55 protein-coding genes and 1 riboswitch (2 of these 56 cut by a window edge) are annotated in these 57,671 nt (G+C 34.1%); of the genes, 20 read left to right on the top strand and 35 right to left on the bottom strand.

The features are described 5' to 3' along the window. Positions 1 to 80, bottom strand: partial view of a hypothetical protein gene (locus NSQ92_RS06160; protein ID WP_047943020.1) — the start only. The gene continues 115 nt to the left of window position 1, outside the view; 80 of the gene's 195 nt are visible here — the first part of the coding sequence; it begins with the start codon at positions 78 to 80; the stop codon falls past the left edge of the window. 260 nt (positions 81 to 340) lie between these two features. On the opposite strand from NSQ92_RS06160, the gene NSQ92_RS06155 reads away from it, so the two are divergent. Further along, positions 341 to 961: a YktB family protein gene (locus NSQ92_RS06155; RefSeq protein ID WP_047943002.1), complete on the top strand. Its 621-nt coding sequence runs from the start codon at positions 341 to 343 to the stop codon at positions 959 to 961. A gap of 140 nt (positions 962 to 1,101) precedes the next feature. On the opposite strand, the gene NSQ92_RS06150 is transcribed toward NSQ92_RS06155, so the two are convergent. Then, positions 1,102 to 1,374 carry a UPF0223 family protein gene (locus tag NSQ92_RS06150; protein WP_047943001.1) on the bottom strand — a complete coding sequence of 91 codons (273 nt, stop codon included), beginning with the start codon at positions 1,372 to 1,374 and terminating at the stop codon, positions 1,102 to 1,104. Between the two features lie 379 nt (positions 1,375 to 1,753). Here NSQ92_RS06150 and NSQ92_RS06145 point away from each other — a divergent pair, with 379 nt between their 5' ends. Continuing rightward, positions 1,754 to 3,223 (top strand): aminotransferase class I/II-fold pyridoxal phosphate-dependent enzyme, encoded by a 1,470-nt coding sequence (locus NSQ92_RS06145; RefSeq protein ID WP_341152480.1) that lies wholly within the window; start codon positions 1,754 to 1,756, stop codon positions 3,221 to 3,223. 114 nt (positions 3,224 to 3,337) lie between these two features. Further along, positions 3,338 to 3,676, top strand: coding sequence for a hypothetical protein (locus tag NSQ92_RS06140; RefSeq protein ID WP_047942999.1), 339 nt, complete (start codon positions 3,338 to 3,340; stop codon positions 3,674 to 3,676). 209 nt (positions 3,677 to 3,885) lie between these two features. On the opposite strand, the gene NSQ92_RS06135 is transcribed toward NSQ92_RS06140, so the two are convergent. The 6 genes from NSQ92_RS06135 to NSQ92_RS06110 all read right to left on the bottom strand — a co-directional run bounded on the left by NSQ92_RS06135 (position 3,886) and on the right by NSQ92_RS06110 (position 10,550). Then, the gene (locus NSQ92_RS06135; protein ID WP_369988435.1) at positions 3,886 to 4,140 is read right to left on the bottom strand and encodes a hypothetical protein; all 255 of its coding nucleotides are present in this window, start codon (positions 4,138 to 4,140) and stop codon (positions 3,886 to 3,888) included. A gap of 208 nt (positions 4,141 to 4,348) precedes the next feature. Next, positions 4,349 to 5,758 (bottom strand): dihydrolipoyl dehydrogenase, encoded by a 1,410-nt coding sequence (gene lpdA / locus NSQ92_RS06130; RefSeq protein WP_047942998.1) that lies wholly within the window; start codon positions 5,756 to 5,758, stop codon positions 4,349 to 4,351. Positions 5,759 to 5,762: 4 nt separating this feature from the next. After that, positions 5,763 to 7,043, bottom strand: a complete 1,281-nt coding sequence (locus tag NSQ92_RS06125) for a dihydrolipoamide acetyltransferase family protein (protein ID WP_047942996.1) — start codon at positions 7,041 to 7,043, stop codon at positions 5,763 to 5,765. An 89-nt stretch (positions 7,044 to 7,132) separates the two neighbouring features. Then, positions 7,133 to 8,110 (bottom strand): alpha-ketoacid dehydrogenase subunit beta, encoded by a 978-nt coding sequence (locus tag NSQ92_RS06120; protein ID WP_341152479.1) that lies wholly within the window; start codon positions 8,108 to 8,110, stop codon positions 7,133 to 7,135. Positions 8,111 to 8,113: 3 nt separating this feature from the next. Next, positions 8,114 to 9,229 (bottom strand): pyruvate dehydrogenase (acetyl-transferring) E1 component subunit alpha, encoded by a 1,116-nt coding sequence (gene pdhA, locus NSQ92_RS06115; RefSeq protein ID WP_047942994.1) that lies wholly within the window; start codon positions 9,227 to 9,229, stop codon positions 8,114 to 8,116. Between the two features lie 637 nt (positions 9,230 to 9,866). After that, the gene (locus NSQ92_RS06110; RefSeq protein ID WP_172867274.1) at positions 9,867 to 10,550 is read right to left on the bottom strand and encodes a YkyA family protein; all 684 of its coding nucleotides are present in this window, start codon (positions 10,548 to 10,550) and stop codon (positions 9,867 to 9,869) included. Between the two features lie 330 nt (positions 10,551 to 10,880). Between NSQ92_RS06110 and def the strand changes: the two genes are divergently transcribed. The 3 genes from def to rnjA all read left to right on the top strand — a co-directional run bounded on the left by def (position 10,881) and on the right by rnjA (position 14,230). After that, positions 10,881 to 11,435: a peptide deformylase gene (gene def / locus NSQ92_RS06105; RefSeq protein ID WP_095319911.1), complete on the top strand. Its 555-nt coding sequence runs from the start codon at positions 10,881 to 10,883 to the stop codon at positions 11,433 to 11,435. A 915-nt stretch (positions 11,436 to 12,350) separates the two neighbouring features. Further along, positions 12,351 to 12,563, top strand: coding sequence for a DNA-dependent RNA polymerase subunit epsilon (locus NSQ92_RS06100; protein ID WP_047942992.1), 213 nt, complete (start codon positions 12,351 to 12,353; stop codon positions 12,561 to 12,563). Beyond that, positions 12,563 to 14,230, top strand: coding sequence for a ribonuclease J1 (gene rnjA, locus NSQ92_RS06095; protein ID WP_047942991.1), 1,668 nt, complete (start codon positions 12,563 to 12,565; stop codon positions 14,228 to 14,230). Before NSQ92_RS06100 ends, rnjA begins: the two co-directional genes overlap by 1 nt. A gap of 54 nt (positions 14,231 to 14,284) precedes the next feature. Here rnjA and NSQ92_RS06090 read toward each other — a convergent pair whose 3' ends face one another. Next, on the bottom strand, positions 14,285 to 14,944 hold the full coding sequence (locus NSQ92_RS06090) for a potassium channel family protein (protein WP_095257616.1): 660 nt from the start codon (positions 14,942 to 14,944) through the stop codon (positions 14,285 to 14,287). Between the two features lie 107 nt (positions 14,945 to 15,051). Beyond that, positions 15,052 to 15,498 carry a TlpA family protein disulfide reductase gene (locus NSQ92_RS06085; RefSeq protein ID WP_341152478.1) on the bottom strand — a complete coding sequence of 149 codons (447 nt, stop codon included), beginning with the start codon at positions 15,496 to 15,498 and terminating at the stop codon, positions 15,052 to 15,054. Positions 15,499 to 15,725: 227 nt separating this feature from the next. Here NSQ92_RS06085 and NSQ92_RS06080 point away from each other — a divergent pair, with 227 nt between their 5' ends. Continuing rightward, positions 15,726 to 16,577: a mechanosensitive ion channel family protein gene (locus NSQ92_RS06080; protein ID WP_095321861.1), complete on the top strand. Its 852-nt coding sequence runs from the start codon at positions 15,726 to 15,728 to the stop codon at positions 16,575 to 16,577. 69 nt (positions 16,578 to 16,646) lie between these two features. Here the strand turns inward: NSQ92_RS06080 and NSQ92_RS06075 are convergent, their stop codons facing one another. The 6 genes from NSQ92_RS06075 to NSQ92_RS06050 form a co-directional block, all read right to left on the bottom strand. Next, positions 16,647 to 17,774: an N-acetyldiaminopimelate deacetylase gene (locus NSQ92_RS06075; RefSeq protein ID WP_341152477.1), complete on the bottom strand. Its 1,128-nt coding sequence runs from the start codon at positions 17,772 to 17,774 to the stop codon at positions 16,647 to 16,649. A 102-nt stretch (positions 17,775 to 17,876) separates the two neighbouring features. Next, positions 17,877 to 18,587 carry a 2,3,4,5-tetrahydropyridine-2,6-dicarboxylate N-acetyltransferase gene (gene dapD / locus NSQ92_RS06070; protein ID WP_047942985.1) on the bottom strand — a complete coding sequence of 237 codons (711 nt, stop codon included), beginning with the start codon at positions 18,585 to 18,587 and terminating at the stop codon, positions 17,877 to 17,879. A gap of 88 nt (positions 18,588 to 18,675) precedes the next feature. Further along, on the bottom strand, positions 18,676 to 19,575 hold the full coding sequence (locus tag NSQ92_RS06065; RefSeq protein ID WP_095321860.1) for a LysR family transcriptional regulator: 900 nt from the start codon (positions 19,573 to 19,575) through the stop codon (positions 18,676 to 18,678). Between the two features lie 100 nt (positions 19,576 to 19,675). Continuing rightward, the gene (gene cbpB / locus NSQ92_RS06060) at positions 19,676 to 20,128 is read right to left on the bottom strand and encodes a cyclic-di-AMP-binding protein CbpB (protein ID WP_341152476.1); all 453 of its coding nucleotides are present in this window, start codon (positions 20,126 to 20,128) and stop codon (positions 19,676 to 19,678) included. Positions 20,129 to 20,194: 66 nt separating this feature from the next. Then, positions 20,195 to 20,383, bottom strand: coding sequence for a hypothetical protein (locus tag NSQ92_RS06055; protein ID WP_251687474.1), 189 nt, complete (start codon positions 20,381 to 20,383; stop codon positions 20,195 to 20,197). 152 nt (positions 20,384 to 20,535) lie between these two features. Next, positions 20,536 to 20,772: a YkuJ family protein gene (locus NSQ92_RS06050; protein ID WP_016200943.1), complete on the bottom strand. Its 237-nt coding sequence runs from the start codon at positions 20,770 to 20,772 to the stop codon at positions 20,536 to 20,538. 354 nt (positions 20,773 to 21,126) lie between these two features. Between NSQ92_RS06050 and NSQ92_RS06045 the strand changes: the two genes are divergently transcribed. Then, complete coding sequence (locus tag NSQ92_RS06045) at positions 21,127 to 21,363, top strand: glutaredoxin family protein (protein WP_047942982.1); 237 nt, start codon at positions 21,127 to 21,129, stop codon at positions 21,361 to 21,363. 55 nt (positions 21,364 to 21,418) lie between these two features. Here NSQ92_RS06045 and NSQ92_RS06040 read toward each other — a convergent pair whose 3' ends face one another. After that, positions 21,419 to 22,024 carry a DUF3993 domain-containing protein gene (locus NSQ92_RS06040; RefSeq protein ID WP_047942981.1) on the bottom strand — a complete coding sequence of 202 codons (606 nt, stop codon included), beginning with the start codon at positions 22,022 to 22,024 and terminating at the stop codon, positions 21,419 to 21,421. A gap of 105 nt (positions 22,025 to 22,129) precedes the next feature. Next, positions 22,130 to 23,347 carry an EAL domain-containing protein gene (locus tag NSQ92_RS06035; RefSeq protein ID WP_047942979.1) on the bottom strand — a complete coding sequence of 406 codons (1,218 nt, stop codon included), beginning with the start codon at positions 23,345 to 23,347 and terminating at the stop codon, positions 22,130 to 22,132. A gap of 341 nt (positions 23,348 to 23,688) precedes the next feature. On the opposite strand from NSQ92_RS06035, the gene NSQ92_RS06030 reads away from it, so the two are divergent. Continuing rightward, positions 23,689 to 24,411 (top strand): C39 family peptidase, encoded by a 723-nt coding sequence (locus NSQ92_RS06030; RefSeq protein ID WP_095321856.1) that lies wholly within the window; start codon positions 23,689 to 23,691, stop codon positions 24,409 to 24,411. 315 nt (positions 24,412 to 24,726) lie between these two features. Here the strand turns inward: NSQ92_RS06030 and NSQ92_RS06025 are convergent, their stop codons facing one another. Next, positions 24,727 to 26,826, bottom strand: coding sequence for a sensor domain-containing protein (locus tag NSQ92_RS06025; RefSeq protein ID WP_341152475.1), 2,100 nt, complete (start codon positions 26,824 to 26,826; stop codon positions 24,727 to 24,729). A 270-nt stretch (positions 26,827 to 27,096) separates the two neighbouring features. Between NSQ92_RS06025 and NSQ92_RS06020 the strand changes: the two genes are divergently transcribed. Continuing rightward, entirely contained in the window at positions 27,097 to 27,564 is a 468-nt protein-coding gene (locus NSQ92_RS06020) for a YkyB family protein (RefSeq protein WP_047942975.1), read from the top strand. A gap of 588 nt (positions 27,565 to 28,152) precedes the next feature. Here the strand turns inward: NSQ92_RS06020 and NSQ92_RS06015 are convergent. The 3 genes from NSQ92_RS06015 to NSQ92_RS06005 all read right to left on the bottom strand — a co-directional run bounded on the left by NSQ92_RS06015 (position 28,153) and on the right by NSQ92_RS06005 (position 31,354). Continuing rightward, positions 28,153 to 29,058, bottom strand: a complete 906-nt coding sequence (locus NSQ92_RS06015) for a chemotaxis protein (RefSeq protein ID WP_061796799.1) — start codon at positions 29,056 to 29,058, stop codon at positions 28,153 to 28,155. A gap of 328 nt (positions 29,059 to 29,386) precedes the next feature. Continuing rightward, positions 29,387 to 30,688 carry an MFS transporter gene (locus tag NSQ92_RS06010; protein WP_047942972.1) on the bottom strand — a complete coding sequence of 434 codons (1,302 nt, stop codon included), beginning with the start codon at positions 30,686 to 30,688 and terminating at the stop codon, positions 29,387 to 29,389. Positions 30,689 to 30,826: 138 nt separating this feature from the next. Beyond that, complete coding sequence (locus NSQ92_RS06005) at positions 30,827 to 31,354, bottom strand: RDD family protein (RefSeq protein WP_047942971.1); 528 nt, start codon at positions 31,352 to 31,354, stop codon at positions 30,827 to 30,829. A 278-nt stretch (positions 31,355 to 31,632) separates the two neighbouring features. On the opposite strand from NSQ92_RS06005, the gene NSQ92_RS06000 reads away from it, so the two are divergent. Both NSQ92_RS06000 and NSQ92_RS05995 read left to right on the top strand, forming a co-directional pair. Next, positions 31,633 to 31,824 carry a hypothetical protein gene (locus NSQ92_RS06000; RefSeq protein WP_047942970.1) on the top strand — a complete coding sequence of 64 codons (192 nt, stop codon included), beginning with the start codon at positions 31,633 to 31,635 and terminating at the stop codon, positions 31,822 to 31,824. A 135-nt stretch (positions 31,825 to 31,959) separates the two neighbouring features. Then, positions 31,960 to 33,117 carry an aminotransferase A gene (locus NSQ92_RS05995; protein WP_047942968.1) on the top strand — a complete coding sequence of 386 codons (1,158 nt, stop codon included), beginning with the start codon at positions 31,960 to 31,962 and terminating at the stop codon, positions 33,115 to 33,117. Positions 33,118 to 33,163: 46 nt separating this feature from the next. On the opposite strand, the gene NSQ92_RS05990 is transcribed toward NSQ92_RS05995, so the two are convergent. From NSQ92_RS05990 to NSQ92_RS05975, 4 genes are all read right to left on the bottom strand, one after another. Next, positions 33,164 to 34,039, bottom strand: coding sequence for an NAD(P)-dependent oxidoreductase (locus NSQ92_RS05990; protein ID WP_047943014.1), 876 nt, complete (start codon positions 34,037 to 34,039; stop codon positions 33,164 to 33,166). Between the two features lie 161 nt (positions 34,040 to 34,200). Beyond that, entirely contained in the window at positions 34,201 to 36,849 is a 2,649-nt protein-coding gene (locus NSQ92_RS05985; protein ID WP_061796803.1) for a cation-translocating P-type ATPase, read from the bottom strand. A 346-nt stretch (positions 36,850 to 37,195) separates the two neighbouring features. After that, positions 37,196 to 38,914 carry a phosphoenolpyruvate--protein phosphotransferase gene (gene ptsP, locus NSQ92_RS05980; RefSeq protein ID WP_047942965.1) on the bottom strand — a complete coding sequence of 573 codons (1,719 nt, stop codon included), beginning with the start codon at positions 38,912 to 38,914 and terminating at the stop codon, positions 37,196 to 37,198. Continuing rightward, a complete protein-coding gene (locus tag NSQ92_RS05975) occupies positions 38,914 to 39,180 on the bottom strand; it encodes a phosphocarrier protein HPr (RefSeq protein ID WP_016200927.1) in 267 nt (88 codons plus the stop codon). The genes ptsP and NSQ92_RS05975 overlap by 1 nt, the downstream gene beginning before the upstream one ends. A gap of 710 nt (positions 39,181 to 39,890) precedes the next feature. Here NSQ92_RS05975 and NSQ92_RS05970 point away from each other — a divergent pair. Continuing rightward, positions 39,891 to 40,259, top strand: coding sequence for a PilZ domain-containing protein (locus NSQ92_RS05970; protein ID WP_341152474.1), 369 nt, complete (start codon positions 39,891 to 39,893; stop codon positions 40,257 to 40,259). A 98-nt stretch (positions 40,260 to 40,357) separates the two neighbouring features. Here NSQ92_RS05970 and NSQ92_RS05965 read toward each other — a convergent pair whose 3' ends face one another. Beyond that, positions 40,358 to 40,552 carry a hypothetical protein gene (locus NSQ92_RS05965; RefSeq protein WP_047942963.1) on the bottom strand — a complete coding sequence of 65 codons (195 nt, stop codon included), beginning with the start codon at positions 40,550 to 40,552 and terminating at the stop codon, positions 40,358 to 40,360. A gap of 475 nt (positions 40,553 to 41,027) precedes the next feature. Between NSQ92_RS05965 and NSQ92_RS05960 the strand changes: the two genes are divergently transcribed. Beyond that, positions 41,028 to 41,201, top strand: coding sequence for a YkvS family protein (locus NSQ92_RS05960; protein ID WP_082138361.1), 174 nt, complete (start codon positions 41,028 to 41,030; stop codon positions 41,199 to 41,201). A gap of 97 nt (positions 41,202 to 41,298) precedes the next feature. On the opposite strand, the gene NSQ92_RS05955 is transcribed toward NSQ92_RS05960, so the two are convergent. Further along, entirely contained in the window at positions 41,299 to 41,403 is a 105-nt protein-coding gene (locus tag NSQ92_RS05955; RefSeq protein WP_220040981.1) for a DUF6254 family protein, read from the bottom strand. A 208-nt stretch (positions 41,404 to 41,611) separates the two neighbouring features. Beyond that, positions 41,612 to 41,693: riboswitch (glycine riboswitch) on the top strand. Between the two features lie 139 nt (positions 41,694 to 41,832). On the opposite strand from NSQ92_RS05955, the gene NSQ92_RS05950 reads away from it, so the two are divergent. Both NSQ92_RS05950 and NSQ92_RS05945 read left to right on the top strand, forming a co-directional pair. Beyond that, positions 41,833 to 42,111 carry an ACT domain-containing protein gene (locus NSQ92_RS05950; protein ID WP_047942962.1) on the top strand — a complete coding sequence of 93 codons (279 nt, stop codon included), beginning with the start codon at positions 41,833 to 41,835 and terminating at the stop codon, positions 42,109 to 42,111. Positions 42,112 to 42,128: 17 nt separating this feature from the next. Continuing rightward, a complete protein-coding gene (locus NSQ92_RS05945) occupies positions 42,129 to 43,490 on the top strand; it encodes a PFL family protein (RefSeq protein ID WP_047942961.1) in 1,362 nt (453 codons plus the stop codon). A gap of 70 nt (positions 43,491 to 43,560) precedes the next feature. On the opposite strand, the gene NSQ92_RS05940 is transcribed toward NSQ92_RS05945, so the two are convergent. Next, positions 43,561 to 44,592: a YkvI family membrane protein gene (locus NSQ92_RS05940; protein WP_047942960.1), complete on the bottom strand. Its 1,032-nt coding sequence runs from the start codon at positions 44,590 to 44,592 to the stop codon at positions 43,561 to 43,563. A 260-nt stretch (positions 44,593 to 44,852) separates the two neighbouring features. Here NSQ92_RS05940 and NSQ92_RS05935 point away from each other — a divergent pair, with 260 nt between their 5' ends. Further along, on the top strand, positions 44,853 to 47,009 hold the full coding sequence (locus tag NSQ92_RS05935) for an ATP-dependent Clp protease ATP-binding subunit (protein ID WP_047942959.1): 2,157 nt from the start codon (positions 44,853 to 44,855) through the stop codon (positions 47,007 to 47,009). 48 nt (positions 47,010 to 47,057) lie between these two features. Here the strand turns inward: NSQ92_RS05935 and NSQ92_RS05930 are convergent, their stop codons facing one another. Continuing rightward, positions 47,058 to 48,752, bottom strand: coding sequence for a M3 family oligoendopeptidase (locus tag NSQ92_RS05930; RefSeq protein WP_061796808.1), 1,695 nt, complete (start codon positions 48,750 to 48,752; stop codon positions 47,058 to 47,060). Positions 48,753 to 48,907: 155 nt separating this feature from the next. Beyond that, positions 48,908 to 49,348 (bottom strand): MarR family winged helix-turn-helix transcriptional regulator, encoded by a 441-nt coding sequence (locus NSQ92_RS05925; protein ID WP_047942957.1) that lies wholly within the window; start codon positions 49,346 to 49,348, stop codon positions 48,908 to 48,910. A gap of 173 nt (positions 49,349 to 49,521) precedes the next feature. Between NSQ92_RS05925 and NSQ92_RS05920 the strand changes: the two genes are divergently transcribed. Continuing rightward, on the top strand, positions 49,522 to 51,012 hold the full coding sequence (locus tag NSQ92_RS05920; RefSeq protein WP_341152473.1) for an ATP-binding protein: 1,491 nt from the start codon (positions 49,522 to 49,524) through the stop codon (positions 51,010 to 51,012). 228 nt (positions 51,013 to 51,240) lie between these two features. On the opposite strand, the gene NSQ92_RS05915 is transcribed toward NSQ92_RS05920, so the two are convergent. Together NSQ92_RS05915 and NSQ92_RS05910 are read right to left on the bottom strand one after the other, a co-directional pair. Further along, a complete protein-coding gene (locus NSQ92_RS05915) occupies positions 51,241 to 51,510 on the bottom strand; it encodes an aspartyl-phosphate phosphatase Spo0E family protein (RefSeq protein WP_053215712.1) in 270 nt (89 codons plus the stop codon). A gap of 390 nt (positions 51,511 to 51,900) precedes the next feature. Next, positions 51,901 to 53,076, bottom strand: a complete 1,176-nt coding sequence (locus NSQ92_RS05910; protein ID WP_061796811.1) for a pyridoxal phosphate-dependent aminotransferase — start codon at positions 53,074 to 53,076, stop codon at positions 51,901 to 51,903. A 218-nt stretch (positions 53,077 to 53,294) separates the two neighbouring features. On the opposite strand from NSQ92_RS05910, the gene NSQ92_RS05905 reads away from it, so the two are divergent. Continuing rightward, positions 53,295 to 54,077, top strand: a complete 783-nt coding sequence (locus NSQ92_RS05905) for a carbon-nitrogen family hydrolase (protein ID WP_061796813.1) — start codon at positions 53,295 to 53,297, stop codon at positions 54,075 to 54,077. Between the two features lie 60 nt (positions 54,078 to 54,137). On the opposite strand, the gene NSQ92_RS05900 is transcribed toward NSQ92_RS05905, so the two are convergent. Beyond that, positions 54,138 to 54,710, bottom strand: coding sequence for a DUF2087 domain-containing protein (locus tag NSQ92_RS05900; RefSeq protein ID WP_095257634.1), 573 nt, complete (start codon positions 54,708 to 54,710; stop codon positions 54,138 to 54,140). Between the two features lie 226 nt (positions 54,711 to 54,936). Then, positions 54,937 to 56,814: an ATP-binding protein gene (locus NSQ92_RS05895; protein ID WP_341152472.1), complete on the bottom strand. Its 1,878-nt coding sequence runs from the start codon at positions 56,812 to 56,814 to the stop codon at positions 54,937 to 54,939. Positions 56,815 to 57,188: 374 nt separating this feature from the next. Between NSQ92_RS05895 and NSQ92_RS05890 the strand changes: the two genes are divergently transcribed. Continuing rightward, on the top strand, positions 57,189 to 57,671 hold the start of the coding sequence (locus NSQ92_RS05890; RefSeq protein ID WP_095257638.1) for an acyltransferase family protein. 543 nt of this gene lie beyond the right edge of the window; only the first 483 of its 1,026 coding nucleotides appear in the window; its start codon is at positions 57,189 to 57,191; its stop codon lies beyond the right edge, outside the window.

Here is a 57,671-nt window from a genome sequence, read left to right as displayed (position 1 = left end):
TAATCCATTTCTAGACGAAGAACAGCCTTTTTTTCCTTTTCCACTTCCATTTTCTTCGCTAAATTCATCAATTGTTTCACTGACAGAACACCCCTTTCATCGACTTGCATTTCTGTTGATTTCATATATATTATGTGGAAACTAATTAGCTTGCTCCTTTTTTGTGCTATAACCCAGCGCAATCCAAATTCCTTCATAATATTATTTATGTATGCTACAATATTTGCGAAAAGGCTAGCTAAGATGAAGCTACATTTAAGTGACTAAATAGCTTACTTGATTTTATATACAGTATTTACCCGTAAACAGTAGAGATAAACTAAAAAGGAGATAAGAAATAATGTCATTCACTGGTTTTACACAAAAAGATTTTGATACCTTTACAATTGATGGACTAGATGCTCGAATGGAAGCGATCCAGGAAAGAATTCAGCCAAAGTTTCGTGAAATTGGCACACAGCTTACTGAACAGCTTTCTGGAAAGCTTGGCATGGAAATGTTCCTACATATCGCAAAGCATGCAAGACGAACAGTTAACCCGCCAAAGGATACTTGGCTTGCCATCGCAAATAATAAACGAGGCTACAAACAGCATCCACATTTCCAAGTCGGCTTATTTGATGACCATCTTTTTATATGGTTAGCATATATATATGAACTTCCAAAAAAGAAAGAAATCGCTGAAGGTTTTTTGGCAAATTATAAGCTTTTGCAGTCCACTTTACCACAAGATTATGTTCTTTCCATGGACCATATGCAAAAGGATGCAGTTAAAATTGGAGAAACAAATTTAGAGGCAGCTTTAACAAGATTCCGTGATGTGAAAAAAGCCGAATTTTTAGTTGGTCAGAGAATTGCTGCTGGAGATTCTATTCTATCAAATGGAGAGGAGCTGCTTGCATTAATCGAAAAAACTTATGATACATTGCTTCCCCTTTATAAATTATCATTGGAGTATTAGATTGGGACTAGCTAAAAAAAGAGGCCGATATCTACAGCCTCTTAGACTGTAAGCAAACTAAAATCTGTGGTTTGTTTACAGTTTTTTTATTATTATCTTATGGCAGAAAGTTATAAGCAATAAAATTCACTATTCCTTGCCTATGCCATCTTTATTCGAATATCATCTGCAGATTCTTTCGCCTTTTTGATTGTTCGATAAGTTGAATAGCCACTTACTTCTTCAAATTCATCACAAACTTTCTTTTCTTGCGCTTTTCCCGGGACAATTTTTTTAAAGGCGCGGTATTGCTCCATTAATTCTGCCTTCTCTACCCCTTTTTCATATGCTTTCTCAATGCATTCAAAAAATTTAATGACTGTAATAATTTCATCCGTTGACCAATCAATATCGATTGGGTATTGATAATCCATATTTCCACATCCTATTATATTGAAGTTTTTCAGATAAAAACTATTGTAATTTAAGTAGCTAAGAAAGTAAAATATGGATCCTTATTCCTGTGCTTTTCCTTTGTTAGATAAACTGTAAAAAGAAAAAATAGGAATAAAAAATAATTCTTTTTCCTATAGTGAAAACTAATTGTATGCAAAGAAAATAAAAAATGCTATAATTCTTTTGTTTTCTGATTTTTATATTTAGAGATTAGGGTAAAACTTGTTAAGAGTAATGAAATTAAAGACAAAACAGCGGCAGCGATGTACAATAAAATTTTTAAATGTACATAAGAAATTTAAATAAAGTTCGCTTAAAATTGCATAAAAATACTAAATAAAGAGGTGTGGTAATAAATTGTCACAACACGAAACACCGTTATACCACGGATTATTGGAACATGCTAAAAAGGATCCTATTCAATTTCATATACCCGGCCATAAAAAAGGGAATGGAATGGATCCAGAATTTAGAAACTTTATCGGAGAAAACGCTCTTTCGATAGACCTTATTAATATTGGTCCTCTTGATGATCTTCATTATCCAAAAGGGATGATTAAACATGCACAGCAGCTTGCTGCTGAAGCATTTGGAGCAGATCATACTTTCTTTTCCGTTCAAGGCACAAGTGGTGCTATCATGACGATGATCATGAGTGTTTGTGGCCCAGGAGATAAAATTATTGTTCCTAGAAATGTCCATAAATCTGTTATGTCTGCCATTATATTTGCAGGTGCAATCCCAATTTTTATCCACCCTGAAGTAGATAAAAATCTAGGTATTTCTCATGGAATCACCATCGAGTCTGTTCAACATGCTTTAGATCTTCATCCAGATGCTAAAGGGCTTTTAGTGATTAATCCTACTTATTTTGGCATCTCTGCTGATTTAAAAACGATTGTAGATTTGGCGCATTCCTATGATATCCCTGTTCTTGTAGATGAAGCACATGGAGTTCACATTCATTTCCACGAGGATTTGCCAATGTCGGCTATGCAAGCCGGAGCAGATATCGCCGCAACAAGTGTACACAAACTCGGTGGGTCGATGACACAAAGCTCCATTTTAAATATGAGAGGCGACCTGATTAGCTATAAACGTGTACAATCTATTTTAAGTATGCTGACAACGACTAGTACTTCCTATTTGCTTCTAGCATCTTTAGACGTTGCCAGAAAGCGTCTTGCAACAGAAGGAAAAGAACTGATTGATAAAACGATTAATCTTGCACAATACATTCGAAGACAGATTAATGACATAGAACATCTATATTGTGTGGGTGAAGAAATTCTGGAATCTGATTCTGCTTTTGATTATGACCCAACAAAACTGATTGTATCTGTTAAAGACCTTGGTTTAACTGGCCATGATGCGGAAGAATGGCTTCGGAAAAATTATCGCATTGAAGTAGAAATGTCCGATTTGTATAATATTTTGTGCATTATTACACCAGGAGATTCTGAAAAAGAGGCCAACATTTTAATTGATGCCTTAAAAGCTCTTGCAGTAGAACGAAAAGATAAGGCTTCAAAAGTAGAAGCACGAGTGATGCTGCCAAACATCCCTTTACTCGCACTAACGCCGAGAGATGCTTTCTATTCAGAGACAGAATTAATCGATTTTGATGATTCAGTTGGAAGAGTAATTGCAGAATTTATTATGGTATACCCTCCAGGTATCCCAATTTTCATTCCTGGCGAAATTATTACAGAAGATAACCTTGCCTATATAAAAAGAAATATGGAAGCAGGATTGCCTGTTCAGGGGCCTGAGGATTACGATTTCAAAAAGCTTCGTGTTATTAAAGAGCATCGTGCAATAAGATAAATAAATTTTGGAGAGCAGGGATGCCATATTTAGGGTATTCCTGTCTTTAATTTTGGAGATAAATGAAAAGACAGCATTTGTTTCTTGTATATAAAAAGATTGGAGTTTTCCTTTTTGAAAAAATATATTGTTATAATGATTATCAGTTTACTAATTAGCCTAGTTTCTCCATTTATTTTTAAAAATTATGTGGCACAAAAACCTGAACAATTAGAACAGTCATTCCGTTTCGGTGGTCCTATTCCATTTGCTGAACAAAAAAGGCTGCTGCCAACTTCCGTTGAGGCATACCCTTTAGAAATTACATTCGAATCACCTGTGCAATCGAAAACTATTTTCCATCCAATTCCATTTATTTTTAGTTTTCTTGTATTTTTCTTATTAATTCTATCGATTTTCACCGCTTTTAGTAGCTTTTTTGGAAAAAAATCAACAAAACAGCGGAGATTATAGCTACATAAGAATTTATTGTATTAAAAAATGCCTATATTTTTAGATTAAGGCATTTTTGGTGCTGAATTTATATATGTATAGGAGGATTTTTCATAATAAATAGAAAGTCTTTCCTTTTCGTAAGAGCAGGAAAGAAAGAGCTGTTTTTCTTCTTCTCTTCTCAAGAAAGAATATATTTAAAATAAATCATCATGTTATGTTTATATGATTTAGACAACGGAGATAATGGTCATAATTAAATGAAAAGAACCGTAAATGGATAAACTAATCATCGTGGCCAGCATTGTTTTTCTTGTTGATTTTATGATTGTATTTCCTATGATAATCGCTAAATAAAAGAACACTCCAAACATAAACACCTTATATAAAATTAAATCATATCTTGATAACCATTCAATAATGGAAAATCCACTCCAAATCATTAGCTGAAATAAAATTGCTGTATAAATCTTCAAGAAAAACACCACCCTTCCTCCATTAACAATTAATACTAGTATATGTACCAATCTTTTGTTTTATTTTATATTTATTTCATTTCAAAAAACAGTAATAGGACTAAATTCTACTAGCTAATTTTATCTACTAAAACTAGATTAGACATAGGGAAAAATCTTCCCGAATCGCTTTTAAAACAAAAAAAAGAAGCCCTCAATCGAGGGCTTCCTTTTATAATTAGCGTAAGATATGAATTGGGCTGCCAATTGCAACTTCCGCTGCTTCCATTGTTACCTCACCTAAAGTTGGATGAGCATGGATAGTCATAGCTAAATCTTCAGCTGTCATACCAGCTTCGATTGCTAAGCCTAATTCAGCGATCATATCAGATGCACTTGGACCAGCGATTTGCGCACCGATTACAAGACCATCTTCTTTACGTGTAACAAGCTTCAAGAAACCTTCAGCATCGTTAAGTGCTAATGCACGACCGTTTGCTGCAAATGGGAATTTAGCAGCTTTCACTTCGATACCAGCTTCTTTAGCTGAAGCTTCTGTGTGACCAACTGTTGCTAATTCTGGCTCAGAGAATACAACTGCAGGAATTCCTAAATAGTCGATTTCTGAGTTATGTCCAGCAATAACCTCAGCAGCAATTTTACCTTCATAAGAAGCTTTATGCGCTAAAGGAGGACCAGAAATAACATCACCGATAGCAAAGATATTGCTTACAGTTGTACGGCATTGCTTATCTGTTTTAATGATTCCGCGTTCGCCTAATTCAATACCAACTTGTTCTAAACCAAGTTCGTCTGTATTAGGTTTTCTACCAACCATTACGAATACATAATCAGCTTCCACTGATTTTTCTTCGCCTTTAACTTCATATTTAACAACAACTCCAGTGTCTGTTTCTTCCACACCTTTAGCCATTGCTTTTGTAATGATTTCAGCACCTTTTTTCTTAAGGTTGCGAGTAACTAATGAAGACATTTGTTTTTCGAAACCACCAAGAATTTCATCAGCACCTTCAAGGATTGTTACTTGTGTACCAAAGTTAGCATAAGCTCCACCTAACTCAGTACCAACGTATCCTCCACCGATTACTACAATTTTCTCTGGAACTTCTTGAAGTGCAAGTGCACCAGTTGAGTCAAGAACACGTTTAGAGAATTTGAAAGTAGGAATTTCGATTGGACGAGATCCAGTTGCGATAATTGCATTTTTAAAAGTATAAGTTTGAGATGATTTTTCATCCATTACTTTTAAAGTGTTAGCATCTACGAAATATGCTTCACCGTATACAATATCAACTTTGTTCCCTTTTAATAGACCTTCAACTCCACCAGTAAGCTTCTTAACAACACTGTCTTTCCAAGCTTGAACTTTAGAGAAGTCAACTGTTACGTTTTCAGTTGTAATACCCATGTCTGCAGAATGTGCAGCATGCTCGTAACGGTGTCCAGCAGAGATTAAAGCTTTTGAAGGAATACATCCAACGTTTAAGCAAACTCCACCTAATACGTTTTTCTCAACAATTGTAACTTTTTGTCCTAATTGTGCTGCACGAATTGCTGCAACATATCCACCAGGACCCGCACCAATGACTATAGTATCTGTTTCAATAGGAAAATCTCCAACTACCATGTTTTTACGCCTCCATTAACAATAGTTCTGGATCGTTCAATAAACGTTTAATATGATTCATTGCATTTTGAGCAGTAGCTCCGTCAATCATTCTGTGGTCAAAGCTTAAAGAAAGTGCTAATACAGGAGCAGCAACAATTTCTCCATCTTTAACGATAGCTTTCTCAGCAATACGACCAATACCTAAAATAGCAACTTCAGGATGGTTAATTACTGGAGTAAACCATTGTCCACCAGCAGATCCAATGTTAGAAATTGTGCAAGAAGCACCTTTCATTTCAGCTGGAGCTAATTTACCATCTCTTGCTTTAACAGCAAGTTCATTAATTTCGTTAGAGATGTTAAAGATACCTTTACGATCAGCATTTTTAACAACAGGAACTAATAAACCTTTTTCTGTATCAGCAGCAATACCGATATTGTAGTAATGCTTATGAACGATTTCGCTTGTAGCATCATCTAATGATGTGTTTAAAGCTGGGAATTCTTTTAATGCACTTGTTAAAGCTTTTACTACATAAGGTAAGAAAGTTAATTTGATACCTTTTGCAGCTGCAACTTCTTTATATTTCTTACGGTGTGCAACTAATTTAGACACTTCTACTTCATCCATTAATGTTACGTGAGGAGCAGTGTGCTTAGAATTTACCATTGCTTTAGCAATAGCTTTTCTGATTCCGCTCATTTTCTCACGAGTTTCTGGGAAGTCACCTTCTGGAATAGCAAGCGGCTTAGGAGCTTCCGCTGCTGTTTCTGCTGGAGCAGCTTCTGCAGCTGGTTGGCTAGCAGGTGTTGCACCACCATTTAAGTAAGCATCAATATCTTCTTTAGAAATACGTCCGTTTTTACCAGTACCAGAAACAAGTTGAATTTCTACGCCTTTGTCACGAGCATATTTACGTACAGAAGGCATTGCGATAATACGTCTGCTTGGATCAACTTCTGTCTCTTGTCCTTTGCTTTCTTCAACAGCTTCAGGTTTTGCTTCTTCAGCAGCAGCTGGAGCTTCATCACCATGATCACCTTTGAACTGAAGGTTTTCATATCCAGGAGCATCAAATGTAATTAAAATATCTCCTACAACTGCAACTGTTCCTTCTTCAACTTTCACTTCTTCGACAGTACCTTCAACTGGGGAAGGAATTTCTACTACTGCTTTATCATTTTGAACTTCACATAATACATCATCTTCTTGAACTTTATCGCCTGGTTTAACAAACCATTTTACGATTTCGCCCTCGTGAATACCTTCACCGATGTCAGGTAATCTAAATTGAAAAGCCAATGTGACAACCTCCTAATATCTTATGAAAAAATTTTCTTCTTTTAACTAACTTATCTTCTAATTCTTGTGCGAATATTATTCGGTTTTAATTAGAAAGTTAGAACTTTTTTAGCTGTTTCAATAATATCTTTAAAGTTTGGAAGCCATACAGTTTCAGCTTGTGTGAATGCAAAAACAGTATCTGGTGCAGTTACACGTAGAACTGGAGCTTCTAAGCTTAGAATTGCACGATCATTGATTTCAGCAACAACATTAGCTGCAATACCAGCTTGTTTTTGTGCTTCTTGAACTACCACAGCTCTACTTGTTTTTTCAACAGATCCAATGATTGTTTCGATATCAAGTGGGCTAACAGTACGTAAGTCAACTACTTCCACTGAGTATCCTTCTTTTTCTAATTCTTCTGCTGCTTTAATAGACTCTTGAACCATTGCTCCATAAGTAATGATAGAAAGGTCTTTACCTTCACGTTTTACATCCGCTTTTCCAAGAGGAATAGTATACTCTTCTTCTGGAACTTCTTGACGGAATGAACGGTATAATTTCATATGCTCTAAGAAAATAACAGGATCGTTATCACGAATAGCAGAAATTAATAAACCTTTAGCATCATAAGGAGTTGATGGGATAACAACTTTAAGACCAGGTTGTTGTGCCATTAATCCTTCTAAGCTGTCGGCATGAAGTTCAGGAGTATGAACTCCACCACCAAATGGGGAACGAATAGTTACCGGTGCATTGTAGCGACCACCTGAACGATAACGCATACGAGCCATTTGTCCAGAAATACTATCCATTACTTCATAAACGAAACCAAAGAATTGAATTTCCGGTACTGGACGGTAACCTTGAAGTCCTAAACCGATTGCTAATCCGCCAATTCCAGATTCAGCTAATGGAGTATCAAATACACGATCTTCACCGAATTCTTTTTGAAGACCTTCTGTCGCACGGAATACACCGCCGTTTACACCTACGTCTTCTCCAAATACTAATACATTTGGATCATTACGTAATTCTGTGCGTAACGCATCAGTGATTGCTTGAATCATAGTCATTTGCGCCATGGCTTACTTCGACTCCTTTGCTGCATAAATTTCATATTGTTCTTTTAAGTTAACTGGTAACTCTTCATACATGATGTTCATTAAGTCAGTAACTTTTTGTTTTGGAGCTTCATCAGCAATTTTGATTGCCTCTTTAATTTCTTCTTTAGCACGTTCGATTACTGCGTTTTCTTTCTCTTCATTCCAAATACCTTTGTTTTCAAGGAATTTACGGAAACGTACTAATGGGTCTTTCTTTTCCCATTCGCTATCAAGATCAGCAGTACGGTAACGAGTTGGGTCATCCCCAGCCATTGTATGTGGACCATAACGGTAAGTTAAAGTTTCAATTAATGTTGGACCTTCACCGTTGATTGCTCTTTCACGAGCTTCACGTACAGCAGCGTAAACTGCTAATGGATCCATACCATCTACTTGAATTCCAGGGATACCTGCAGCAACTGCTTTTTGAGCAATTGTTTTCGCAGCAGATTGTTTCTCAACTGGAGTAGAAATTGCAAAACGGTTGTTTTGTACAACGAAAATTGCAGGAGCTTTAAATGCACCAGCAAAGTTAATTCCTTCGTAAAAATCACCTTGTGAAGCTCCACCATCACCTGTATAAGTGATCGCAACAGCTTTAGCACCACGTTTTTTCATTCCTAATGCTACACCAGCAGTTTGGATGTATTGTGCACCAATAATGATTTGTGGAGAAATTACGTTTACACCTTCAGGAATTTGGTTTCCTTGGAAGTGACCACGTGAGAATAAGAATGCTTGAGATAAAGGAAGTCCATGCCAAATAATTTGCGGAACATCACGATATCCTGGAAGAATAAAATCTTCTTTTTCTAATGCGAATTGTGAAGCCAATTGCGAAGCTTCTTGTCCTGCAGTAGGTGCATAGAAACCTAGGCGACCTTGTCTGTTTAATGAAATAGAGCGTTGATCAAGAATACGAGTATAAACCATACGAGTCATTAATTCTTGTAATTGCTCATCACTTAAATCAGGCATTGCAGATTCGTTTACAACTTCACCCTCTTCATTTAAAATCTGAAGTGTTTGAAATTGGTTTGCCACTTGTTCAAGCTGTGCTTGCACATCAAATTGTGCCTTCTTTGTTTTAGAAGCCATTAAAGCCACCCTTTCCTTTCATATTAAAAGACTTTTTTCTGTAAAACAAATAGATGTTTACAATGTGTTTCAACGTGGTAAACACTTAGTTGGGTAACGCTTTCTATTCCTTAAAGCATATCGCTCTAAGCAACAAAAAAAACCATACTTAAACAGTTTTCCACAAAATACGCAAGAAAAAACGTCTTATAAAATTAATTCGGTTTCCGTATAGACTGTATCAATTATTTATATGTAAATATTAATACAACTGTTCAATACATTTATAAGTTTAATATACTTAAATATTATCCGTCAATCTTTAAGCTCGAAGTTTTTATTATTTTTTTACACAAAATTAATACATCTGTATTATTTACAACACAACATCTGTATCATACAGAAAACACTATTTACAACTGTTTTATAATAACTTCCCTGAGTGTCGAAAAATCATTCCTTGTCTATATGAACTCTTTGTATGTTTTGAATACTGCATGATACAAAGCACCTCCTACATTTTAAAATAGTATCCTACAAAAAAAAGCCACAAAACAAAGTGTGTCCAAAGAAACAAAATTCATGCCCCGTTTGTCCTCTCTATTTTGTAACTTATAAAAATTTTAATAGGATAAAGGTAATAATCAAATAATAAGTATTACTTTTTCTCTTCTTCCTCTTCATTCATTTTGATTTTTATGCCGGCTTCTTTATAGAAATCTACTTTCAAATCATTATATTTCTTCGTTAATTCATTAAATGTTTGGTTATTTTTATAAACCGTCTCATACGTATCATTGATCTTTTTTACTTGTTTTTCTAAATCGTCCATATTCACGTCTTCATCTTTAAACATTTCATAAAGCTTTTTATCACTATTAAGCCCTTCTATGTAATTTGCGTATAATTTATCATGTTCTTCATAACGGGCCATCATTGTTTGGTAAAGATCATCTGCCTTATTCTTTAATGATTTCTCTTCCTTTTTATCTAATTCTTCTATGTCTGTCGCTATTGTTTCAAACTTTTTTTGTGACTGTTTTATACTTTCTGCTTCTTTATCCATATATTCTTTTCTTTTAGAAATAGATTCTAGAGCTTCGTCCGATAATTTTGTAATTTCATCCATGTCCTCTAATCCAAGACTAATTATTTTAGAATAAATATCTTGTTCCTTCTTTTCTAATTTGACAAGAGGCTCTTGCTGTTCTTCAAAACCACTTTCAATCTTAACTACTTCTTCTAGTTTTTCATACATTTTCTCACTTGGAGAATTAAAATTGCACCCAGCAGCAATTATCGTAAAAAGCATAATTGTACTAATTAAAACACTTCGTTTCATTTCTTTCCTCCTCACTTTCTTATTACTATATCGATTCTTCTGTACTTTGACAATAATGGTTCCCTTCTTCGTATCCATCTTGATTCTTTAAAAAATTTGATAAAAACACAATTCTTCCCTGCATAATTATCAGTTGCTGATTTTTTTAACAGGCAGCGCTGATTACTTTAGAAATATTTTTATATTATAAACATATTAGCTTGTCCTATAATATATTATAGGTATATCTAATTATCTTCTTGCATAAAGTACTATTCTCATTTATTAACTTTTTATTCTATCTCTGTTAGACTACTTTTATAAACCGTTAGATACAAGGAAGTGATTATTTTGATAACAATGACAGATATTATTCGCGACGGTCATCCAACACTGAGACAAGTGGCAAGTAAAGTTACCATGCCACCAAGCGAAGAAGACAAAAGCATTCTAAAAAGCATGATGGAATATTTAATAAATAGCCAAAACCCCGAATTAGCAGAAAAGTATGGTTTAAGAGGCGGAGTAGGCTTAGCTGCTCCGCAAATAAATGTTTCCAAAAGAATGATTGCTGTGCATGTTAAAGATGAAAATGACAAGCAATACAGCTACGCTTTATTCAATCCTAAAATCATTAGCCATTCCATTGAAAAAGCTTATTTAACAACTGGCGAAGGCTGCCTTTCTGTCGATGAAACCATTCCAGGTTTCGTTCCAAGGTATGCAAGAATTACTTTGAAAGGGATCGATTTAGACGGAAAAGAAATTAAATTACGCCTTAAAGGGTTACCAGCAATTGTATTCCAACATGAAATTGATCATCTTAATGGTGTGATGTTTTATGATCATATCAATGAAAAAGATCCTTTTCTTCCTATTGATAATGCAATACCTGTTGAAAGATAAATTTTGTATCTAAGAAATGGTTCGATCATCATTATTCGAGCCTCTTCTTCTTTCTCTTATTTCGCCCCTGTTTCATACTAAATAAGGCTTTACCCCGCTGCAATTGCTCGCTTTCCATTCAGCCTATTTTACTATTACCAACATTATCCATGAGAATCCTACAAAAATATTCATATACTATTTATATAAAAGGCTGTTTTCATAGCAAATACAAGGAATGCTCATCGTGTCAAAAAACTTTCTTTCCATTGGCTTCACACTAAAGATGGAAGATGGAGCTTCCTAAACACTCTCATACAGAACCGCACTATGGAATAGGGCCAAATAAAAGGAGTAAACCATTCTTCCGTAGCTAAAATAATGTAAAATCGCCTTCCATTTTGAATTATCGGATTGAAAAAACACCATCTAATAAACTATTTTTTACAAAAAGAAATATAAAATGAGAAGATGACTTTACTTTGTCCAAGAATGGTTTAAAATAGAGTTAAGGAGATGATCCACTATGTTAAAGAAGCTAAGAAAAAAGCTTTTAAAACAGTGGAAAGATTTACTTCGCAAAAAAACAATAGCTTAAAAAATTGAAGGGTATTTTTATGGTCCGGCCTATACCACGCTTAGTTAAATATAGTGGTTATTATACCGCTATACAAACCAAGCATTGTGGTACTGAGTCTGACCTTTTGTTTTAATAACGATTTCATTAGAATGATCATACATAAAAGTTATGTAATATTATTATGTTTCATAATAATATATAGAGGGTAAATATCTTTTTTCATTCCTCATTTTTATATGAATTTACTGAGAAAAGAACCTTTCTAATATAATGGCTATTAAAAGAAAAAACATGAAAACCATGTTGTTTTTTTATATAATAAATTTCAGAAACAAATGATTAAGGAGCGATTTACAATGATATTTAAAGTATATTTTCAAGATTTAAAAACAGAGGTACCAGTAAGAGAAAATACTAGAACTATTTTCGTTAAAGGTGTATCAGAAAGAGATGTTCGAACAAAATTAGCAGAAAAACCATATAATATCGAGTTTATTACTAGCGTAGAAGGTGCATTCTTAGAATATGAACAACAAAACGAAGACTTTACAGTATTGGAGATTGAATAATGAAATTTGTAAAAAATGATCAAACTGCTGTATTTGCCCTAGGAGGATTAGGGGAAATCGGTAAAAATACGTATGGTGTCCAGTTTCAAGATGAAATTATTTTAATTGATGCTGGGATTAAATTTCCTGAGGACGAGCTTTTAGGAATTGACTATGTTATTCCTGATTATACTTTTTTAGAGAAGAACGCAGACAAAATTAAAGGCTTATTTATCACGCATGGTCACGAAGATCATATTGGTGGTATTCCTTACCTTTTAAGACAAGTTAATATCCCTCTTTACGGAGGCAAACTGGCATTAGCACTTGTTCGTAACAAGCTAGAAGAGCATGGTTTATTGCGACAAACAACGATGCACGAAATTCAAGAAGACGATATTATTAAATTTAGAAAAACATCTGTTTCTTTCTTTAGAACTACTCATAGTATACCTGACTCCTATGGGATTGTTGTCAAAACACCACCTGGGAACATTGTACACACTGGAGATTTTAAATTTGACTTTACTCCAGTTGGGGAACCTGCCAATTTAACAAAAATGGCTGAAATAGGGAAAGAAGGCGTTTTGTGCTTATTATCTGATAGTACAAATAGTGAAGTACCTAATTTTACTATGTCTGAAAAAAAAGTCGGAAAAAGCATCCATGATACTTTTATCAAAGCCGACGGTAGATTGATTTTCGCTACTTTCGCTTCCAATATTTATCGTTTACAGCAAGTAACAGATGCAGCCGTAGAGTTTGGCCGCAAAATAGCTGTTTTTGGACGCAGTATGGAAGCAGCTATTAACATCGGTTTAGAACTTGGCTTTATAAAAGCACCAAAAGAAACCTTTGTTGACCCGCAACAAATTAACCGACTGCCGGCTAATCAAGTGGTCATACTTTGTACAGGAAGCCAAGGTGAACCAATGGCAGCTCTATCAAGAATTGCTAATGGTACACATAGACAAATCCAAATTATTCCTGGTGACACTGTGGTATTCTCTTCCAATCCAGTACCAGGTAATACATTAAGTGTTAATAAAACAATTAATCAACTTTACCGAGCAGGTGCGGAAGTAATTCATGGACCACTTAACAATATTCATACTTCTGGTCATGGCGGTCAACAAGAGCAAATGTTAATGCTTCGATTAATTAAACCTAAATTCTTTATGCCAATTCATGGAGAGTTTAGAATGCAAAAAACACACGCACAAACTGCTGTTGATTGTGGTGTAAAAGAAGAGAACTGCTTTATTATGGATAATGGTGAAGTATTAGCACTTTCAAGCGATACAGCACAGGTCGCTGGTAAAATTCCATCTGGAAATGTATATATTGATGGAAGCGGAATTGGCGATATTGGTAATATCGTTTTACGCGATCGTCGAATTCTTTCAGAAGAAGGCTTAGTGGTTGTCGTGGTAAGTATTAATATGACTGATTTTAGAATTGCCGCTGGACCTGATCTTATTTCAAGAGGATTTGTGTATATGCGCGAGTCTGGTGATTTAATCAATGATGCACAAACATTAATAAGTAAACATTTAAATAAAGTAATGGAGCGTAAAACGACACAATGGTCAGAAATAAAGAATGAAATAATTGATACTATTTCTCCATTCCTATATGAAAAAACAAAACGTCGCCCAATGATCCTTCCTATTATTATGGAAGTATAAATAAGTAAAAAGGAGCTATTCGTTCGATAACGAACAAATAGCTCCTTTTTCTTGTTAAGACATAACCTTTTTCTCAAAACGGTTAATATCCGAGTCAGCTCCAATTACGATCAAGATATCCTTTTCTCTGATTGATTCTGATGCTTGAGGAGAAACGATAATTTCCTTCCCTCTTTTTATGGCAACAATAGTAATTCCATATCTGGCACGAATATCTAAATCAATGATCGAGCGACCATCTAATTTATGACTTGCTTTAATTTCCACAATACTATGCTCATCCGATAGCTCTAAATAATCTAGGACATTGTTAGAGACAATATTATGGGCTATTCTCTTGCCCATATCCCTTTCAGGATGAACAACTGCATCTGCCCCTATTTTACTTAGTACTTTCTCATGATAATCATTTTGGGCTTTTACCGTTATATTTTGCACTCCTAATTCCTTCAGCATTAAAGTTGTTAAAATACTTGCTTGGATATCTTCCCCAATTGCAACAATAACATGGTCAAAATTACGGATTCCGAGACCTTTCAATACTGTTTCATCTACTGCATTACCTACCACTGCATGTGAAACTAGATTTGCGTATTCATTTACTTTTTCTTCACTTTTATCAATGACCATTACATCCATACCTAGCTCGGTTAATTCCCTGCAAATACTACCACCAAATCTTCCGAGGCCAATAACCGCAAAAGCTCTTTTCACAATAAAATCCTCCAACAATCATAAAAATTTCACCTAAATAAATCGTCCCTATTATAACATTAAATCACTTGATTAACATACAAAAGCTAATGATGTTTTCCCACCAGTTATTGTTGATTATTAATGACACGGTTGATACGTGTATTTAACATTTTTAAATTAGTACCGCCCGCCTGGTAGTACCGCAGCTTTCTTTCCCTATCAAATAAATAGTAGGAGGGAACATATTCATTCGAAAACGTCTTGGCTAGCTGAAAGTCATGATCTACATAAATAGATTGTGTCATACTATACGTCTCGGCAGTCTGTTTTATTAAATCAATATCTAAATCTCGCTCTGTTCGCGGGAAATGCACAGATATTATTACAAGATTATCCTTATATAACTCCCTATATTGGTTTAATTCGGGCATAGCCTGTTTACAAAAATAACAACTTACAGACCAAAAATGAATTAAAATCAGCTTATCTCTTATTACATCTGTAAGCTTTGTTTCCCCGTTAACCCATATGGTCGGAGTGTTCCAGTTTGGAAGTTGCTCACCTATTTTCAATGATTCGTTACCTTCTTTCCTTCTATCCCTATATATACATTTGCATAAAAAGTTAGTGAATCATGTCTCCCCGCTTTCAGATAAACAGAATATCCTATTTGCAAACCTATTAAAGTAACTAACTTATACGAAGCTCAATAGAATAGCTTCACCTCTTAGTTTATCAAATACTTTAAAGGGAATAAAAAGAAAAAACTTATTTTTTAATAAAAGGAGTACAATTTCTAATGATGTATGTGGATGAAGTTAAAACGAATATTCGAAATATTGAATGGGGGGATTTCCTTCTAGACACTTCCTTTGTAACTATAAAAATTCTCTTGATCTTGTTAAGTTATATTTTCATCAAGAAGATGGCTAAGAAAGTAATAAATAAATTATTCGAAACTTATATTCAAAAGCATTCTATCTCCCGAGGCAGAGCCTTCACTTTAGAAAGCTTAACGAATAATGTAATTACTTATGTATTATTTTTTATACTCATTATTACCATTCTTCAATTACTAGGAATTGACGCAACGGCCATATTAGCTGGAGCTGGTATTATTGGATTAGCAGTTGGTTTTGGTGCACAAGGTTTAGTAAGCGACCTAGTGTCAGGATTCTTTTTATTATTAGAAAAACAATTAGAAGTGGGTGAACTTGTATCAATAGGAGATTTTTCAGGTACTGTTGAACAAGTAGGGCTGCGAACAACACAAATTAGAGCTGCTGATGGAACTCTGCACTTTATCCCTAATCGTGAAATCACACAGCTAAGTAACCACTCTCGGGGAGAAATGCAAGCTTTAGTAGATATAGATATTTCTGTACATAATGATCTACCGAAAACATTAGAAATTTTAAAGCCTTTATGTGAACGTATCGCCAAAGAAAATCCAGTAATTACGGATGGACCAGATGTGATTGGGATACAAAACATGGAATCAAATACTATCACTATTAGAATACTGGCCAAAACCATCAATATGGAGCAATGGGGGGTCGAGCGATTAATCAGACAAGAAGTAAAGATCGCGCTTGATGAAAATGGTATTAAACTTCCAGAAACTCCGCTTATAGTAGATAAAAAGAGTTAAAACAAGGCTTACTGCTCCATTACGCAGTAAGCCTTCTCTTTTATATAAACAGAGTTCCTCTAAATATTCTTAATTGCCTTTTTTGGTTAAATACGCTGTTAATATATTTACAGCCACCTGTAAGGCCTCCTCTTTTGGATTGAGCTTGCTATGATGTAATCCAAAGGGAGAGTCTACTCCAAGCCAAAACATAAATCCTGGGATTTCCTTTAACATATAGCCGAAATCTTCCCCTGTCATGGCTTCTTTACACTCAAATAATGTTGCTTCTGTTTCCTCTATAATAAAATCCATAAACTCTTTCGTTAATAGCTCATTATTATCCACTTGATAATAACCACTTCCGAAGTCAATGGTGCATTCACAGTCATAGGCGATTTCAGTTCCTTTTACTAAAGATTGGACGCGATTTTTCACTTTTTCCATTGCTTCACTAGAAAGCGTACGCATCGTTCCTTCTAGCCTTGCTGTTTCGGCGATAACATTTTGAACCGTACCGCCTGTGATTTTCCCAATCGTTACAACAGCACTTTCTAGTGGATTTATATTTCTAGACACGATTGACTGGAGCTGGGATACCAATGTACATGCAGCAACGACCATATCATTTGTTAAGTGAGGATAGGCTGCATGTCCCCCTTTCCCTTTTAAATCAATAAAGAGTTCTGATGTATTCGCAAATAATAAGCCAGGCTTAATCGCAATCGTCCCTACAGGATATTCAGGAGCAACATGAAGTGCTATTATCATATCTGGCTTCCATGCTTGGAGCTCCTCACTTTTCAACATCGGTTCAGCCCCGCCTGGTCCCTCTTCTGCAGGTTGAAAAATAAATACCACATCATCGTTAATTGGATTATTAATAATATTTATCAGCACACCTAATGCGATCGTCATATGAAAATCATGACCGCAAGCATGCATTTCAGTCGGATGCTCTGATACGAAAGATAATGCTGTTTCTTCCACAATCGGTAATCCATCCATATCAGCACGATAGCCAATCGTTTTTGTTGGATTAAGTCCATTGACCTTTACGATGATTCCAGTCTTCCATGTTTTCACTTCTACACGTTCATCTGCGACGCTATGAATCATCTGTAGTAAATATTGCTGTGTTTTAAATTCTTTAAATCCAAGTTCTGGAATTCTATGCAGTTGTCTGCGAATAGTAACTAAATCTATCGTATTCCCCATCTAGCTCCCCTACTTTTCCTTTTGTTCATTATATCGTTTTACATAGCCTTTTAGGTTACCTACAAGAAAAGCGCGGAAGTTTCTCCACGCTTTTCATCAAAATTATAATTGACGTAACTCTTGCATAATTTCTGTTTTTGATTTTGTTTTATCATCAATTTCTTTTACCACTCGTGCAGGTGCTCCTGCTACTAATGTATTCGCGGGAACATCTTCTAATACTATAGCTCCTGCAGCAACTACAGACCCTTTTCCTACAGTTACACCCTCTACAATAACTGCATTTGCACCAACCAATACATCATCTTCAATAATAACTGGTTTAGCAGAAGGAGGCTCAATTACACCAGCTAATACTGCACCTGCTCCAATATGACAGTTTTTACCTACAGTAGCTCGTCCACCCATTATAACTCCCATATCAATCATTGTACCTTCGCCGATAACAGCACCAATATTAATAACAGCACCCATCATAATAACAGCGTTATCACCAATATCAACTTGATCACGAATAATTGCACCTGGCTCAATACGAGCTTTTATATTTTTTAAATCTAATAAAGGAATAGCGGAATTTCTGCGATCATTTTCAATTACATAATCCGTTACTTTATCCTTATTAGCTTCAATTACACTTTGAATGTCTGTCCATTCTCCAAAAATCACCCCAGAATTGCCGCTGATAAAGGTTTGGATATTCTCACCAAATTCAACAGCTGATAAATCCCCTTTTACATATACCTTAACAGGTGTAGATTTTGTACTATTTTGAATAAATGAAATAATTTCATTTGCATCCATCATTTTCATTTCTTTACCTCCAGTTATGTATAAATTACAATATAAAAATTACTTTACCAAACAAAAGTTATGAAAACAAGCAATAATTATTATAATATTAAGGATTAATTGCTTTCACTTTTTCTTCTTCAAGGTATTCATTGACAATCTCTAAGAACGCTTGAACTTGCTTTAATTGAAAATTTGCCTCATAGCCAATTAACCAAGTCCCTCTTGTAATAGGTTTATTATTATCATTAAATAATGGTATTCTTGATAGTGCCTCATCAGCTTTTCTTAAGGCAATGGAAGGTAAGATACTATATCCAATGCCATTAAAAGAAAGCTGTTTACATGTTTCAATTTGATCTACAACAATAGTATTCTTAGGAGGCATTTGCAAATTCTGATGCCACCAAACTTGTATTTCTTCGTAATAGTTAGAATCACTTTTAAATTGGATAAACGGTCGATCAGTTAAGGCAATATCTTCTAACTGAGCAATTTCTCGATCCACTAAATAAAGTGGATCATCGAATAAATGCATTTTTATCCCTTTCCAATCAGATACCCCTCTTATGATACCGATATGCATATTATCCTCTGAAACTGATTTCATCATATCGCTGCTCCAACCAGTTACTAATGATACTTTTGCTTGTGGGTAGCGCTCGACAAATCGTTTTAAAACTTCTGGAAGCCAATTTTGTCCTACTATACTAGCGACAGCGATTTTTAATGTTCCATATACCTCTTCTTTAAATGCATGAATGGATTCTTTTACTTCTTCTTCTTTTTTTAAAGTTTCCCTTGCAAATTTCGTTACTAATTCTCCTGCGGCAGTAAGAGAGAGGCCTCTTTGTGACCTAATAAATAACGGGGTTCCCCAGTCTTTCTCAATATTTTGCAGCCTTTGAGAAAGGGCTGGCTGGGTGACAAATAATCTCTCTGCTGCTTTGCGCATATTCATTTCCTGTGAAAGTACAGTTAATAGTTGTAATTCAGAAATTGTTGACATAACATTATCCTCATAAAATAAAAATTGTTATCAAAAGAGGGATACATCTCTAATGAAGAGGCAGACAAGAGCGGCAGCCGTAGATGAAGGTATAATACGTTTAGCGTTCATTTTGATTGATTTGATGCAAATAAATATTAACTCGCATTAATATTGCTCTTCTTGTTAAAATTCCATCAAAATAGCCATCTTCTGTTTCCACGCAAATAAAAGGATGGTCTACTAAATATTTTATCGTATGTAATACAGAACTATTGCTCTTCACTCTTGGTATTACCTTATTCATAATTGTTTCTACTTTTATTTCTTCAAGCTTCTCAAACTCAATTCTTTCTAAGCCTAATATGCTATCCATGATGAGCGGAGTGCTGACTAAGCCATGGAGTTTATAATGAGCATCTAATACTGGTATTGCTGAGTATCCACTTTTTGTTAAGACAAGCAGAGCGTGTTCTAAACTATTTCCTATCTGCACATGTGCTACTCGTTCAGATGGAATTAATAAGTCCTTTAAAGTAATGTTTAAAAACTCTTCGCTGTGCATACTTATCATAGCCGAAAACTCCTCACAAAATATATTTATACCTCATTTTATCATAGTTCTCGGCATTATGCTCTTTTAACCCTTACTCGTTTTTATATTCCTTACAAGCAGTTGACAATGTGGGCATTGAAAGATTACATTTTGATTAGATTGAGCAGTTAAGACATTCTCTAGTTTTTCTTCTTTTGAACATTCTGGACAAATAACTGTCGGCATCATATTTATCACCTCAACCATTAGTATGGTTTCCCATGTTTTTTTCATGTAGGAAAAATCTTCAATGTTCAGCAGGTTTTTATCCTTATATTGAATTCTCCTGATTTACTAGCCGTTAGCAGGACTATTAATACTAGAAGTAAAAAAAACCTTCAGCAAAATGGACTATTCCACCTTGCTGAAGGTTTTTTTAAATAAGATTACTGAATTAAATCAAAAATCTCAATTGTAATCATATCAACATTATCAAATTGATATCTTTTTGGTTTTTCCTTGTCATTATATACTTCTAGTTCAAACGTCTCTGTTTTTGGATGGAATGTTACTTGACACTTTCTCTCTCCATTTACCTCAAAGAAACGTTGAGTTGGTTCTCCCCCAGTTGCCTGCTCTTGTAGATTTTTCAATCTTGTTAATATGCCTTGTAATTGTGACATGCTCTCTCTCCTTTCAAACAAACCTTTATTAAGCATAGGTTTCACTATTAGCATGTTTCTATACACTTTCTTCGTTTAATTTAGTACAATTCGCCTCTTGTGTAAAATGCCAATACTAACAGAATAAAAGATTGTCGAGAGTTTGTCCAAGTAAAACTGAAAAAAACTCGGTGTTTTTTTATTATTTATTTCCTCTGAATATTCTTACCATTTGACAAATTAACATACACACTTTCCTTAGGAGTATAATTTCTAGCTAAAATGATGACAAGAACTTCTTTTATCACTCAAAAGAATTGCATGATAATAACTTTCTTTGTATGATTAGTTAAAGATAAAAGTAGGAGGAACATTATGCATCAAATCACATTGTTTACTCAACCAGATTGTCCCCCTTGCGAATATTCAAAGCTATTCTTAAAAGAACATGGTTTTGATTTCGAAATGAGAGATATTCAAAAGGACCCTCGTGCCAAAAAAGACTTAATAAAGAAATATCAATCTTTTTCCACTCCAACATTCGTAATTGATGGAACGGTCATTTATGGATTTGATTTGGAAAAGCTAAAGGAAGCTTTGAATCTTTCTTAATACTTATTATGGCGTACAGCACCTAATGTGCGCCATAAACTTTACAATGATAATATTAGAGATGATTTGTGTTTACATCATTATAGTTTTTATTATTCTTTATATAAGTAACTTGATTATCAATGGAAAATAACGGCATATACACTAATGTACTATAGTTTTTTTCTTTACTCTTTAAAATGGACCTTACCTCTTTATCTGAAAGCATATTGGTTATAAGCCATTTATTATTCCATTTTCTTATCAAAATCCCTTCATAAGAACCTTCATATACTTTTTCTCCAATAACAATTGGTTCATAATATTCATATAGGAGTATACTATTCTCTTCTTGTTCTACAAAGGTTTGTTCTGATAATTGATAAAAAGGTAGATAATATTTACCAAATTCATTACCATATGTAAAAAAGTTCCCTTGTTCTCCAGTCAAGTTTTCATTAAGAAATAAATAAATTAGTTTGTCTGAAAAATAAGGCGTTAGGATTTCTTCTATCTCCTCCATTTCTCTTGCTTCTTTACTTAATGATACTTGTGCCCGGAATGCCTTTTCTACAAAAGCGAATACTTCCTCTCGACTTGTCAAATGGCTGGCGGCGTCAATGGAATACGGAAAAACACTCCACATAGAAATAATCAATAAGATAAAGAAGCTTTTTTTCATCAAATCCTTCCCTTCTCTAATTACGCTGATTCCATTTCATTACTATTCCATACCCTTTCTATTCCTAATAAAACAAGCTGAAGAGAAAATCTCTTCAGCTTGTTGTTAAGGAAGCAATAATTTCATTCGATCAAGATAATTATAGGACAAATCAATAAATAAATATTCTTTTGAATTTAACGGATAAGAATACGTTCTAACCGTTTCACCGGTTTCAATATCACTATATAGATCGGATAATATCCCTCGTTTTTCAGTTCGCATCTTCATAATATTTTCTAAAAAATATGGTCTCCAACTCCAATTTTTATGTGCATATTCGGGTTGTATAAGCCAATCATTCTCATATTTAATGATATTGGCAGATTTCTGAAACCCATCTTCATCACAAACATACATTCGAAAAGCAGCATCCGTTAACTCGGCAGACAGTAATTTTAATAACTCCTCATAGGTAGAATATTTCTTGTATTTGACAAGCAGTGCTTGTAATTGACCTTGAAACTCTTCTGTTAAGTCATAGATCGTCGATAATTTCTTCTTTTCTGAAAGGATAAATTCATGAAACATATTTCTCAATGTTTCCTTTCTAATATTACGTTCAACGAAATTCTCCTCTGGATAATGTAAGTAATACCCTTGATAAAATCTTCCTCCATTTTTCCAAGCAAATTGAAGCTGATAAACCATCTCGATATTTTCAAATAATAAAGTAGCACCAATTTTTCGAGCAAGCATAGATAATGAATACAATACATCTTGATAAGTGTGCGAGGTGGACGTAGACCGCAAAGCCAATAAATCAATCTTCAAAATGTCAGGCCCTAAATCACTTAGGCGATCAAGATAACTGCTATCGCTTCCCATTTTATCAATCGCAATCTTTATACCATATGTTCGATAGTAAATTAATAAATGATCTAAATGATCAAATTGTCCTTGATAATTTCTTTCAGACAGCTCTAGAACGATCCGATTCAGCTTGATGCCTTTCTCTTCGTACTCCAATAAAGTATCTAAAAATGATTCTCCATCATCCTTCATCAGCATTTCAGCATCTCTATTGATAAAGAGCAATACGTCCTCATCAAGGGATAAAGCTTTATCCAAAGCTTTTGTCAAAATAACTTGATCTACTTCAAGCTTATATTCATCTGGAATTCCTTCATCTACAAAAAAATCGCCAAGACTTTCCACTCCATTTTGCCCATTGTATCTACCTAATACTTCATATCCAATAACCTGATGTTCATCAGCGCTAAAAATAGCTTGAAAATAAGGGATGACATTTTCTAAATCAGTCAAAATATCCAAAGCATCCATATTTTGATCGCCTCCCTAATAAGAAAAGCAAGCTCCTTTGCATATCATAATTAAGAATTTGGCAAATCGACGCCTTCCAAAAAGTAAAAAGTCTTTATCTTAAATGGATTTATTAATTAGTAAGCAAAGGTTCTTCACTTTATTTTAAGAAATTAAATAAACTTAATTATATCATATAAACACCTAGCTATCGAAATAATGATAGAAAATTCTTTCTATTTTCTAAACAATCCCTAAACTTGAATCAACTTAATTTAGCCTTCTTGGTAATAATATGCCCTCATATTTTGATGATAATATCGTATGATAACATTAGGAGTTGGCAAGAAAGAGGTAGTAATATGAAGTTGTTGAAACTATTACTTTTGCTCGCTCCCTTTTTTAGTTCGGAGCAAGTTTGGGAATACTTCCATATTGATGACCATCCAAGACAAAAAAACGAAATAGTAAGTCAAGTATCAAGCTCTACTAATAAAATACTGTTAGATGTTCCATTGATAAAACAAAATCCAGAATTACGATATGGATGTGAGGTAACAAGTTTAGCAATGGTCTTAAATTATGCTGGTGTTAAAGTAACGAAAATGGACCTTTTTAAAGACATAGAGAAGGACTCAGATCCATTAGTCCGAAAAAACGGAAATATTATTAAATGGGGAGATCCTTCTATTGGCTTTGTTGGAGATATGACTGGAAAAAAGGCTGGTTACGCTGTATTTGATAGACCAATGGAAGATCTTGTTAACAAATATTTACCTGAAAGAGCAGTTAATTTAACAAATTCTTCTTTTCATGACTTAGAAAAACATGTTGAGAATGGTTATCCAATTGTCGTGTGGACGACAGGGGATTATCGTTTACCCGATAGATGGGAATCATGGGAACATAATGGAAGAACAATTAAAACACCATTGGATTTACATGCAGTTGTTTTAGTCGGGTTCAGTAAAGAGCATGTTTACTTAAATGATCCCTTATCTGGTAAGAAAAACGTCAAAGTAAATAAAAAAAACTTTATTAACTCCTGGCATGCTTTAAAGTCAAGAGCAATTAGTTATCGCTAAAGCCAAAAAGTTTTTTACACTTTGTATGGATCAAAGCTGAATATTCTAAGTGGCTGGCTGTATTCCCTTTAGTATTTGCTAACAGCTAATCAGCAGCTTGAATACACTTCACTTTCTATGTAGGCGAACGCTGCTCTTCATATGAGTTCTTGATCGCGCTAACCCTAGGAATTTGTATTCAGGCTGCCTTACTCTCCACCCTCTTATTCCCTATAAAATCAAGACTTCACACTTTTTAAACACTTAAATTATAATGGCAAATTTTCAATTATCCTTCCCTACTGTATGTTTATGATTTACTCTTATCAGTCATGTTTAAAATTGCCTAAGAAATTGTTCTGCGTCTTCACAAGTCAATGGCTTTGAATAATAATAACCTTGTGCTTTCTGACAATTTGCCTTTTTTAAAAAATCTTCTTGATCTTTATTCTCGACACCTTCTGCAATTACTTCCATTCCTAAATTTTGACCTAAGTGAATAATTGTAGTTGTAATGGCAGCATCCTTGGCATTTATCACAGCATCTTTAATAAAAGACTGGTCAATTTTTAACACATCGATGGGAAATTGCTTTATATAGCTAAGAGAAGAATAGCCCGTTCCAAAATCATCAACAGAAATAATAACACCCAATTCCTTTAAATTCCGCAAAATAGGAACTGCTTCTTTAATATTCTCCATAACCCCTTCTGTAATTTCCACTTCTAAGAGGAATGGCTGGATGTTATATTTTTGGATAGCATCTCGAATTACTTCTACAAAATTAGGTTGTTGAAATTGCTTAGGAGAAATATTCACAGCGATTCTGGTATCTAGGTTGTAAAGTGTTTTCCAAATCTTTATCTGCTCACACGCCGTTTCAATAACCCAATTCCCAATCGATATAATGAGACCCGTATCCTCAGCAAGCGGTATAAAGTCATTTGGAGCAACCAAGCCTAACGATGGACTCTCCCACCGTAATAGTGCTTCAAAGCTATTGAAAGTATAATCATTCAAATCAATTTGCGGCTGATAATACAATTTCAGTTCATTCCTTTGAATAGCTTTTCGTAATTTTGTTTCAATTGATACTATATTAGTTAAAGCTGTTGTCATATCAGAACGATAAAATTGATAGTGTGCTTTGCCTCTTTCTTTTACTCGAAAAAGTGCCTCATCAGCATTTTTTATCAATGTTTCAATATCTTCTCCATCCTGTGGATACATGCTAATTCCAATACTGGGACTTATATAATATTCCTGAGAATCTAGATAGAAAGAATTAGCAAAGGTTGAAAGGATTTGCTGAGCATTGCTTGCTGCTTCTTTTCTATTCGTCTGCGAAAGGAGAATATTAAATTCATCTCCTCCTTGACGATACACATGACATTTGTAATTATTAAACTCTAATAAGCGTTCCGCTACTTTTACAAGAATTTGATCACCTACAATATGACCAAATGTATCATTGATATATTTAAATCTGTCTAAATCAATGGTCATTAAGGCGAAAGCAGCTTGCTCTGTTTCCGCTCTTTTTATTTCAAGATTTATATCCTCCATTAGAGCTCGTCTATTATAAAGTCCTGTCAGCTGATCATGAAAAGACATAAACTGAATCTTTTCTTCCGTCTTCCTCCTTTCTGAAATATCTCTTAAGATGACATAAATCCCCTTAATGGTTCGATTCACTATAATAGGTACGAATTTTGAATGTACAGATAATTCTGTTCCCTTTGTGCTCATTAATTTACAATCGATTGATTGTGATGTATTTGTCAGTTTACATTTTCTAAAACTTCCATAAAAAACTGTATTCTCCCTATCTATTAGATCATAAAGCGAAAAAATCGTTTTAGCTTCGTCACTAAAACCAATTAATTTCAATCCAGCAGGATTCACCTCCTGTATAACTCCATCTAAATTGACTGTGAGAACAGCATCTAAGTTATTCTCTACTAATGAACGAAATCGTTGTTCACTTTCAAGTAATAAATGTTTTTCCTTGATGGATTCTGTAATATCTCTCGTAATAGAAACAATATATTTTACTTCATCTTGATCATCCTTTATAGGCGTTAAAACAGATTCTGCATAGATAATATTTCCATCTTCAAGCTTGATTTCATCTGTATAACTATGATTTCCCTTCATCTTACATACTGTAGAATATTCCTTTTGTAATCTAGCCGCTATGTAGGCAGAATTAACATCTTGGATTTTTTTCCCTATAAAGTTGAGTGGTAATTTAGCAAACAAGTATGCAGCTTCATTCACAAAAATATAGCGAAAAACTTCCCCTTTCTCGACTTTCATAATAAAGACCATATCTTTAATATACATAAAAATAATTTCAAAAATAATATTCTCTATATTTGATTTGGATTGAGCGATCATTTTCTTACTTGTGCTATTCTTGTTATATTTGTCCATCCATCTCATTCCTTACATGCAGCAATATATTAATTTGTTCTTAAAAGATATACACAATACACCAACGTCTTCTTTTACTACTATTATCGGCATGTGAATCCATTTCTGTACTCAAATAGATAAAAAATTATGTCTATTCTTAAAATAAAGTTTATCTTAATCTTGCTTCAGGAGCACACTTGACAGACAAGCTATTTTTTTTTATTTCCTTTCTTTCGTAAAAATAGTATAATAACTTGTACTAAACAATAGAAAGGAGAGTTAAAACAATTGAATAAGCAGCAACAATATCCGCCGCCAATACAACCTACTGTTGTAAATCTTCTACAAGCAATCTCAGTTGTAAACCGTCATGCAAAGACTGCTCCAAACCCAAAGTTTTTATATAAATTAAAACATGACAGTTTACATAAACTATTAGCAGAAGGAAAAGCAAAGAAAATCGGTCTACACTTCTCAAATAATCCAAAATATAGTCAACAACAATCAGATTTATTGATTGCGTGTGAAAACTATACATTTCATTTGCCTCCGACTAAAAAGGATTTTGAGGAATTGCCACATTTAGGATCTCTCAATCAAAGTATTCGAAATCCCAAATCAACTCTTTCCTTAACACAATCTAAAAAGCTTTTATCCACCTATACTGGATTAAAAGAAGAGACACCACCAAATCATTCAATCCGCAAAAAGAAATACCAAAAACCTGTTTTTAAAAAACTTGGTGAAAGCTATTAATCTTGAATGAAAACGGTAATCCCCTCGATTCTATCAATTAAAAGAAAATGAGCAGCCTTATTATAATACAAGAATGTGGCTAGAATAAGCATTTCAACTAAAGAAACAGCCACCCCATCACATGAACGTTCGAATGCTGGGGTGGCTGTTTTTCGTCCTAAAAGGCTGTTTCAGAAAATTACTATTAGATAACCGAACAATATTGAGGCTGCGGGTGATCATCACAAACCTTCGTTCCTAAAAAGAATAAGAACCCAACCAATTATACGGAACTTTTTTCAACTTCTTTGTATAATTGGTTGGGCTTATATTTGGTTGGGACACTTATGCCCCAGGTCTTTTAAGTAGTTCTTAAAGACAAATTAAGCAGAATCCGCTTCTTTCCCGCAGAAAGATCCTCTATTTAGTTATGTTGAGTCTCGTTTTAATTGTGCATCTCATAAAGCTTCCTTCTACAAAATGTTATTTTTCATAAATGAAGAATAGAAATGCAAAGTAATATGAATCAACAAAGACCAGTATTGGGAATCTATAGTATACAGGTAACCGTCTCTAAACTAAAAGGCCACACCATACATCAACAACATTTTATAAAATGATGTTATCGATAATATGAATTAATTCATTAATCTCAGGTTTACTTACTTGATCATTCGCTCCTACTACCTGGCCCTTATGTCTTAAATCATCTGTAATTAACGAAGAAAATATAACAACTGGCAATGCTGCTAAGTCAGGATTGTCTTTCACTACTTTTGTTAAATGATGTCCATCCATTTGAGGCATTTCTATATCGGTAATCATTAACTGAGCAGCTTCTTCTACTGGATGACCGTTCTCTATAGCTTTTGTTAAATAGTCTAATGCTTCACGCCCATTTTCGAAAAAGGTGATATCCTGGAATCCAGCAGCATTTAAAGTGTCTTCTAATAATTTTCTTAAAAGGGCAGAATCTTCCACAACAATTAGTTTCTTGTCACTTCTTTTTCTTTCACCTAATTTTTTTACTTGTTGAACATTGATTCCCGACTCCGGATTAATATCAACAACGATTTTTTCAAAATCTAATAATAAAATCATTTCTCCATTTAATTTGACTACCCCGATAATCTGACTTTCCGTTCCATAATATGTCTCAGATGGTTTTTCAATGTTTTCCCATGATATACGATGAATTTGTGTTACATTATGAACATGGAAAATTATTTTTGTTTTATTAAATTCAGAAACAATATACTTGTCCTTTTCAGGAGTATCAGAAGGAGGATAACCTAATACATTTGCAAGATTAACAACAGTTAATACTTCTCCCCTTAACTCCATAATCCCTTCTATATATGGGTGTGCGTGTGGGATTGGTGTGATAGGTACTGGATTAATGATTTCTTTAACCTTAATCACATTGATTCCAAAATGATTCTTTCCTACGCTGAATTCTACAATTTCTAATTCATTTGTTCCCGTTTCTAAAAGTATCCCTTTATCATTTTTCATTTCTGTTTGTCCTTTCGCTCGCCTAAAAATTCACTTATTTAGCCAGACTACATCAAATTATTTATACCTATCTTTTATATCGGACTTTTTATCCACTCTTAAAGTAGGACTCGCTAATTTCCCTAAATTCGAAAGACGAAAAGCTGTTCACCATCCGATAGTATTTCAGTCTCCACGATTTTTACTAGTAAATGGCTAAAAAAAATGCTGTTCATGAAAGAACAATAGGAAAATATTCCAATCCTCTCAAAGAATATTTTCTATCGTTAGCTTTCATGAACAGCTTAGTTTTCCTCTTCTATTGGAAAGAAGAAAAGTTTTTTCAATATCATTCTTCCTTTATACGTGCATGAATAATTAATCCGATAATAGTTAGAATGATTAAGGAACCTAGTGCAAATCTACTTGCCATATTACCATACTCAGCAAAAACAAATGTAATCGTCCCATATATTATAGGACCGATAATAGATGATACTTTTCCAGAAAAAGCAAATAAACCAAAAAATTGTCCTCTTTTCTCTTCCGGCGTAATTTCAACGATATATGATCTTGTTGTTACCCACATACTTCCAAGCGCTACTCCAAATAAACTGCCAGCTACCCAGAATAACCCTTCATTCTTAGCAAGCGTTGCAATAATTATCGCAATAACTAACAGTATCCCCACATAACGAACAGCTCTGTATGCACCAACACTTTTCGTTATATATCCAAAAACAAAGGAACCAATAATACTTGCAATAGTTGACACAAGATAAAGAACAATAAATTTACCAGTATCTAATCCAATAACCGCATTGGCATATGCAGACATCGTCGCAATAGTAGTAGCTAATGCATCATTTAGAAAAAAGTAAGCAAGCATAAAGGTGAAAATTTTCCGATAACTTTTCATTTGTTTAAAAGTTTCTATTATTTCTCGATATCCAGAAAGAACAGATTGTTTTTGGATATTTTCTTTTGGTGTATCTTTAATGAAAAAAAATAATGGCAAGGATAAAAGTAAAAAAAGAATACCAGTTGGAATAAAGGATTGATTATATGCCCCTTTATCTATAAAGAGATAAACAGTTAATCCAATCAGTGTTCCAATATAACCGATGGCTACACCAAAACCTGAGATTAATGGAATCTGTTCCTTTGTTCCTAAATCAGAAATCATCGTATCATAGAACACTAAGCTAGAATGATAAGTAAATTTAGATAAAACAAAAAAGAGGATAACAAGTGATAAAGATATCGGAATCCCAAATATCATTTGTGTAGACGGGATAAAAGAGAAAAAACCCATAGCTATGGTTCCAAATACGGTTAATAATGTTAATATAACAATATATTTTTTCTTTCTTCCAGTTCTGTCCATCATAACGCCAAATAATGGTGTAAAGATAACTAACAGAAAGCTGGCTAATGCATTCGCATATGAAATAAAAGTCGAAGCAATCTGTTTATTAACTTCATTTGAGCCAATCATATCTTGCAAATACATAGGAAAAAAGATAGTGTTAATATTAGACGAAAAAATAGTATTGGCCGCATCATAAAGGGCCCATGAGATTATAGGCAAAGAAAAATATAATGCCAGCCCTCTTTTTTTTATTTCTGTTTTATTAGTTATCGGTTCCATCTATTAAGCACTCCTCTCAAATAGCGGGTATGTAGGGATAAAACAACATACTCCTGTTTGTTCTCCTTAAGAACCATTTGGCTTATCCATAATGCTGTCGTCTTACTCACATTATGGATAAGCCCACAGGTTTATGAATTATTTTTTTACAACAATGGAACCTACAATTAAATCATGTAACGCTTGTTTTTTCTCCGTGAACGCTGCCAAAATAAAGCCTATTAATAAAATCCCTGAAAGGAGACTTGATACGATGTATCTTCCTAGACTTCTCCAGAAAGAAAGCTTATTTCCTTTCAAATCCTCTACCTTTAAACCTAATAATTTCTTTCCAATCGTCGCTTGCCATTTAGAGGAATGAAGCAGTGAATAATAAAAAAGACTAATAAACATACATACTGCCATCGTTCCCAAAAAAGCGGTCATTAATGAGCCTAATAGAGATAAAATTTCAGAATCAGATAATGCATTTATACTGGCTGGATCCATCAATAATTCATCCGGTATTTCCATTGAACTAATAAATAAAGCAAAAATGATATTGGAAAAAAATAATAATGGAATGCCTAAAATGATACTATCAATTGCCCATGCTCCAAAACGAATCCAAAATCCTGCATATTGAGGATGATTTTCCTTTTCTTCTATTTGTATAGTTGTTACCATTTATTTTCCCCTCCCCACTAATATGATAAATGGTATTTATTTTCTAAACAACCTTTTTTATGAAATGACTGCTAGCTTTACAATTATTAAACAAAAGAGAAACCTTCCTGCTCCTTGTCTTTAAAAGTTCATAAAATGTTTATTTGTTTTTTTCTAATTTGTGAAATGTCAAACAAACACCTAGACGATTTTATGCTATTAGAATACGCTAATAGTGTAAGTTGTGAAGGAAGAAAACCGAATATTATTTAATTAATTAAAGAGAGGACGAGTACACAATGAAGGGTACTGCAATTCTTTTTCACGATGACTTAACGGTAACTTTTCTAGAAAATGTCGATTTAGACACATGGAAAAAAACAGATAAAATGGACAATGGGAAACTGCTTTTAGAAAATCATCTGAATCAATCAAACCATGAACAACTTTTATTAATGGAAGAAGGCGTTGATTGGGATTATGGTTACTAATTAAATAGATATTAGAGCAAGCTTGGAGCAGGGATATATTCTTCTATCCCCTGCTCTTTTTATTTTGTTTTATGTATTTAAAACAATCATAGCTTTTGATATCATTATAGAATACGTTACGTTAGGAGACTTGATATGGAACATTTAATCAATAAAAAAGTTAAAAATATTGAGATTTCTGGTATTAGAAAGTTCGCTAATATGGTTGCTGGAAAAAAAGGAATGGTTTCTTTAACCATCGGCCAGCCTGATTTTCCCACCCCACTACATATTAAAGAGGCAGCAAAAACTTCCATTGATGAAAACTATACTTCTTATACACATAACGCTGGAGACCTTGCGTTACGGGAAGCGGCATCCCATTTTGTAAATAAAAAATATAATCTTTCTTATGATCCTTCCACAGAAGTGATTGTTACCGTGGGAGCTAGCGAAGCTATTGATGTGACATTTCGAACAATTCTCGACGGTGGAGTGGAGGTAATCCTGCCAGGACCTGTATATCCTGGATATGAACCAATTATTCGTTTATGTGGTGCGGTTCCTGTGCATGCTGATATTCGTCATACTTCTTTCCGTTTTACAGCTGACGTCATAAAAAAATATATCACGGAAAAAACAAGATGTATCGTCTTACCCTATCCGTCAAATCCAACAGGTGTCAGCCTAACAAAAGAAGAAATCAAGGAGATTGCAGCCCTGATTAAAGGAAAAGATATCTTTATTTTAGCAGATGAAATATACAGTGAATTACTATATGATCAAGAGCATGTATCCATTGCTCAATATCTACGCGAACAAACTATTGTGATTAATGGTCTATCTAAATCACATAGCATGACTGGATGGAGAGTTGGTCTATTATTTGCTCCTTCTTATCTTTGTCAACAAATCATTAAAGTCCATCAATATAATGTAACTTGTGCCTCTTCAATCTCGCAAAGAGCGGCATTAGAAGCTTTAACTATTGGTATTAATGATGCAGCACCTATGAGAGAAGATTATCAAAGAAGAAGAAAATATGTGTATGATCGCTTGTCCTCTATTGGATTGGATGTAGTTATGCCAGATGGGGCGTTTTACTTTTTCATAAAAGTGCCAACAGCTAAATTGAATTCTTTTGATTTTTGCCTTGATCTAGTCGATAAAGTAAATCTAGCAGTTGTTCCTGGAAGTGCCTTTTCTGAATTAGGAGAAGGATATTTTCGAATTTCCTTTGCCTATTCTATGGAAACATTGGAAGATGCATGCAATCGTTTAGAGGAATATGTAAAAATACATCTAGCAAAATAAAAAAACAGCTTCTAATCTTGGCTTTCACCGATTAGAAGCTGTTTTTTCAATCCCAATATTTATATAAAGCTTGTGTTCCGCTCTCATCTTCTCCTTTCGCTGACAGGCGGCTGTATAATGTTTCCGCAAGAGATAATCCTGGCGTTTCCATTTGCATTTCCTCTGCTTCTTTAAGAGCAATTCTCATATCTTTTATAAAATGCTTGATATAAAATCCAGGTTCAAAATCCCCTTTTATCATTCTAGGTGCTAGATTACTTAAGGAAAAGCTCCCAGCAGCTCCGCTTGAGATACTTTGCAATACCTTTTCAGGGTCTAGTCCAGCTTTTTGAGCATAAACGATGGCTTCACTTACACCAATCATTGTAGAAGCAATGGCAATTTGATTACACATTTTCGTATGTTGACCAGAACCTGCAGGTCCTTGATAGACAATATTAGTGCCAAGTATCTCGAATAGAGGCAGAAGCTGTTGGAAAACTGCTTCTTCCCCACCTACCATAATGGATAGCTTTCCTTCTCTTGCCCCTACATCTCCACCACTTACAGGGGCATCAACTGCATATATATTTTTCTTTTTCGCCTCTTCGTATATTTTCTTGGCAAGACTAGGAGTTGAGGTGGTCATATCGATTAAATATGTATTTTCTTTGGCATTGTTAATTAATCCTAGTTCTCCTAAATATATTTCCTCTACATCTTTCGGATAACCAATAATCGTAATAATGACATTTGCTTTTAAAGCAATTTCATGGGGACTGTCTGCCCATTCTGCTCCAGCAGCTACTAGTTCGTCTGCCTTTGCTTTCGTGCGGTTATACACCATAACAGGATACCCTGCATGCAATAAATGGCTTGCCATACTTTTCCCCATTACACCAGTACCAATAAAACCAATTATAGTTGTTTCTTTCGCCAACATCCGATCCTCTCCCTTTTTTGGCAAATAACTTTCTTTTTCTAATAGTATCATGAAAGCAGGTATAATTCTTCTATAGAATATTGAAAACTGCTAATAGAAAAAAACTACCCAATATCCCAATCTTTCTAAACCGATCGCATAATACTAGGTAGTTTTTTCTTTTACTTATTACGTAATACCCGCACAAGAAGCATTTTCATTATTTCCATTGCTATTACTGCTCCGATGGCCAACCCAGCTGCAATTAACCATTCGTTTAAGCCAAAGGAATCAGGAATGGCGAATACTTCTCTAGCAAAAGGCAGGATGGTAACTAAATAAAGCAAGAAACAAATACCAACTGCTCCTAATACATATTTATTAGAGAATAGGCCCACACCAAAGATTGTTTGGGTGCTAGAACGTGCAGCAAAGGTTTGCAAGGAACGAGAAAGGATTAACGTGGTGAAGGCCATCGCTACTCCTAATTCATCTGAATGCTGTAAACCAATATAATGAGAGATAATAACCGCAATACCAATTAATACCCCTCTTACAACGACCGCTCGAAGCGTCCCACCTGCAAAAATTCCTTCTTTCACGTCCCGCGGCTTTCGCTTCATAACACCAGGCTCTGACTTTTCCATTCCAAGAGCAATGGCTGGTAAGGAGTCGTTTACCAAGTTTATAAATAATAATTGTAATGCTGTAAAGGGATTTGCCCATCCTGCAATAACCGCAAACAAAATGGCTATAATAGCACCGAAGTTTCCTGCAAACAAATAACCAATTGATTTTTTGATATTGTCAAAAACAGTTCTTCCTACTCCTACAGCATTTACAATCGAAACAAAGTTATCATCCGTAAGAATCATATCGGCTGAATCTTTAGCAACATCTGTCCCGCTTCCCATTGCAATACCAATGTCTGCCTGTTTTAGTGCTGGCGCATCATTGACTCCATCACCTGTCATCGCAACAATTCGATTTTTCTTTTGCCAAGCTCGCACAATGCGGATTTTATTTTCTGGAGAAACACGTGCATATACAGATATTTGTTCTAATTTTTGATTCAGTTCTTCATCTGATAATGCATCTAATTCTTGGCCTGTTAAAGCAATATCATTATTCTCCATTAATCCGATTTTACGGCCAATGGCTTGTGCTGTGGTTTTATGATCTCCTGTAATCATTACTGTACGAATCCCCGCATCTTTTGTTTGCTCAATCGATCCGTAAACAGCTTCACGTGGTGGATCCATCATCGCCGTTAAACCAACAAGGATGAGATCCGATTCATCTTCTTCCGTAATAGTTCTCTTATCTTCGGGCACATGCTTATATCCATATGCAAGAACTCTTAATGCTTGATTGGAAAAATCCTCATTAGCCTCCTGCAACTTCTTTAACCAATCGTTTGTAAATGGCTCTTCCCTTTCATTTACTAATATTTTTGTCGCCCGGTTAAACATAACATCTGGGCCACCTTTTACAAGCATGAAACGTTTATTATCAATGGTATGAATCGTAGACATTAGTTTGCGATCCGAATCAAACGGTAATTCTGCTTCTCTAGGATATCTTGAGCGAATTTGTTCATAATTTCTTTTACCATCATTATAGAAGTTAATAAGCGCCACTTCTGTGGGATCTCCCACTTCTCTATTTTCTTTATTAATGTACGAATCATTACATAATACAGCTATATTCAGCAAAAAAGTTTCCGAATGATTCCATTGAGAAGGATCTGGTGGTAAATGTTCTCTTACTCCTTCCGGTATAAAATAATCGGTTACGGTCATTTTATTTTGTGTCAATGTTCCAGTTTTATCTGTACATATCACACTGGTAGAACCAAGCGTCTCGACTGCAGGCAACTTTCGTATAATAGCACTCTGTTTTGCCATTTTATTAGTTCCAACCGACAAGACAATGGTTACAATAGATGATAAAGCTTCTGGAATAGCTGCTACGGCAACGGCTACTGCAAATAGTAACGCATTAAGAATAGAAGTTGTAACATCAACATTTTCATCTCCTAACCATATTCTTAATGCTTGAATAGCAAAAATAAGAATAGATAAGAGAAGAATTCCTACTCCTAATTTTTTACTAAATTCGGCAAGCTTCTGTTGTAATGGTGTTTGTTTTTCCTCTGCCTTATTAAGCATATCAGCAATTTTACCAATTTCCGTTTTTTCCCCTGTACCGGTTACAACAAAGGTCCCTCGGCCATAAACGACTAGTGAACTACTGTATACCATATTAATCCGGTCGCCAAGTGCAGCTTCCTCAACTATTACTTTATCTTGTTTTTCAATAGCTTCTGATTCCCCTGTTAACATTCCTTCATTTACTTTCAGAGAACCACTTTCTAAAATACGTCCATCTGCTGGGATAAAATCACCAGCTTCTAGAAAGACGATATCTCCTGGAACTAACTCCCGTGCAGGAATTGTGATATTGGTATTATCTCGCCTTACTTTTGCCTCCGGTGCGCTCATATTACGTAAAGCATCTAAAGAACTTTCTGCCTTTTTTGTTTGAATCACACTAATAACAGAATTTAGCAATAACACTAAAAAAATAATAAGAGATTCAACAAATTTCCCCATGATTAATTGGATAATAATTACTAGTAATAAGACAATAACCATTGGGTCTTTAAACGTTTCTAAAAAGAGCTTCCAAGTTGGTATTTTTTCTTTATCTTGTAGCTCATTGTAACCCTCTTTTTCCAAGCTTTCTTTTACTTTGTCTGTTGATAGTCCTTGTTCAGATGACTGTAAATCTTTTAATACTGCTTCTTTATCCTTTTGATAAAATTCCACGTGACTTTATTCAACTCCTTATGATTCCGTCTTATTACACCTTAATGAAATGGAACAAATAAACTGTTCTTTGTTCATATGTATAGCGGCATACTTCTATTTAAAACCCCTTCCCATTATTTAATTTTTATAAACCTGTCTCAAAAAACAATGGAATAGTTGTATTTTGCCTCCATCTTTCCTTTTCATGTATGGTTGAAACTTTAAAGATAAGCAAAAAAAACTGACTAGAATCATCTAGTCAGTTCAAATAAGGGGAAAATGAGAATAGCGTTAAGCTAACTTGTAAAAAGAGCTTATGCTATTTTTATTTATACCCACTATTTTTAAGGATAAACCTGTTTTTTTAAGAAAGTTTCGCAGCTGCTTTTACTGCTTCCATAACTTCTTCCGTTGTAGACATTTGTAATGCTTTTGCTGCTAATTCTTCCATTTCTGCTTTAGAAAGATTTAGAATTTGTGATCTTGCTTTTAAGATAGATGTAGCACTCATAGAGAATTCATCTAAGCCTAATCCTAATAATAAAGGAATAGCTGTTTCATCTCCTGCCATCTCTCCACACATACCTGCCCATTTACCTTCTTTATGTGCTGCATCAATAACCATTTTAACAAGACGCAGAATAGAAGGATTGTATGGTTGGTAAAGGTATGAAACGCGTTCGTTCATACGGTCTGCAGCCATTGTATATTGGATTAAATCATTTGTTCCAATACTGAAGAAGTCAACTTCTTTCGCAAACTGATCTGCAAGCACTGCTGTAGAAGGAATTTCCACCATGATTCCTAGTTCGATTTTGTCTGCAACTTTAACGCCTTCAGACACTAAATTAGCTTTCTCTTCTTCTAAAAGAGATTTAGCTGCACGGAATTCATTTAATGTAGCAATCATTGGGAACATAATTTTTAGATTTCCATATGAGCTTGCACGCAGCAATGCTCTTAATTGCGTACGGAAAATATCTTTCTCCTCCAGGCAAAGACGAATTGCACGGAAACCTAAGAATGGGTTCATTTCTTTTGGCAGATCTAGATAAGGTAATTCTTTATCTCCACCAATATCTAATGTACGAACAACAACTGGCTTCCCTTTCATGCCTTCAAGAACAGCTTTATAAGACTCAAATTGCTCATCTTCTGTTGGAAGCTGATCTCTTCCCATGTATAAGAATTCTGTACGATATAAACCGACAGCTTCTGCACCGTTATTCGTTACCCCTTCTAAATCATTAGGTGTACCGATATTTGCAGCAAGTTCAACGTGAACACCGTCAGAGCTTACTGTTTGTTCATTAACTAGTTTAGCCCACTCTGCTTTTTGCTGTTCATATTGCTCGGCAACTTTTTTATAGCTTTCGACTACTTCAGGTGTTGGATTAACATGGATTTCTCCTTTTAATCCATCAACAATGACTAAATCGCCATTATTAATTTCTTCTGTTGCTTTTTTTGTCCCTACAACAGCAGGAATTTCTAAAGAACGAGCCATGATGGCAGAGTGAGATGTTCTTCCACCAATATCTGTTGTGAATCCCTTAACAAATTGGCGGTTAAGTTGTGCCGTATCAGATGGTGTTAAATCTTCTGCAACTACAACTACTTCTTCAGAAATCATACTTGGATTTGCTAAATGTACGCCTAAAAGGTGAGACATTACACGCTTTGTTACATCGCGAATATCTGCAGCTCTTTCTTGCATATATTCGTTATCCATTGATTCAAACATCGTAATAAACATGTCTGTTGTTTCTTTTAATGCAAATTCTGCGTTCACTAGGTCTGTTTTAATTTTGTCTTCAATAGGTGCAATTAATTCTGGATCACTTAATACTAATAAATGCGCTTCAAAAATAGCAGCTTTATCCGCACCAAGCTCTTTATTAGCTTTTTCACGAATAGCTTCTAATTCTGATTTCGCTTTATTTAAAGCTTCTTGAAAACGAGAAATTTCACTTTCTGCATTTTCCACACTAGTCTTTTCAAAAGAAAGATCTGGTTCAACTAGGCGATAAGCTTTAGCAATGGCTATTCCACTAGATGCAGCAATTCCTTGTAAAAAACTCATTATTCTGCTAAACCTTCTTTATTTAAAGTTTCTTGTAATCCATTAATTGCTTCCTGTTCGTCGTTACCTTCAGCAATAATTTTAATATCAGCACCTTGAGCAATACCTAATGACATAACACCCATAATCGATTTAAGATTCACTTTTTTCTCTTTATATTCTAATTGAATATCTGAGTCAAACTTGCTAGCAGCTTGTACTAAAAGAGTCGCCGGTCTAGCATGAATTCCTGTATCTGCAATAACTTTAAATTGTTTTTCTACCATAATAAAATCATTCTCCTTTATCGATTAAGTTATAAGATGTTAACATAAGCTAAACTTTTCAAACTTAAACAACCTTAATATAAACCAACAATTGTTTATCATAAATAATATATAATTTATATATTACAATTGTAAACTGAAAGCTATGTATTTTGTCGAAAAAAATTAATTGTCTATGTACACAAACTTTCTTTACAACCATTTATAGCATCTTCTAAAAAGATGAGAACAAGTAGAATAGTGTTCAAAATAGGCAGGTAATTTAAGTTTTTTGAAAAAGACATCTCAAATGAAAGAATAGCATTTCTTTGTTATATAGACAATCAAAATTTACTAAACGACAAAAAATAGTTAACTTTATGGGGAATTTTAGGGGAATTAGTCCAATTTTGGATGATTAATTCCTGTTTATAAAATCCCCAAAAAGTTAACTTTTATTCAATTAGCTGCATTTAACATTATCTAAAAAAAGAAACTGTACTTCTTGCAATGCAGACAAGGATTTACATAGAAACATTTTAAAATGAAAAATATATTGCATTATCTCCTTAAACAAGCTTAAATATTATTAAAACTTCCGAGTTACATTAATTCTATGTAAAAGTGATTACTTTTTCTAGACTTAGAAACTAGAGCATTTTCCAGTTTAATGCCATTACTCTCCAAGCATTAATGATTTAACTGGATCATGGACAAAAGAGAGGGAAATTATGAGATACAACCGGAATGAATCTTTTCGATATCAATTAACTGATTTTATAGATGCTACATTTACTGTAAAAGTTGACGAAGCTACTCTTTCTAGAAAAGGTTATGCTTTTATAAATAATATAAGCCCCAACGGGTTACGTTTCCGAACAGAATATGACTTACCAGCTGATGATACACGATTACTTTTGCAGCTTCAATTCCATCTAAATAGAAGAGAAATAGTAATGCCTGGTCATATATCGTGGAAGAAAAAAATCGGAAATCAATATGAATATGGCTTTGAAGGCACAGGAAACAAGGAAGCTAAGCAGCAGATTATCAGGGGACTAAAGGAACTTTCCCGAATAGAGAACAAAGAGACACCGTAATTAATTTACGGTGACCTCTATTGATAAACCCCGCTTATGAAAAGCGAGGTTTTCTTGTATTCACTATATATTATAGAGAGCGAATTAATTTCAACCCTCTAACTTCTCGGTTCATCCATATATTTATACGTAACATCTCCTCCTATTTCCGCAATTCCTTTAAAATGTTTAAAATCTTCCCTCTTTACTAATTCTGCACGGAATGTAAGAAAATCCTCTTTTTTTACTCGATAGCTTTCTATTTCTCTTTTCATTAACTTGTCTAAAACTTCTTCCGCTATTTCTTTATTCATCCTCTTCACCAATTAACCTTTCCTTCATTTTTTGACCATATTTTAAATTACTTTTTTACTTTAAGTAAAGAATTCTGCATAATTCCTTTTTATGTCACTATTTTTGATATTATTATGTATAATTCTACTAATTATGTTATAATATCATCTAATATCAGAAAAGTGTATGCATTTTAATCATCAAGGATAGTCGAATATCGGTTATTCTAGAAACTGGTTCCTCATACCACTTTCTTTTCGCATCAAAATACATAATTTTTCGATAAACCAGCATTTCCCTTTATTTATTAATGAGGTATAGAAATAATTATTTAGTAACAAGCACTTATAAAAGGAAATAACACACATTTTATTCATATTTTCATAGTATATATTTAGTAAGTTTATATACCTATATGTTTACGAATAAGTTCTAAGTAGTGAAAACTATATTCAGAATTTATATAAATTTTGGAATGATAAGGAGAGATTGTGCGTGAAAATAGCTGAGGTTGGAAATATTATTGAATTTAGAGGCTTGCAAGGCATTGTTGAAAAGGTAAATGAAAATTCAGTTATTGTCGATTTGACTTATATGAATAATTACCGTGATTTAGAACTTGAGCAAAGAACCGTTGTTAACCATAAAAATTATCGTATCATTAAATAAACAAGAAACAGAAAAAAGAAGTCAGATTGGGAATTTCCCCACTTATTGACTTCTTTTTTGTATGCGCTTTACCTATCTCTATATTATAAGGAAGAAATTACTCTTCTGCTAATTCCTTTTTCGTTTTTACTTTTCCATGCGGTTTTTGTTTTTGTTTACGTACAGTCCATTCTCTTTCCTTTTCTCTCTGCGCTTTTGACACTTTTCTCACCTCCATCCATTCCGTTTTATCATGAACAGTATTTTGTTTTTTATCCATTGCTTTCTTAACGTTTCATGACTATTCTCTCCCTATCTAAGTGACACTATGTTTGCAATATTCTGTTGACCACTTGAACAAAAACTGTTAACATCACATTATATTTCTTAAATAATTGCATGCTATGAATGTTATGGATCAAACTATAACAGGAGCAGCTTCTGGAGAGACCGTTCTGTTAAAAACGGCACCGAAGGATTCACAATCTCAGGTAAAAGGACAGAAGATCAACCAATACATACTTAAAGTTATCGTGTCCTGGTTCTTCTTATCCTTTGAAACAGATTGGTGTCTCCAATCTGTTTTTTTCATACATTCTTACCTACTCTTTTATTTAAGATATAAAACAATAGCGAATTATGAGGTGAAATGATGGTTCAACAACGTCGCGCAGTTGTCAGCGTAATTGGAAAAGATCAAATCGGGATTATCAGCAAGGTTACCACAATCCTTTCTAATAATCACATTAATATCCTAGATATAAGTCAAACCATTCTCCAAGATTTCTTTACGATGATGATGCTCGTAGATATCACGGATAAAGAAAACTTAGATAACTTAACAAAACAGTTTGACGAACTAAGCCAGCAGCTTCATTTAAAAATAAATATCCAATTAGAAGAAATCTTCCAATCTATGCACCGCGTTTAAGAAAAGAGGGTCCAATAATGAAAATTGCATTAAATGAAATGATGGAAACAATCAACATGGTACAGATGGAGAATCTTGATATTCGTACTGTGACAATGGGAATCAGTCTTTATGATTGTGCTGATTCTGATTTTCAAAAATTAAATGATTCTGTATACAAAAAAATTACAACTTATGCAAGCAAATTGACAGAAGTGGCAAATGCGGTAGAAAAAGAATATGGAATTCCCATTATTAATAAGCGTATTTCCATCACTCCTATCGCAGAAATACTCGGAAATAGTACAGTAGAACAGGCCGTAATGCTTGCAAAAACCCTAGATAAAGCTGCAAAAGATTTAAATGTAGATTTTATTGGTGGATATTCTGCTCTTGTTCATAAAGGCATTTCTAAAGGAGATCAAACATTATTAGATGCTCTCCCAGAAGCACTTTCTGTGACGGACCGTGTTTGTGCTTCTGTATCTGTTGCTACCACAAGAACAGGAATTAATATGGATGCTGTCAAACAAATGGGAGAAATCATCAAAAAAGCAGCAGAAAATACGAAAGACACAAATGGTTTAGCTTGTGCTAAGCTAGTTGTCTTCTGTAATCCTGTGGAGGATAATCCCTTCATGGCAGGTGCTTTCCATGGAGCTGGTGAAGGAGAAGTCGTTATCAATGTAGGGGTTAGTGGTCCTGGAGTCGTTTTAAGTGCACTAAAAAAATACCCTGAAGCAGATTTAGGCGAAGTATCAGAAATCATCAAAAAAACAACCTTTAAAATTACTCGTGCTGGTGAATTAATAGGTCGTGTCGTTGCAGAACGATTAAACGTACCGTTCGGTATTATGGATCTATCCCTTGCTCCAACAAATGCTATTAACGATAGTGTTGCAGAGATATTAGAAGAAATCGGCTTAGAACGAGTTGGAACACATGGCACTATTGCTGCCCTAGCGTTAATGAATGATGCAGTAAAAAAAGGTGGTGCAATGGCAAGCAGCTATGTCGGCGGATTAAGTGGAGCCTTTATTCCCGTGAGCGAAGACAATGGTATGATTAAAGGAATTTTAGACAATAGCCTAACCCTGTCTAAATTAGAGGCGATGACATGCGTCTGCTCTGTCGGTCTTGACATGATTGCTCTTACTGGAGATGCTACAGCTGCTACTTTATCTGCCATAATTGCCGATGAAGCAGCCATTGGGATGATTAATAAAAAAACAACAGCTGTTCGTGTTATTCCTGTTCCAGGAAAAAAAGAAGGAGAAATCGTTGAATTCGGCGGATTATTAGGTCGTGCACCAGTTATGGGTGTCAATCCATATAGCTCTGATAAACTAATTAATCGTGGTGGACGTATTCCATCTCCTCTACAAGCTTTAATTAATTAGTAATTATTATATACTGACAAGAAGTATTCCTACTTCCTAAACAATAGGATACTTCTTGTGCTGCTATTCATCACTTTGGTATAGGCTTTATCCATAAGAATAGTAAGAAGACTAAACTTATATATCCAAATATAGGATATAAAAAGGATAATAGCGTACCATATTGCACGTAACTAATTAGATAAGAAACTAAAATAATTCCTCCAATTATAACCATGCTTGGTAAAGGAATAAAACTGCGCAGCTGCCTCTCTAACCCATAGATATTCCCAATAACAGAACTAAAAATTTCTCCATAAATGACTAAAATATATACCCATGAAAGCTGCGGGGCTAAATTTTTCATAATAACAGCCATCGGAATGGAATACCGATAAATATCTGATAGCATAATAAGAGAAAAATGACTAGATATTAGTATAAGCATTAAAGCGATTCCTCCTAATATCCCTCCCCATTTAGCCACTTCTTCATCGCCAATTTCAGAAGCAGCAGGTACTAGAACCGCTATGGCCAAAGCTAAATTCAAAGCCGTATACGAAAATGGAGAACTTATCGTTTTCCATGAAATATTCTCCATCTGAAATATCTCATCAACAAATCCAGGCAAAGATAAAGAAAGTAGAAATAAAATAAAACTGAACGTGATCATAATGGGTACAACAAAAGTATTTACAGCAAACAATCCCTTTGTACCAACCCTCATAACAAGTAAGGAAAGAATAATGGTAAAGATGACACCAATGCTTTTATTCAGCCCAAGCTGCTCTTCAAATACAGCACCTGCTCCTGAGAACATCACTGCACAAACACCTAAAAGCATCAATAATAAGAGAAAGTTAATCATGTTTCCAACAATGTTACCAAACAAGTAAATGGTAAATTCTTGATAAGAAGATGCCTTGATTTTGACAGATATCCTCATTAATTTTGCTCCGAAATATGCAAAAATAATGCCGCTTAAAAGTATCCCTAAAAAACCGACAAATCCATATTGTGAAAAGAACACTACTATTTCTCTCCCTGTTGCAAAACCAGCACCAACAACTGTGCCTACATAAACTGCTGCAAGCTGAATTGCAGCACTCCATTTATTTTTCACATATTTCCCTCCCTACATCAACTATATGTAGAAATGGACAAACAATGACGAGCATTTTAGCCTATTAAAAATTTATTTTATCCATGACGTTTAACCCTTTTAAAATAGGAAAATTGGTATAGATACAAAGGAGGTTTAATTATACTAAAAATTTCCAAATTTTATTTTGAGGCAAAATACTTGAAAGTCAAAAAAGGTCAAAGTATAATCATAATTACAAAAGGTCAATATTAGTCAAATTCAAAAGGAGGATATTTATAATGAAATGTGAAATGTGCCAACAAAATAATGCAACAATCAGTTTACGATTTGTTTTAAACAATATGGAAACCACTATGAACCTTTGTCATGCATGTTATCAAAAAGAAAAGCAAAAAATGACAGCACAAAGCGGCCCAATGTTTTTCCAACCTTCCCCTTTTGATGAGTTATTTCAATCATTTAACCAATCAAATCCATTAGGGGGAGCTAGTGCTTCAAAGGAAGCTCCTTTTACTAACAATCATAGAAAAGCAGGTATTCTTGACAAACATGGGAAAAACTTAAATCAAATGGCGAATGCTGGTTTGATTGATCCCGTTATCGGCAGAGAAAATGAAATCGAACGAGTTATTGAAATTCTAAATCGGAGAAATAAAAACAATCCCGTGCTAATCGGTGAACCTGGTGTCGGAAAAACAGCAATAGCGGAAGGCTTAGCATTAAAAATTATAGAAGGTAATGTTCCAAAAAAATTACAAAACAAAGAAATTTATTTATTGGATGTTGCTTCCCTTGTATCGAATACTGGAATTCGTGGACAATTTGAAGAAAAAATGAAGCAAGTAATTCAAGAAGTCCAAGCTCGAAAGAATGTAATCGTCTTTATCGATGAAATTCATCAGTTAGTTGGTGCAGGCTCTGCAGAAGGCTCAATGGATGCAGGTAATATTCTAAAACCAGCACTGGCTCGTGGCGAATTGCATATCATTGGGGCAACTACCCTAAAAGAATACCGTCAAATCGAAAAAGATGCTGCTTTAGAGCGAAGATTCCAGCCGGTACAGGTAAGTGAACCATCTGTTGAGGCTACTCTTTCCATCTTAAATGGTATAAAGGATAAGTATGAAAAGTTCCATGAAGTTACTTATACTGAGGATGCAATTAAAGCATGTGCAGAGCTCTCTCACCGTTACATCCAAGATCGCTTTTTACCAGATAAAGCAATTGATTTAATGGATGAAGCTGGTTCTAAAATGAATCTTTCTTCTACTTATCAAAACACAGAAGAAATTGAAAATCGTCTTACTATGATAGCAAAAGAAAAGGAACAAGCATTAAAAGAAGAAAATTACGAAAAAGCAGCTGAATTACGTAAAGAAGAGCAACAGCTTGAAAAAGCTATAAACGAACCAAATATCGAAGAAAAACCGATTGTCGATGTGGCTCTTATTCAACAACTTATCGAAAAGAAAACAGGTATTCCTGTTGGAAAATTACAAGAAGATGAACAACAAAAAATGAAGTTTTTAAGTGAACGATTAGCTGTAAAGGTGATTGGCCAGGACGAGGCAGTTCGAAAAGTGGCTAAAGCTATTAAGCGTAGTAGAGCGGGACTAAAATCGAAAACAAGACCAATTGGAAGCTTCCTATTTGTCGGTCCAACCGGTGTCGGAAAAACGGAACTTACCAAAACACTTGCAGAGGAATTATTTGGCACTAAAGACAGCATGATTCGATTAGACATGAGTGAATATATGGAGAAACATAGTATTAGTAAAATAATTGGTTCTCCTCCAGGCTATGTCGGTCATGAAGAAGCAGGACAATTAACGGAAAAAGTAAGAAGAAATCCATATAGCATTATTCTGCTAGATGAAATCGAAAAAGCACATCCTGATATCCAATCTATCTTCCTGCAAATTTTAGAAGATGGACGTTTAACAGATAGTCAAGGACGTACGGTAAGCTTCAAAGATTCTGTTATTATCATGACAAGTAATGCTAGTGTTGGTCATAAGCATAAAGTGGTTGGCTTTGGAAATAATGATGCCATTGAAGAAAGTAATTTATTACAAACATTAGGAAACTTCTTTAAACCAGAATTCCTTAACCGCTTTGATGCGATTATTGAATTTAAAACACTTGAAAAAGAACACTTACTTCGCATTACTGATTTATTGATAGAAGAACTTGCACAAAACTTGCAAGAACAGAATATTACGTTACATGTGGAGGACGCTGCAAAAGAAAAAATTGTGGAACTCGGTACCCATCCAAGCTTCGGAGCTCGTCCTTTAAGAAGGGTGATTCAAGAACATTTAGAAGATCAACTGGCAGATGTTATTCTTGATGATTCATCTGTAACAGAATTAACAGCTGTTCTAGAGGATGACCAAATTAAAATAAAACCAGTTCTCTCTAAAACATTATCATAAATAAATAACTAAAACCGTGGGAGGAATTATTCCCACGGTTTTTTAATTTTATAGATTACGGTCATCTACTGAATTTAACCATTCATCGATTTCCCCTACTACAGATTCCACACAGCCTTCTTCAAAAGGAGAAATTAAATTAGCTGCTTTGACTAATTCTGTAAATGGCATACTGCCTCCCAAGCCGCAAAGCTTTACATAATCTTCCCAAGCTTCTTCTTTATTCTCTCTTGAACGTTTCCAAAATTGGAAGGCACATATTTGTGCTAATGTATAATCAATATAATAGAATGGGGAATTATAAATATGTCCTTGTTTTTGCCAGAAACCGCCATTTTCCAAATATTCATTTCCATCATAATCAAGATGAGGACTATATTTTCTTTCTATATTTCTCCATGCTTGCTTCCTTTCTGATGGAGTAGCCGTTGGGTTTTCGTAAACCCAATGCTGAAATTCATCAACTGATACTCCATACGGAAGGAATAGCAGAGCAGAACTTAAATGAGAAAACTTATATTTTTCTACATCTTCTTTAAAGAATAAATCCATCCATGGCCATGTGAAGAACTCCATACTCATGGAATGAATTTCTGCTGCTTCATATGTTGGCCAATAGTATTCTGGGATAGCAAAGCCGCCGCTAGAATACACTTGAAATGCATGACCTGCTTCATGGGTTAAGACATCAATATCGCCTGAAGTGCCATTAAAGTTTGAGAAAATAAATGGTGCTTTATAATTTTCGATAAAAGTACAATAGCCACCACCGGCTTTTCCCTTTTTAGCGACCAAATCCATTAATTCTGTTTCTCTCATATAAGAGAAGAAATCGCCTGTTTCTTTTGATAATTCATTATACATCTTTTGCCCATTTTCAACGATCCATTCTGGATCGCCTTTAGGAGCTGCATTTCCAGTTACAAATTCGAATGGTTCATCATAAAACTTTAAGGAGTCAACTCCTATTCTTTCTCTTTGTCTTTCTTTTAATTTAGTTGCTAGTGGGACGATATAGTCTTCTACTTGTTTTCTAAAGGCCGCAACCATATCTGCATTATAATCTGTGCGGTACATACGATAATAACCTAATTCGACGAAGTTTTTATAGCCTAGCTTATTAGCAATTTCTGTACGAACCTTTACCATATCATCGTATATTCTATCTAACTGCTCTTCATGTTCACGGAAAAAAGCGAACCGAGCTTCACTTGCTGCCTTTCTTGTTTCGCGATTTTTTGATTCTGTAAATGGCTGTAATTGTGCCAGTGTTCTTTCTTCCCCTTCAAACAAAATCTTGGCAGAGGCAACAAGCTTAGTATATTCAGTAGAAAGTTTATTTTCTTGCTGAAGTAATTCAACGATATCCTCTGAGAATACCTTTAATTGTGCCTCTGCTAATGCAAATAATTGCTTGCCCCATTTTTCTTCTAATTGTGGTTTAAATTTTGATTGAACAAGCGCTTGATAATACTTTGTAATAAGCCCTTCTACCTTTGGTGATATCTCATCGATATAATCTTGTTCTTGCTGGTAAAACTCATCATTTGTATCAACAGAATGGCGAATATAGCATAAATTAAACATAGTGGAAATGTCATTTCTAAGCTCATTTATTTTTTCCATTGCTGCCATTTGTTGGTCTAAATGCTCTGCCTTATTAAACTCTATTAATAATTCGTCCATTTTAATCGTAAATTCATTTATATCGGGTCTTTTGTATGTAAATTCCGAAAACTTCATTTTTTTATATCCCTCCATTTTTAACTAGCTTCTCTAATTATACATGAAAACTAGGAAGACCAATACAAAAAAGCGAATATTCATAATGGAAGATTTAATTCCTAACAAAATAAATCTTCCATCTGAAATACTCGCTTATTATAAGTTACTTTGTCTTATTTATCTCTAACAGATAATCCAAGTCTTTTTATTAATTCAATTGCGGTATCTTTTTCTTCTGTTGTCAATTCAGACATGATTTCATGAATTCTTTGCTCATGATTTGGGAAAATATTTTCTATTAATTCCTTACCATTATTAGTAATTTGAGCAAATGTAACTCGTCTATCAGTTGGACAAGCAACCCTTACTAAATATCCTTTTTCCTCTAATTTATCTACCACATACGTGATACTTCCACTTGCTAATAAAATCTTTCCCCCAATTTGCTGCAGCGGCTGATCGCCTTTATGATACAGCAATTCCAGCACTGCAAACTCTGTCGGATTCAAGCCGTTTGCCGTGATTGCCTTATTCACATTTTCATTTATTGCCCGATAAGCACGTGACAATACAATATATAACTTTAATGATTGATCGATATCTTTTTTTGCCATTTATAAACTTCCCTTATTAGTATATAATTCACTATCTCGAATTCAGATAAATTATATTATTCCCTAAGGATTTTGTCAATTTCCCGATGAAATCTACCCCCTTCATTGAGCTTTCTCTATTTCATGTTATAATTATATCTATATATTGGAATTACCCTATGGAGAATCTATTGATGAAAATAAACACACACAAAAGGCTTTTATATTTTGCAATTGTCGTTATTCCGATCATTATTACAGCTATTCTATTTTTTTATTACCAAGTAAATAGAGAAGAAGCAAAAAATAAGGCTCATGCAGAATGGGTAGCCTCTATTCACCAACGACAATGGGACTCTTATATAAACAAAATCGTCTCTTCTTTAAATATTCTAAGTCTCTCTATTCAAACTAATACCGATTCAGCAGAAGAAATTAATAACCTATTAAAAAAAGTGTTTACGAATGAGCATATTTATGGTGGTTTATTCCTGCTTGATAGTTCAGGTAAAACAATTGCTGGTGTTAACGATACGTATGATTCGATCGATATCTCTGAAGAGGATTATATAATGGAAGCTATTCATTCAAAGGACTTAGTAATTTCTAATAGAGAAGAAGTATTAAGTAACGGTCAGAAAGTAATCGGTATTGCCATGCCCATTATAAGTGACCATAATCAATTAAACTCCATTATAACTGCTTATCTCCGTGTCGATTACTTAATAAATATCACGAAAATGCTATCATCAGAGGAAAATATCGCCATTATGAATGAGCAAAAAGAACGCATTCTTTATATAAATGATGGTGCATCGATCAATAAAAAAGAAGTTATAAGCATGCCAATTGATCGTCTGCCCTGGACCATCATTGTGGAATTAGAAAAACCACATATTTGGAACATCGTAAAATCGAAAATATGGCTCCTTCTTTTTTTTATGGTGATTTTCCATTTCGTTTATATGCTTTTAATTCTTTACTATCATCGTAAAATAAGAGCAGAAGAAGCAAAGCAAAACGAAATTCAAAAATTAGAACTTGTCGGCAATTTAGCTGCTAGTTCTGCACATGAAATTAGGAATCCTCTAACCGGAATCAAAGGTCTCATTCAATTATTAAGTGAGAAATATCACGATCAGCAAGACCAGCTTTATTTTTCTATTATCCAAAAAGAAATTGTACGAATAAATGAAATCGTAAGTCAATTCCTTATCTTAGGAAAGCCAACTGCACAAAATAAGCAAAAAATAAATTTAAAATTAATCATCGCAGAACTTAATCCGCTTATCGTTTCGGAAGCAAATTTATTTAATGTAAAATATACAGAAAAGATATCTGACCAAGACATTTATATTCTCGGGATCGCCGACCAAATGAAACAAGTATTACTTAATTTAACCAAAAACGCTCTTGAAGCGATGGAAAATGGCGGGCAGTTAGAACTTTCCATACGTTCCGTTAAGTCAAACGTAATCATTACAATCACCGATAATGGCATTGGCATGTCCAATCAACAGTTAAAGAAAATATTTGAGCCATTTAATACTTCGAAGGAAACAGGGACTGGTTTGGGGCTCGTTGTATGTAAAAGAATCGTTGAATCATTCGATGGTGAAATCCATATATCCAGTAGGGAAAAGAAAGGCACGAAGGTAAATATAATCTTACCTATTATGAAATAATTATTTATCTATTCGCTTCTTGCATCATTAATGCTGTTCATCTTCTATTATTCTTCTTAAAAGAAGGATAGTAGCTATTGAACAAAAGAAGCGTTTTTTATTTTGTCAAAATATTGGTGGATAATAGGATAAGTAGTTTAAGGGAGGTCACATCTTTCTTTAAAGAAGGGCATTGATTTGGATGAAATATCATTAAGGTAATCACTGCCATTACCCTTCGCCATTTAGTTATCTATATACAACCTCGGAATAATTTTTCCGTTTATATCGGTTAGCATTGGACCAAAAAATTCGCGTGTTTTTATATTGTCGTTTTATTTGTTTTCTTTTCTCACTTTCATAGCGAAAGACAAGCTGATATTCATAGATTAATTTATCGAGTTCTTGACTCAATCTAATGGTCTCCTCATCAATTGTTCCACGCTCTTTCGCTGTTTTAATCATTACCTCCCTTTTATCTTGAATTTCAAATAATAATTCTGTTTTCCTACAATACACCTTACTTCCTCCTAATCAAATTCCTTACTTACAAACAATGCATTAATTGTTTACTTGATGAATTATTACAATAAAACAAATAAAAGTAAATAGATTCGCAATATTAGACATTTTTCTAAGTCAAAATAGGCATTTAGACTTATTTTCTCTTGATTACACTTCTTTTTTTCGACAAAAATACTGCTGAAAAGAGTCGAAAACAACTTACAACAACAGAAAGCGCTTTCTTTCTAGTCGCTTTCACCTATCAGCAAACATCTTAGTATGAAGGATCATCAGCACTTCTGGAAATTAGTCTATTAAGAGCAAAAGGCAAAGAATCATACGAAATTGTTATTTCCCATGATTCTTTGCCTTTTTTCGACTGAATTCTTATCTATTATCGAGGAATTACTTAAATATCGAGAGTGTTTTTAATCTTTCAACCGCCTCTTGCAATCTCTCTTCTTCTGTCAATAAACCAACTCGGACATATCCCTCCCCAAATGTACCAAAGCCCGAGCCTGGAGCCATTGCAATATGTACTGTTTCTAATAAATAATCACTAAATTCTTGTGACGTAAACCCATCTGGTACTTTTAACCATGCAAAGAATGAACCTTCAGGAGCATTGACTTCCCAACCAATTTTTTTAAGACCATTTATGAAGATATTTCGTCTTTGTTCGTAAAGCTGATTCATGTCTCTAATACACTCTAAAGATTCTGTTAATGCCGTATAGGCAGCTTCTTGAATCGCTCCAAATAAACTAACATATAAATGATCTTGATAAAGATTTATAGCGGAAATGACACTTCTATTTCCAACTGCAAAGGCAACTCGCCAACCTGCCATATTAAATGTCTTAGACAAAGTATAAATTTCTACACCAATATCTTTGGCACCCTCTACTTGTAAAAAGCTAAGCGGCCTTTTTCCATCAAACCCAATCGCTCCATATGCAAAATCGTGCACAATACATATATCATGCTGTTTACTTAAAGAAATTGTTTCAGCGAAAAATTCCTTTGTTGCTATTGCTCCAGTAGGATTGTTCGGATAATTTAAGAACATTAACTTTGCTTTTTCTAAATCTTCCTTTCTCACTTCCTTGTAGTTTGGTAAAAAATTATTTTCTTCACGCAATGGCATGAACACCGTCTCTGCATTTGCTAAAGCAATCCCAGATAAATAGTCGGGATAACCAGGGTCTGGAACCATTACTGTTTCGCCTGGATTTAATAAACATATAGGTATCTCTACAAGGCCGGCCTTTCCTCCAAATAATATCGCCACCTCTGATTCAGGATCTAAGTCAACATCGTATTCTTTTTTGTAAAATTCACTAATAGCTTCCTTTAAATGTTTATATCCTCGAAATGGAGAATATTTATGATTCTCAGGCTGTTCGGCAGCCACCTGCAAGCTCTTGATAATGTGAGAAGGTGTCGGTTGGTCTGGATTTCCTTGCCCTAAATTAATCACATCATATCCTTTTTCAATATAGCTGTTAACTTTACTAACTAATGAAGCAAAAAACTGCTCTGGTAAATTCTTTAATAATTGAGATTGATCATATTTCTTCATGTACTCACACCTTCTTCAATGATAAAACCTTCCAATTATTATTGGATAAACTTCTATTAGGAAATTTCGACTTTAAACATTCCCTAAGTGATTAAAATAGAAATAATCGTTTAATAATTCGCTTTTTTATGATATAACGAAATTAATATAATAATTGAATTTTTTTGTTGATTAACATTATAACGGAATTTAACGAAGATGAATAGAGGTGGAATCATTTGAAATTTCAGATTAGTTTGGTTCAAATGGATATCGCATTTGGCAGGCCTGAAGAGAATTTTAAACAAGTAGAGAAAAAAATTGCTGCTTGCAAGGATAACAGTGATATTGTTGTACTGCCAGAATTATGGTCAACCGGCTATGATTTAACAAGATTAGCTGCGATTGCTGATAAACAAGCTCAAAATACTATTTCTTTTTTAAGTAAATTAGCCACCAAATATAGCGTTCATATTGTTGGTGGATCAATTGCTAATAAGAAGGAAAAGGGTGTTTACAATACACTTATTGTGATAAATAAATCGGGTGATGTGGTCCATACGTATGATAAACTTCATCTTTTTCAACTGATGGATGAACATTTATATTTAAAGAGCGGGACAACTAATGGTCTTTTTTCTTTAGAGGATAGACACTTTGCCAGTATGATCTGCTACGATATTCGTTTTCCAGAGTGGATAAGAGCACATACAACAAAAGGAGCTGAAGCCATCTTTGTAGTAGCTGAATGGCCAGAACCGAGATTGGCACACTGGAGAAGCCTGCTTATTGCACGAGCCATTGAAAATCAATGTTATGTAATTGCTTGTAATCGTGTCGGAAATGATGCAAATAATATCTTTGCTGGGCATAGCATGATTATTGACCCATGGGGAGAAATTATTGCAGAAGCAGGGGAGAAAGAAGAAATTCTAACAGCTTCGATTAATTTAGATAAAGTAACAGAGGTACGTAAAACCATCCCAATATTTGCTGATCGAAAACCAGAATATTATACGTGATTTTTATACATATTAACCTAGGACTGTTTATATCAGATAATGATAAACAGTCCTTTTTCTTCACTTCGCCCACATTTCCTCAGGGTTAAGTTCATATATACTATTTTCTCGATACATAAAGTGATTAATAATAAATTCTCTTCTTATTGTCGCGTAGTCATCAAAATATTGCTGGATATAAGCATTTATTTCTTTTTCTTCATATTTCCTGCCAAAAACCAGCCCCTCAAGCATGTATTTGAGCACTATTAACTTTTTCTTTCTTTGCGAAGGAATATTTTTAAGTCTGCCCTCTTTAGTAAAAAAGTTCTCAATGATTTTTGCTTGTTCCTCTTTAGTAACAGTCATAATACTCTCCTCCATTCCAATTGTTAATTTTCTTAAAGACTCGTTTTGTTGTAAAATGACTGATTTATTCAAGAAAAAATAAATCGTATTTTTATCTCTGCGTTCATACACAACATTTATGTCACGCATTTTCTTTAAATGATGCGTAATGGTTGGGGCAGATAGACCCAGTTTTTCTGCTATCGCTTGACCATTCCATGGTTTATTTGCCAATAAGGAGATTATTTTAATTCTGGTGGGATCCCCCATTGTTTTATAAAATGCAACCATTTTATCTAATTGCATTCAATCACCTACTTTGATTATTATCTAATTAGATAATAATCAAAGTAGGTGATGATGTCAAGATATGGTATAATATTTTTTCAGCATATCTTTTCCGTAGAAAAGATCACTAAACAAATCCTTATCTGTTTCTCCGATTTCTACTCCTTTAACAATTCGAAAAACAACCAAAATAAAAAGGGCCTAACATAAGCCCTTCTTTTTATCACCCTAACAGGTCTAATGATCATTCATTTAGCTTGCTTTCTCTGCACACTGGAAGTACAAGGTGGAACGTCGTACCAACCCCTGGTTCTGACTCAACTGTCACTTTCCCTTGATGCTCTTCAATAATTTGATAGGATACTAGTAAACCTAAGCCTGTTCCTTTTTCTTTGGTCGTATAAAATGGTTCTCCAATTCTTGCAAGTATTTCCTTGCCCATTCCTCTTCCATTATCACGGATTGCTATATGAAAGTAATCCTGTTTATATTCAATGGAAACAGCTATTTCCCCGCCGTCTTCTAATGCCTCTATTGCATTTTTTATAATGTTTATAAATACCTGTTTCAATTGATTTGGTTCACAATATATAGTCGGCATATCTTCTGTAAACATTTTTATAATTTGAACATTTTGTAGCACTGCTTGTGCATACAGCAATTCGATCGTATCATTCATAATTTGTCTTATATCTCGTTTTACATATTGAACAGCTTGTGGTTTAGCAAGTAATAAAAATTCATTAATAATGGATTCAATCCTAGTAAGCTCCGTTTTTATTACAGAAAAATACATTTCATTTTCCTGTGAGGCAACTCCATCTTCTAGCAATTGAATAAATCCCTTTAAAGCTGTCATTGGATTTCGAATTTCATGAGCTATACCCGCTGCCAATTCTCCCACTACATTTAAAGTAGATGACTTTCTCAGCTGTTCTCCCAATAAGGTATTTTCGGTAATATCACGTAATGTAGTAATACTTAGTCCTGAATAAATATTAAATTTATTACGATATTCAAGCTGCGTATATTCTCTATTATTAGGAAACTTTACCGTGTAGAGCCCTCTATTTTGTCCATCCTTTTTTACATTTAATAATTTCGGCTTTATATCTTCTCCAATCGTTTTTGCAGGTGGGAGAAAGGATATTAAATCTACACCGATCAAATTCTCTTTACTTTTATGAAGGAGACGTTCGGCTGCTTTGTTCATATCAATTATTTGATAGTTTTGATCCCAAATGATAATACCGTCAAAAACTTCTTCAAATGTATTCTCAAACATCGCCTTACTTTCACGTAATTCCTCTTCCATTTTATAACGTTCCGTGATATTACGGAAAATACTCATGTTTAACCCTTCCACCGAATGAAGTTTAGTTGTAAATTCTAGTATTTTTTTCTGTCCATTTGGCATCAAAAACATCAATTCTTCTCGATTAGATTTTTTATAATAGAGATTTTTAATCATATCCATGTACCGTTTATCTTTTTTATAAAAAAAATCACTAATCCTTGATTTTAATAATTTTTCTTCAGAACTTTCAAAAATTTTTAAAGCTGATTCATTTGCTGCAATAATCTGCCCTGATTCTTTCCAAAGAACAATACCATCCAGTGCCTCTGTAAAAAAATCATTATAAAGCTTTTGCGCTTCTTTCTCTTTTTCTCTTTCACATTCCTTTGTTATCTTTTCAATAATTGTAATAAATCCCATCTCACCGGGCAATCGACTAGTTTGCGTTTCAAAATAATGTTTTCGCCCATTAATAGTTAATGGGAATATGCTTTGAAAAGTACCTGATTTGGTTTTTATAGCATCCATATGTTCCCTTATCACCAAACGTTCTTCCTGCTGCACAAAATGCGTTATATTCCTATCAACTACTTGATTCATATTCACGTTAAAGTAATCACAAAGATATTTATTAATATCTAGAATAACTCCATTACTATCAAATATAACCATCCCTACATTTATTGTTTGGAAAGCAATAAATCTCCTATCTCGGAGAAGACTATATTTTTCTAGTTTTTCCTTTAGAAGGGTATTCTCTCTTTCCAATTCCCTCAGTTTATTTTGTAATTGTCGATATTCTTCAGAATAGGATATACTATCCATCTTTATGGATACCCCCCTTATCAAACGTAGTGATTACATAATTCTACATTATTCTTGAATTTCCTTTCCTTCTGAAAAATTTAAAGAAAAAAAGTAAATTAATTTACAAATGTAGAAACAAATGTAACTCTGATAGTAGCCATAATCATTTTAATATCTACCTCTCCCTTTACTTCAGTCAAAAAAATTAAACCTTACGTATAATTAATAAGAAGTTTTATTTTTCCTTCGCCTAACGTACATTGCAATTATGTAATAAACAGAAGTTATTTAGTTAACAGATTAACGACAGGGGATTAAAACAATGGAATTTGTGTTATATATAGTTAGTGAAATGAAATATAGGATATTTCCGTTCATGAAAGGATGAGTTTATGAAACAACGGGATTACTACTTTGATAATGCAAAATTTATTTTGATTTTTTTCGTTGTCTTCGGTCATTTTATCCAATCATTCATAAATGACAATCAAAATATTTATACGCTATATAAAGTAATTTACACTTTCCATATGCCAGCATTTATTCTTATTTCGGGATTTTTTGCCAAAGGGATAGCGGAAAAGGGATATATAAAAAAATATGCAAAAAAACTAATCATTCCCTACCTTATCTTCCAACTTGTATACAGCATTTTTTATTATTTTCTATATGGAAAGTCAACTTTTGCCATTGAACCGTTGACCCCACATTGGTCCTTATGGTTTTTAATTAGTTTGTTTTTTTGGAACATCTTTTTACTAGCGTTTGTGAAGTTAAAGCCTATACATGGAATCTTACTTTCCTTTATACTAGGATTAGCGATTGGTATGGTCGATTGGACGTCCAGCTATTTAAGCTTAACGAGAACCTTTGTG

The sequence above is a fragment of the Niallia sp. FSL M8-0099 genome (genome assembly GCF_038006945.1).
Taxonomy (GTDB): Bacteria; Bacillota; Bacilli; order Bacillales; family Cytobacillaceae; genus Niallia; species Niallia circulans.
This window is presented reverse-complemented; position numbering and strand designations above follow the sequence as displayed.

Coding starts and splice junctions, on each gene's coding strand:
- ptsP (WP_047942965.1), bottom strand. CDS start 38,914: ATGAGTTTTTTACAAGGAATTGCTGCATCTAGTGGAATAGCCATTGCT.
- NSQ92_RS06000 (WP_047942970.1), top strand. CDS start 31,633: ATGAAGGGTACTGCAATTCTTTTTCACGATGACTTAACGGTAACTTTT.
- NSQ92_RS06150 (WP_047943001.1), bottom strand. CDS start 1,374: ATGGATTATCAATACCCAATCGATATTGATTGGTCAACGGATGAAATT.
- NSQ92_RS06030 (WP_095321856.1), top strand. CDS start 23,689: ATGAAGTTGTTGAAACTATTACTTTTGCTCGCTCCCTTTTTTAGTTCG.
- NSQ92_RS06010 (WP_047942972.1), bottom strand. CDS start 30,688: ATGGAACCGATAACTAATAAAACAGAAATAAAAAAAAGAGGGCTGGCA.
- NSQ92_RS06035 (WP_047942979.1), bottom strand. CDS start 23,347: ATGGATGCTTTGGATATTTTGACTGATTTAGAAAATGTCATCCCTTAT.
- NSQ92_RS05965 (WP_047942963.1), bottom strand. CDS start 40,552: ATGAATAAAGAAATAGCGGAAGAAGTTTTAGACAAGTTAATGAAAAGA.
- NSQ92_RS05975 (WP_016200927.1), bottom strand. CDS start 39,180: ATGGTAGAAAAACAATTTAAAGTTATTGCAGATACAGGAATTCATGCT.
- NSQ92_RS05995 (WP_047942968.1), top strand. CDS start 31,960: ATGGAACATTTAATCAATAAAAAAGTTAAAAATATTGAGATTTCTGGT.
- NSQ92_RS06065 (WP_095321860.1), bottom strand. CDS start 19,575: ATGTCAACAATTTCTGAATTACAACTATTAACTGTACTTTCACAGGAA.
- NSQ92_RS05945 (WP_047942961.1), top strand. CDS start 42,129: ATGAAAATTGCATTAAATGAAATGATGGAAACAATCAACATGGTACAG.
- NSQ92_RS05900 (WP_095257634.1), bottom strand. CDS start 54,710: ATGCAATTAGATAAAATGGTTGCATTTTATAAAACAATGGGGGATCCC.
- lpdA (WP_047942998.1), bottom strand. CDS start 5,758: ATGGTAGTTGGAGATTTTCCTATTGAAACAGATACTATAGTCATTGGT.
- NSQ92_RS06100 (WP_047942992.1), top strand. CDS start 12,351: ATGATATTTAAAGTATATTTTCAAGATTTAAAAACAGAGGTACCAGTA.
- NSQ92_RS05970 (WP_341152474.1), top strand. CDS start 39,891: ATGAGATACAACCGGAATGAATCTTTTCGATATCAATTAACTGATTTT.
- cbpB (WP_341152476.1), bottom strand. CDS start 20,128: ATGATAAGTATGCACAGCGAAGAGTTTTTAAACATTACTTTAAAGGAC.
- rnjA (WP_047942991.1), top strand. CDS start 12,563: ATGAAATTTGTAAAAAATGATCAAACTGCTGTATTTGCCCTAGGAGGA.
- NSQ92_RS06110 (WP_172867274.1), bottom strand. CDS start 10,550: ATGAAACGAAGTGTTTTAATTAGTACAATTATGCTTTTTACGATAATT.
- NSQ92_RS05910 (WP_061796811.1), bottom strand. CDS start 53,076: ATGAAGAAATATGATCAATCTCAATTATTAAAGAATTTACCAGAGCAG.
- NSQ92_RS05935 (WP_047942959.1), top strand. CDS start 44,853: ATGAAATGTGAAATGTGCCAACAAAATAATGCAACAATCAGTTTACGA.
- NSQ92_RS06015 (WP_061796799.1), bottom strand. CDS start 29,058: ATGAAAAATGATAAAGGGATACTTTTAGAAACGGGAACAAATGAATTA.
- NSQ92_RS05895 (WP_341152472.1), bottom strand. CDS start 56,814: ATGGATAGTATATCCTATTCTGAAGAATATCGACAATTACAAAATAAA.
- NSQ92_RS05925 (WP_047942957.1), bottom strand. CDS start 49,348: ATGGCAAAAAAAGATATCGATCAATCATTAAAGTTATATATTGTATTG.
- NSQ92_RS06120 (WP_341152479.1), bottom strand. CDS start 8,110: ATGGCGCAAATGACTATGATTCAAGCAATCACTGATGCGTTACGCACA.
- NSQ92_RS06050 (WP_016200943.1), bottom strand. CDS start 20,772: ATGTCACAATTACAAGGCATATTAACAAGATTGAAAAATCTACAAGAG.
- NSQ92_RS06055 (WP_251687474.1), bottom strand. CDS start 20,383: ATGAAAAAAACATGGGAAACCATACTAATGGTTGAGGTGATAAATATG.
- NSQ92_RS05930 (WP_061796808.1), bottom strand. CDS start 48,752: ATGAAGTTTTCGGAATTTACATACAAAAGACCCGATATAAATGAATTT.
- dapD (WP_047942985.1), bottom strand. CDS start 18,587: ATGAAAATGATGGATGCAAATGAAATTATTTCATTTATTCAAAATAGT.
- NSQ92_RS06075 (WP_341152477.1), bottom strand. CDS start 17,774: ATGGGGAATACGATAGATTTAGTTACTATTCGCAGACAACTGCATAGA.
- NSQ92_RS06005 (WP_047942971.1), bottom strand. CDS start 31,354: ATGGTAACAACTATACAAATAGAAGAAAAGGAAAATCATCCTCAATAT.
- NSQ92_RS06025 (WP_341152475.1), bottom strand. CDS start 26,826: ATGGACAAATATAACAAGAATAGCACAAGTAAGAAAATGATCGCTCAA.
- NSQ92_RS06155 (WP_047943002.1), top strand. CDS start 341: ATGTCATTCACTGGTTTTACACAAAAAGATTTTGATACCTTTACAATT.
- NSQ92_RS06040 (WP_047942981.1), bottom strand. CDS start 22,024: ATGAAAAAAAGCTTCTTTATCTTATTGATTATTTCTATGTGGAGTGTT.
- NSQ92_RS06045 (WP_047942982.1), top strand. CDS start 21,127: ATGCATCAAATCACATTGTTTACTCAACCAGATTGTCCCCCTTGCGAA.
- NSQ92_RS05920 (WP_341152473.1), top strand. CDS start 49,522: ATGAAAATAAACACACACAAAAGGCTTTTATATTTTGCAATTGTCGTT.
- pdhA (WP_047942994.1), bottom strand. CDS start 9,229: ATGGCTTCTAAAACAAAGAAGGCACAATTTGATGTGCAAGCACAGCTT.
- NSQ92_RS05950 (WP_047942962.1), top strand. CDS start 41,833: ATGGTTCAACAACGTCGCGCAGTTGTCAGCGTAATTGGAAAAGATCAA.
- NSQ92_RS05990 (WP_047943014.1), bottom strand. CDS start 34,039: ATGTTGGCGAAAGAAACAACTATAATTGGTTTTATTGGTACTGGTGTA.
- NSQ92_RS06080 (WP_095321861.1), top strand. CDS start 15,726: ATGATGTATGTGGATGAAGTTAAAACGAATATTCGAAATATTGAATGG.